The sequence below is a fragment of the Curtobacterium sp. VKM Ac-2861 genome, assembly GCF_013204965.1.
In the GTDB taxonomy this organism is placed as follows: domain Bacteria; phylum Actinomycetota; class Actinomycetes; order Actinomycetales; family Microbacteriaceae; genus Curtobacterium.
Window position 1 is genome coordinate 1 of the sequence record NZ_JABMLA010000004.1, and the last position, 55,743, is coordinate 55,743.

At 68.5% G+C, this 55,743-nt stretch carries 59 protein-coding genes and 1 riboswitch (1 of these 60 only partly in view); of the genes, 38 read left to right on the top strand and 21 right to left on the bottom strand.

Features of this window, described 5'->3' with window-relative positions; all coding sequences use genetic code 11:
• The first annotated feature begins 160 nt into the window (after positions 1-160).
• The 8 genes from HQQ88_RS10965 to HQQ88_RS11000 all read left to right on the top strand — a co-directional run bounded on the left by HQQ88_RS10965 (position 161) and on the right by HQQ88_RS11000 (position 7,286).
• A complete protein-coding gene (locus tag HQQ88_RS10965; RefSeq protein WP_173169464.1) occupies positions 161-1,057 on the top strand; it encodes a hypothetical protein in 897 nt (298 codons plus the stop codon).
• Positions 1,058-1,160: 103 nt separating this feature from the next.
• Positions 1,161-2,708, top strand: a complete 1,548-nt coding sequence (locus HQQ88_RS10970) for a putative T7SS-secreted protein (RefSeq protein ID WP_367917009.1) — start codon at positions 1,161-1,163, stop codon at positions 2,706-2,708.
• Entirely contained in the window at positions 2,708-3,469 is a 762-nt protein-coding gene (locus HQQ88_RS10975) for a PoNe immunity protein domain-containing protein (RefSeq protein WP_123294158.1), read from the top strand. The genes HQQ88_RS10970 and HQQ88_RS10975 overlap by 1 nt, the downstream gene beginning before the upstream one ends.
• Positions 3,470-3,841: 372 nt before the next feature.
• Positions 3,842-4,123: a YrhB domain-containing protein gene (locus tag HQQ88_RS20160; protein ID WP_111092483.1), complete on the top strand. Its 282-nt coding sequence runs from the start codon at positions 3,842-3,844 to the stop codon at positions 4,121-4,123.
• Between the two features lie 343 nt (positions 4,124-4,466).
• Entirely contained in the window at positions 4,467-4,922 is a 456-nt protein-coding gene (locus HQQ88_RS10985) for an SMI1/KNR4 family protein (RefSeq protein WP_131845300.1), read from the top strand.
• A 3-nt stretch (positions 4,923-4,925) separates the two neighbouring features.
• Positions 4,926-5,465, top strand: coding sequence for an RNA 2'-phosphotransferase (locus tag HQQ88_RS10990; RefSeq protein ID WP_173169466.1), 540 nt, complete (start codon positions 4,926-4,928; stop codon positions 5,463-5,465).
• Between the two features lie 222 nt (positions 5,466-5,687).
• On the top strand, positions 5,688-6,467 hold the full coding sequence (locus HQQ88_RS10995) for an ankyrin repeat domain-containing protein (protein ID WP_131845301.1): 780 nt from the start codon (positions 5,688-5,690) through the stop codon (positions 6,465-6,467).
• Positions 6,468-6,659: 192 nt separating this feature from the next.
• Positions 6,660-7,286 carry a hypothetical protein gene (locus tag HQQ88_RS11000; protein WP_123294153.1) on the top strand — a complete coding sequence of 209 codons (627 nt, stop codon included), beginning with the start codon at positions 6,660-6,662 and terminating at the stop codon, positions 7,284-7,286.
• A 141-nt stretch (positions 7,287-7,427) separates the two neighbouring features.
• On the opposite strand, the gene HQQ88_RS11005 is transcribed toward HQQ88_RS11000, so the two are convergent.
• Both HQQ88_RS11005 and HQQ88_RS11010 read right to left on the bottom strand, forming a co-directional pair.
• The gene (locus HQQ88_RS11005; RefSeq protein WP_173169467.1) at positions 7,428-8,528 is read right to left on the bottom strand and encodes a DUF1266 domain-containing protein; all 1,101 of its coding nucleotides are present in this window, start codon (positions 8,526-8,528) and stop codon (positions 7,428-7,430) included.
• 23 nt (positions 8,529-8,551) lie between these two features.
• Entirely contained in the window at positions 8,552-9,814 is a 1,263-nt protein-coding gene (locus HQQ88_RS11010) for a DNA recombination protein RmuC (protein WP_173169468.1), read from the bottom strand.
• Between the two features lie 166 nt (positions 9,815-9,980).
• On the opposite strand from HQQ88_RS11010, the gene iolC reads away from it, so the two are divergent.
• The 11 genes from iolC (at position 9,981) to HQQ88_RS11065 (ending at position 22,264) form a co-directional block, all read left to right on the top strand.
• Complete coding sequence (iolC, locus tag HQQ88_RS11015; RefSeq protein ID WP_173169469.1) at positions 9,981-11,012, top strand: 5-dehydro-2-deoxygluconokinase; 1,032 nt, start codon at positions 9,981-9,983, stop codon at positions 11,010-11,012.
• Entirely contained in the window at positions 11,005-11,961 is a 957-nt protein-coding gene (locus HQQ88_RS11020; protein WP_200849152.1) for a class I fructose-bisphosphate aldolase, read from the top strand. The genes iolC and HQQ88_RS11020 overlap by 8 nt, the downstream gene beginning before the upstream one ends.
• On the top strand, positions 11,958-13,469 hold the full coding sequence (locus tag HQQ88_RS11025) for a CoA-acylating methylmalonate-semialdehyde dehydrogenase (RefSeq protein WP_173169470.1): 1,512 nt from the start codon (positions 11,958-11,960) through the stop codon (positions 13,467-13,469). Before HQQ88_RS11020 ends, HQQ88_RS11025 begins: the two co-directional genes overlap by 4 nt.
• Before the next feature lie 8 nt (positions 13,470-13,477).
• Positions 13,478-14,410, top strand: a complete 933-nt coding sequence (iolB, locus tag HQQ88_RS11030) for a 5-deoxy-glucuronate isomerase (RefSeq protein WP_173169471.1) — start codon at positions 13,478-13,480, stop codon at positions 14,408-14,410.
• 35 nt (positions 14,411-14,445) lie between these two features.
• A complete protein-coding gene (gene iolD, locus HQQ88_RS11035; RefSeq protein WP_173169661.1) occupies positions 14,446-16,353 on the top strand; it encodes a 3D-(3,5/4)-trihydroxycyclohexane-1,2-dione acylhydrolase (decyclizing) in 1,908 nt (635 codons plus the stop codon).
• A 50-nt stretch (positions 16,354-16,403) separates the two neighbouring features.
• Positions 16,404-17,330, top strand: coding sequence for a sugar phosphate isomerase/epimerase (locus HQQ88_RS11040; RefSeq protein WP_173169472.1), 927 nt, complete (start codon positions 16,404-16,406; stop codon positions 17,328-17,330).
• A gap of 50 nt (positions 17,331-17,380) precedes the next feature.
• Positions 17,381-18,412: a Gfo/Idh/MocA family protein gene (locus tag HQQ88_RS11045; RefSeq protein ID WP_123294146.1), complete on the top strand. Its 1,032-nt coding sequence runs from the start codon at positions 17,381-17,383 to the stop codon at positions 18,410-18,412.
• A gap of 3 nt (positions 18,413-18,415) precedes the next feature.
• The gene (locus tag HQQ88_RS11050; RefSeq protein ID WP_123938993.1) at positions 18,416-19,285 is read left to right on the top strand and encodes a sugar phosphate isomerase/epimerase; all 870 of its coding nucleotides are present in this window, start codon (positions 18,416-18,418) and stop codon (positions 19,283-19,285) included.
• Entirely contained in the window at positions 19,282-20,394 is a 1,113-nt protein-coding gene (locus HQQ88_RS11055) for a transaldolase family protein (RefSeq protein ID WP_123340670.1), read from the top strand. The genes HQQ88_RS11050 and HQQ88_RS11055 overlap by 4 nt, the downstream gene beginning before the upstream one ends.
• A gap of 146 nt (positions 20,395-20,540) precedes the next feature.
• The gene (locus HQQ88_RS11060; RefSeq protein WP_173169473.1) at positions 20,541-21,734 is read left to right on the top strand and encodes a Gfo/Idh/MocA family protein; all 1,194 of its coding nucleotides are present in this window, start codon (positions 20,541-20,543) and stop codon (positions 21,732-21,734) included.
• Between the two features lie 122 nt (positions 21,735-21,856).
• The gene (locus HQQ88_RS11065; protein ID WP_123294142.1) at positions 21,857-22,264 is read left to right on the top strand and encodes a tautomerase family protein; all 408 of its coding nucleotides are present in this window, start codon (positions 21,857-21,859) and stop codon (positions 22,262-22,264) included.
• A 177-nt stretch (positions 22,265-22,441) separates the two neighbouring features.
• On the opposite strand, the gene HQQ88_RS11070 is transcribed toward HQQ88_RS11065, so the two are convergent.
• The 4 genes from HQQ88_RS11070 to HQQ88_RS11085 all read right to left on the bottom strand — a co-directional run bounded on the left by HQQ88_RS11070 (position 22,442) and on the right by HQQ88_RS11085 (position 24,993).
• Entirely contained in the window at positions 22,442-23,200 is a 759-nt protein-coding gene (locus HQQ88_RS11070; protein ID WP_123294141.1) for a GntR family transcriptional regulator, read from the bottom strand.
• A 95-nt stretch (positions 23,201-23,295) separates the two neighbouring features.
• Positions 23,296-23,754 carry an SRPBCC family protein gene (locus HQQ88_RS11075; protein WP_123294140.1) on the bottom strand — a complete coding sequence of 153 codons (459 nt, stop codon included), beginning with the start codon at positions 23,752-23,754 and terminating at the stop codon, positions 23,296-23,298.
• A 74-nt stretch (positions 23,755-23,828) separates the two neighbouring features.
• Positions 23,829-24,467, bottom strand: coding sequence for an exonuclease domain-containing protein (locus HQQ88_RS11080; RefSeq protein WP_123294211.1), 639 nt, complete (start codon positions 24,465-24,467; stop codon positions 23,829-23,831).
• Positions 24,468-24,531: 64 nt separating this feature from the next.
• The gene (locus HQQ88_RS11085) at positions 24,532-24,993 is read right to left on the bottom strand and encodes a hypothetical protein (protein ID WP_173169474.1); all 462 of its coding nucleotides are present in this window, start codon (positions 24,991-24,993) and stop codon (positions 24,532-24,534) included.
• Positions 24,994-25,084: 91 nt separating this feature from the next.
• Here HQQ88_RS11085 and HQQ88_RS11090 point away from each other — a divergent pair, with 91 nt between their 5' ends.
• From HQQ88_RS11090 to HQQ88_RS11105, 4 genes are all read left to right on the top strand, one after another.
• Complete coding sequence (locus tag HQQ88_RS11090; protein ID WP_173169475.1) at positions 25,085-25,642, top strand: hypothetical protein; 558 nt, start codon at positions 25,085-25,087, stop codon at positions 25,640-25,642.
• Positions 25,643-25,716: 74 nt separating this feature from the next.
• Positions 25,717-26,790, top strand: coding sequence for a redox-regulated ATPase YchF (gene ychF / locus HQQ88_RS11095; protein WP_173169476.1), 1,074 nt, complete (start codon positions 25,717-25,719; stop codon positions 26,788-26,790).
• A gap of 10 nt (positions 26,791-26,800) precedes the next feature.
• Positions 26,801-27,154 (top strand): HEPN domain-containing protein, encoded by a 354-nt coding sequence (locus tag HQQ88_RS20165; protein WP_173169477.1) that lies wholly within the window; start codon positions 26,801-26,803, stop codon positions 27,152-27,154.
• Positions 27,155-28,273 (top strand): hypothetical protein, encoded by a 1,119-nt coding sequence (locus HQQ88_RS11105; protein WP_173169478.1) that lies wholly within the window; start codon positions 27,155-27,157, stop codon positions 28,271-28,273.
• A 144-nt stretch (positions 28,274-28,417) separates the two neighbouring features.
• Here HQQ88_RS11105 and HQQ88_RS11110 read toward each other — a convergent pair whose 3' ends face one another.
• A complete protein-coding gene (locus HQQ88_RS11110; protein ID WP_173169479.1) occupies positions 28,418-28,927 on the bottom strand; it encodes a hypothetical protein in 510 nt (169 codons plus the stop codon).
• Between the two features lie 267 nt (positions 28,928-29,194).
• Positions 29,195-29,998 carry an HTH domain-containing protein gene (locus tag HQQ88_RS11115; RefSeq protein WP_216834623.1) on the bottom strand — a complete coding sequence of 268 codons (804 nt, stop codon included), beginning with the start codon at positions 29,996-29,998 and terminating at the stop codon, positions 29,195-29,197.
• A gap of 175 nt (positions 29,999-30,173) precedes the next feature.
• Here HQQ88_RS11115 and HQQ88_RS11120 point away from each other — a divergent pair, with 175 nt between their 5' ends.
• Positions 30,174-30,890, top strand: coding sequence for a hypothetical protein (locus HQQ88_RS11120; protein ID WP_173169480.1), 717 nt, complete (start codon positions 30,174-30,176; stop codon positions 30,888-30,890).
• Positions 30,891-31,030: 140 nt separating this feature from the next.
• The gene (locus HQQ88_RS11125; protein ID WP_173169481.1) at positions 31,031-31,420 is read left to right on the top strand and encodes a DUF2510 domain-containing protein; all 390 of its coding nucleotides are present in this window, start codon (positions 31,031-31,033) and stop codon (positions 31,418-31,420) included.
• A 31-nt stretch (positions 31,421-31,451) separates the two neighbouring features.
• Here HQQ88_RS11125 and HQQ88_RS11130 read toward each other — a convergent pair whose 3' ends face one another.
• Positions 31,452-31,835, bottom strand: coding sequence for a HepT-like ribonuclease domain-containing protein (locus tag HQQ88_RS11130; protein WP_123938986.1), 384 nt, complete (start codon positions 31,833-31,835; stop codon positions 31,452-31,454).
• Positions 31,832-32,296 carry an XRE family transcriptional regulator gene (locus HQQ88_RS11135; RefSeq protein ID WP_123938985.1) on the bottom strand — a complete coding sequence of 155 codons (465 nt, stop codon included), beginning with the start codon at positions 32,294-32,296 and terminating at the stop codon, positions 31,832-31,834. The genes HQQ88_RS11130 and HQQ88_RS11135 overlap by 4 nt, the downstream gene beginning before the upstream one ends.
• Positions 32,297-32,399: 103 nt before the next feature.
• Here HQQ88_RS11135 and HQQ88_RS11140 point away from each other — a divergent pair, with 103 nt between their 5' ends.
• Entirely contained in the window at positions 32,400-32,864 is a 465-nt protein-coding gene (locus HQQ88_RS11140) for a phage tail protein (RefSeq protein WP_173169482.1), read from the top strand.
• Between the two features lie 672 nt (positions 32,865-33,536).
• Here HQQ88_RS11140 and HQQ88_RS11145 read toward each other — a convergent pair.
• The gene (locus HQQ88_RS11145; RefSeq protein WP_111084949.1) at positions 33,537-33,824 is read right to left on the bottom strand and encodes a hypothetical protein; all 288 of its coding nucleotides are present in this window, start codon (positions 33,822-33,824) and stop codon (positions 33,537-33,539) included.
• A 271-nt stretch (positions 33,825-34,095) separates the two neighbouring features.
• A complete protein-coding gene (locus tag HQQ88_RS11150) occupies positions 34,096-34,707 on the bottom strand; it encodes an HD domain-containing protein (protein WP_173169483.1) in 612 nt (203 codons plus the stop codon).
• A gap of 137 nt (positions 34,708-34,844) precedes the next feature.
• On the opposite strand from HQQ88_RS11150, the gene HQQ88_RS11155 reads away from it, so the two are divergent.
• Both HQQ88_RS11155 and HQQ88_RS11160 read left to right on the top strand, forming a co-directional pair.
• Positions 34,845-35,672: a hypothetical protein gene (locus tag HQQ88_RS11155; protein WP_173169484.1), complete on the top strand. Its 828-nt coding sequence runs from the start codon at positions 34,845-34,847 to the stop codon at positions 35,670-35,672.
• Positions 35,669-37,555, top strand: a complete 1,887-nt coding sequence (locus tag HQQ88_RS11160; RefSeq protein WP_173169485.1) for an amidase family protein — start codon at positions 35,669-35,671, stop codon at positions 37,553-37,555. Before HQQ88_RS11155 ends, HQQ88_RS11160 begins: the two co-directional genes overlap by 4 nt.
• An 82-nt stretch (positions 37,556-37,637) precedes the next feature.
• Here the strand turns inward: HQQ88_RS11160 and HQQ88_RS11165 are convergent, their stop codons facing one another.
• On the bottom strand, positions 37,638-38,414 hold the full coding sequence (locus tag HQQ88_RS11165; protein ID WP_123294130.1) for an isocitrate lyase/phosphoenolpyruvate mutase family protein: 777 nt from the start codon (positions 38,412-38,414) through the stop codon (positions 37,638-37,640).
• A gap of 110 nt (positions 38,415-38,524) precedes the next feature.
• Here HQQ88_RS11165 and HQQ88_RS11170 point away from each other — a divergent pair, with 110 nt between their 5' ends.
• Positions 38,525-39,712, top strand: a complete 1,188-nt coding sequence (locus HQQ88_RS11170) for a MalY/PatB family protein (protein ID WP_254067067.1) — start codon at positions 38,525-38,527, stop codon at positions 39,710-39,712.
• A gap of 38 nt (positions 39,713-39,750) precedes the next feature.
• Here the strand turns inward: HQQ88_RS11170 and HQQ88_RS11175 are convergent, their stop codons facing one another.
• The gene (locus HQQ88_RS11175; protein WP_131845320.1) at positions 39,751-40,524 is read right to left on the bottom strand and encodes a class I SAM-dependent methyltransferase; all 774 of its coding nucleotides are present in this window, start codon (positions 40,522-40,524) and stop codon (positions 39,751-39,753) included.
• A 405-nt stretch (positions 40,525-40,929) separates the two neighbouring features.
• Between HQQ88_RS11175 and HQQ88_RS11180 the strand changes: the two genes are divergently transcribed.
• Positions 40,930-41,310 carry a hypothetical protein gene (locus HQQ88_RS11180; protein ID WP_123294128.1) on the top strand — a complete coding sequence of 127 codons (381 nt, stop codon included), beginning with the start codon at positions 40,930-40,932 and terminating at the stop codon, positions 41,308-41,310.
• A gap of 5 nt (positions 41,311-41,315) precedes the next feature.
• On the opposite strand, the gene HQQ88_RS11185 is transcribed toward HQQ88_RS11180, so the two are convergent.
• Positions 41,316-41,501: a hypothetical protein gene (locus tag HQQ88_RS11185; RefSeq protein WP_123313312.1), complete on the bottom strand. Its 186-nt coding sequence runs from the start codon at positions 41,499-41,501 to the stop codon at positions 41,316-41,318.
• Positions 41,502-41,530: 29 nt separating this feature from the next.
• Positions 41,531-42,019, bottom strand: coding sequence for a GNAT family N-acetyltransferase (locus HQQ88_RS11190; protein WP_173169486.1), 489 nt, complete (start codon positions 42,017-42,019; stop codon positions 41,531-41,533).
• A gap of 68 nt (positions 42,020-42,087) precedes the next feature.
• Between HQQ88_RS11190 and HQQ88_RS11195 the strand changes: the two genes are divergently transcribed.
• A complete protein-coding gene (locus tag HQQ88_RS11195; protein WP_173169487.1) occupies positions 42,088-42,972 on the top strand; it encodes a LysR substrate-binding domain-containing protein in 885 nt (294 codons plus the stop codon).
• Between the two features lie 40 nt (positions 42,973-43,012).
• On the opposite strand, the gene HQQ88_RS11200 is transcribed toward HQQ88_RS11195, so the two are convergent.
• Genes HQQ88_RS11200 through HQQ88_RS11215 form a run of 4 tightly spaced genes read right to left on the bottom strand, consistent with a single transcriptional unit; the run spans position 43,013 to position 44,912 of the window.
• Positions 43,013-43,267: a hypothetical protein gene (locus HQQ88_RS11200; protein WP_111084959.1), complete on the bottom strand. Its 255-nt coding sequence runs from the start codon at positions 43,265-43,267 to the stop codon at positions 43,013-43,015.
• Positions 43,264-43,746 carry an FBP domain-containing protein gene (locus tag HQQ88_RS11205; RefSeq protein WP_123673093.1) on the bottom strand — a complete coding sequence of 161 codons (483 nt, stop codon included), beginning with the start codon at positions 43,744-43,746 and terminating at the stop codon, positions 43,264-43,266. Before HQQ88_RS11205 ends, HQQ88_RS11200 begins: the two co-directional genes overlap by 4 nt.
• A gap of 40 nt (positions 43,747-43,786) precedes the next feature.
• Entirely contained in the window at positions 43,787-44,524 is a 738-nt protein-coding gene (locus HQQ88_RS20170; RefSeq protein ID WP_216834625.1) for a M48 family metalloprotease, read from the bottom strand.
• Positions 44,525-44,537: 13 nt separating this feature from the next.
• A complete protein-coding gene (locus tag HQQ88_RS11215) occupies positions 44,538-44,912 on the bottom strand; it encodes a BlaI/MecI/CopY family transcriptional regulator (RefSeq protein ID WP_111084962.1) in 375 nt (124 codons plus the stop codon).
• 212 nt (positions 44,913-45,124) lie between these two features.
• Positions 45,125-45,230: riboswitch (glycine riboswitch) on the top strand.
• A 49-nt stretch (positions 45,231-45,279) separates the two neighbouring features.
• On the opposite strand from HQQ88_RS11215, the gene gcvT reads away from it, so the two are divergent.
• The 3 genes from gcvT to gcvP are packed head-to-tail and all read left to right on the top strand — an operon-like array spanning position 45,280 to position 49,716.
• A complete protein-coding gene (gene gcvT / locus HQQ88_RS11220) occupies positions 45,280-46,398 on the top strand; it encodes a glycine cleavage system aminomethyltransferase GcvT (protein WP_131878316.1) in 1,119 nt (372 codons plus the stop codon).
• 4 nt (positions 46,399-46,402) lie between these two features.
• A complete protein-coding gene (gene gcvH, locus HQQ88_RS11225) occupies positions 46,403-46,780 on the top strand; it encodes a glycine cleavage system protein GcvH (RefSeq protein WP_123294121.1) in 378 nt (125 codons plus the stop codon).
• Positions 46,777-49,716 carry an aminomethyl-transferring glycine dehydrogenase gene (gene gcvP, locus HQQ88_RS11230; RefSeq protein ID WP_254067068.1) on the top strand — a complete coding sequence of 980 codons (2,940 nt, stop codon included), beginning with the start codon at positions 46,777-46,779 and terminating at the stop codon, positions 49,714-49,716. Before gcvH ends, gcvP begins: the two co-directional genes overlap by 4 nt.
• Here gcvP and HQQ88_RS20175 read toward each other — a convergent pair.
• Entirely contained in the window at positions 49,713-51,710 is a 1,998-nt protein-coding gene (locus HQQ88_RS20175; protein ID WP_173169488.1) for a S9 family peptidase, read from the bottom strand. The two genes, gcvP and HQQ88_RS20175, sit on opposite strands and share 4 nt — an antisense overlap.
• Before the next feature lie 306 nt (positions 51,711-52,016).
• On the opposite strand from HQQ88_RS20175, the gene HQQ88_RS11240 reads away from it, so the two are divergent.
• From HQQ88_RS11240 to HQQ88_RS11255, 4 genes are all read left to right on the top strand, one after another.
• Complete coding sequence (locus HQQ88_RS11240; RefSeq protein WP_173169489.1) at positions 52,017-53,642, top strand: ABC transporter substrate-binding protein; 1,626 nt, start codon at positions 52,017-52,019, stop codon at positions 53,640-53,642.
• A gap of 226 nt (positions 53,643-53,868) precedes the next feature.
• Positions 53,869-54,798, top strand: a complete 930-nt coding sequence (locus HQQ88_RS11245) for an ABC transporter permease (protein ID WP_111084968.1) — start codon at positions 53,869-53,871, stop codon at positions 54,796-54,798.
• A complete protein-coding gene (locus tag HQQ88_RS11250; RefSeq protein ID WP_173169490.1) occupies positions 54,788-55,738 on the top strand; it encodes an ABC transporter permease in 951 nt (316 codons plus the stop codon). Before HQQ88_RS11245 ends, HQQ88_RS11250 begins: the two co-directional genes overlap by 11 nt.
• Positions 55,735-55,743, top strand: the 5' portion of a protein-coding gene (locus HQQ88_RS11255) for an ABC transporter ATP-binding protein (protein ID WP_123294116.1). 1,734 nt of this gene lie beyond the right edge of the window; 9 of the gene's 1,743 nt are visible here — the first part of the coding sequence; its start codon is at positions 55,735-55,737; its stop codon lies beyond the right edge, outside the window. Before HQQ88_RS11250 ends, HQQ88_RS11255 begins: the two co-directional genes overlap by 4 nt.

A 55,743-nucleotide genomic window follows, 5' to 3' on the forward strand; every position in this document is an offset into this window, starting at 1 on the left:
ACTCGCTCGTGCTGCGGTCGCGCTCGAACACCATCCGCCGCATCCAGGCGGACCACCGTGCGGAGAAGTGGTTCTAGGCCGGACGATCGTCCGCCGCTTCGGGGCGTCGCCGGTCTTCCGGCGGCGCCCCGTTGTACGAGCCCTTGCGTAGGCTCGACGCATGACTGCGACAACGGCACGGATCGTCGGACTGGACACCGCGGGCATCCGCACGCTGCACGCGGAGGCGGACGGCACGGCCGACCGGCTGCCGCACGTCGTGCCGGTGGCGCCCGACCTCGGCGTGATCCTGGCGGACGAGGACGGTGCGATCCTCACCGCGCCGGCGCTCGCCGAGATGGGCTGGACGGACGACGACGTCCTGCGTGCAGCCGTCGCCGCCGCGCAGGAGCAGGCCGGAGGCGACGTCGCGGTGATCCAGCCCGGAACGATCGTCATCCAGGACCCCGACCTCGCCGTGGTGCTCGTACTCGCACCGCAGGCGTTCCAGGGCATCGAGTTCCGCGGCAGCGCAGTGGTCTTCCCGGTCGCGCCGACGACGTTCATCGTCACCGGCGACCAGGACGAGGACGGGCTCCAGGTCGCGGCCGGTGTCGCCCAGCAGATCCTGGCCGACGACGAGGGCGAGGTCCTGAGCGGACCGCCCATGGTGCTGCGCGGTGACGGGTGGGTGCGGTTCGAGCACCCGTCGCTCGACGGGGAACTGCGGACGATCCGAGCGCTGTGGACGTCGACGGTCGCGAACCTGCAGCAGGACGACCTCCAGGCGTCGTTCGATCGCCGGGGCGAGGAAGTGCACGTCGCTGCGGTGTCGGTTGCGCGGCTCGCCGAGGACTCCCCGGCCTTCTCGTACTCGTCGTGGACCCAGGACGTCGAGACGATCGTCGCCGCGGTCGACACCGTGGTGCTCGTCACACTCGACGGCCAGACGCAGCCCGTGCCCTTCGGTCGGCTCCGGGAGTTGGCGACCGACCTGATCGACGAGCTCGACGTCCGCCCCGCCCGGTACCGGCTCCGAGGGTTCCCCGACCTCGATGCCATCCGCGCAGCCCTCTGACGCGGCCGCGTCGGTGGCACTCGTCCCCGTCGCTGCCCCCTGATATGGTCACACTCGCGCGCTTGTGGACAACGGCGCGAGAGATCGGACCTGGGGAGGAATGATGGGGCGACCGTCGGGGTGGGACGTTGTCGATCAGGGTGATGATCCGGTCAAGGGTGATCCGTCGACGTTGCGGATAATGTCGCGGGAGTACCAGCGCATCTCCGACGCGGCCGATGACGCCTCGACCCGGCTGCAGTCCGTCAAGGGGTCCGGGTGGCTGACCGACTGGGAGGGTGAAGCGGCCGACGTGTTCGTCGACGCGATCGAGGACACCCCGTCGGACTTGACCAAGCTCGTCGATTCGTACGAGCTCGCCGCGACGGCGTTGTCGGGGTGGGCTGACACGGTCGATGACACCCAGTACCGGGCCGATGGTGCGTTGGCGGATGCGAAGGACGCCACCGGGGACCTCGCCGCGGCGCAGGACCGGTTGGCGGATGCGCAGTCGACGTTGTCGCACTACGAGTCGACGTCGAAGGACCTGTCGAAGGTCGCGGACGAGTACCCGGCAGGTTCCGACGTGCCGGACGGGGTGAATGTTCCCTCGCTGGCGCAGTTGCGGGCAGCGTCCGACAACGCGTCCGTCGCGCAGGGGTCGGTGTCGTCGGCGCAGGGGGACATCTCGGCGGCGCAGTCGCGGATCGATGCGGCGAAGCGGCTCGTGGCGGATGCGAAGGGTGACTGGCAGGACGCGGAGCAGCGGACCGCGACGAAGATCGGCGAAGCTGCGGACGCGGGGCTCGGGAAGCAGTCCACGTGGGACAAGATCTTCGGGTCCGAGGCATGGGAGACCATCGTCTCGGTGGCGAAGGTCGTCGTGGCGGTGGGTGGGATCATCGCGATGATCATCCCGGGGCCGTGGACGTTGATCATCGCGGCGATCGCGCTCGTGGTGTTGGCGGACACGTTGTACAAGATGAGCAAGGGCGAAGCCGACGGGTGGGACCTCGCGTTCTCCCTGCTCGACTGCGTCCCCGCAGCCGGCGCACTGGGGCGGTTGGCGAGTTTGGGCAAGTACGCGAGAGGCATGGGTGGGATCTCTCGCGCAGGCGGCCGGGTCCTCGCCGCGGGAAGATCGGTCATCGGGAAGGCCAAGTCTGCCGTTCCGTTCGGGCGTCGGGTCGAACTGCCCCTCGGCGTCAGGGTCAACCCGAACGGGCGGACCCTGGCACGGACCGCGACCAAGGACGAGAAGGCTGCCTTCGGAGAGCAGCAGATGCACGACCTCTACGCTCGCTCCGGCTTCGACCGGATCGACACGAAGGGCAGCACCAGTGCCAACGGGCTCGACGGTGTCTACTTCAACAAGAAGACCGGCGAGTACGAGATCGGCGAGGCGAAGTTCTCGAAGCACGATGATGCTGCTCCGAACAGCCTGTTGAAGAACACGAAACTGAGCGGGCGTCAGCTGAGTGATCAGTGGATCGACTCTCCAGCAGGGCGGGATGCCTTGACTCGTTTGGAACGAGCCGTGGACGAGCGCCACTTCGACGCGGTCCAGAAGCTGCTCGACGAGGGGAAGCTCCCCCGAAGTGTCGTCGTCGTCGGACATGATGGAGGTTCAACACGATTCATGGTCGATACGGGTGGAAAGGTGATCCCCTGATGCCGCTTTTCCGGCGCAAGACTGCCCTCCGGCAGCGGGCCGCCGAGTTCGATGCGCGATACTGGCAGAGCGCCATCGAGGTGACCTCGACCAATTGGGAAGGACGCAAGGCTGCCGCGCAGCGAGCAACCGATCCCACGAAGCGCTTGAGCGCCGTTCGTGGCGAGTGGCACATGGGCCTCCGCTACCTGGCCGCGCAGTACTCCGCGGGCGTCGGCCTGGACGTCATCGGAGATGTCGCTGAATCGGTGGCGGATGCGTACTGCACGTGGGTCGACCTAGCGTCCTCCGACCAGAAGCCGTCGCCCAGCCTCGGCGACGGAAACGAGTACTACATCAGTGTGCTGCGGCTTCTCGGCATCACGATGGGCTGTGGCCGGACGACTCATGCGCGGACGGTCCTCGAGACGGTGGTTCGGCAGGGGGCGGACCCGCTGTTCTCGGCGCTTGCGTCTGCGACCGGACTTCAGCACTCCTGGGATCAGAACAAGCATTCGACGCCGAGGTTCGCGCGGCCCCTGCTCACGGCGCTCGAGCAGCCAGTCGAAGCCAGCCATGCCATCGAGACGTATCTCGCAGACTGGCCATCACGGATGAAACCGATGGATTGGATGGGGTCGCTGGAAGCAGTCGCCCCGGGCGACAGCTACGGTGCGGGATTCGTCGGGTATTGGGCGCTGGAACTGCCGGCGATCGCGAAAGCGACCGACATGCACCTCGTTGAGATGAAATCGCCCTTCCTGCCGCTCGATCTCCTGTAAGAGGAGGGACCCTCCGGACCACATCTGAAATGGCCTACCAGACGGCTCGACGCCGGTGGCGTCATCGCTAGATGCCGCCGTTCACCGACGCGTCACTGACCGTGTGCTGCGCTTTGCTCTGGCGTGCGGTGGGTTGCTCGAGGCCGGACAGTGCGACAGCGCAGAATGACGTGCCTGCCCCAGCTACACGAGTGGAAGTGGAACTCCTCTGGTGAGGGGGCTCGTGGCGTTGTCTTTGGGACCAGGGCGGGTACCGATCCAGTCGGCCAGCATGATCGGAATGGCGTTGCGTTTCTCGACGGACAGTCAGGAACGTTTGCCAAGTTGGAGAACTTCGATCAACTCTTCCTACTCAAGACACGGTGATTTTGCATGCGAACTCTGAAGGATGCTCAGGACGAATTTGCGAAGGGAGTGCGCGCTGACGAAGACCTTATTTGGGATAGGGGATGGATCGAGACCGACGATTGGTGGATCGTTCTGTACAACAGCCGAGAGTATTACGAGACACAAAACCCATTGGTCAGCCTAGCTGGGAATGCCCCCTTTGTTGTACCAAAAGACGGCATTGCCTGTTTTGCTCTTCAAACGAACACATCGGTTGAATCACAAATAGAGGAACGGGGTCAGCGGGTCATCAGTCGGTCTCGATGAAGCCAGTTCGGCTCGAGTGTAGAAGAACGAGGTGACGGTCGAGGGTCGTACCCGTAGCCTTTCTAGCTGGAACTCTTTGCGATTGCTCCGGATTCCGTTGACCGCTGGTCGGGTAGCAGGGCAAGGCGGGAACTGATCAAGCGCCAATCTGAATTGATCCGACGATCTGCCAAGTCTCACACTGATTTTCCGGTGCAGGGGCCGAGTACACGAACCGCATCAATCGTTGACGGCAAAAGAGGTTGAATGCTTCACGAGGCGTGGCCACGCCGAGCCCAGAACGCTGGGGGCGCTGAGGGTCGGATAAAGTCGCAAGGCGCGAATTGGTTGAAAGCGAATCCAGATGGGTCTCACGACCCCCGAAGCTCACCGGAGGACCACAGTGAGGGAACATCGACTAACAACCGTCGAGGAACGGCAAGTCGAGGCGCGCTTGATTGCGCCCGAGGGATTTCAGTACCCCGAGCGCTTCCAACGCGCCCTTGCACAAGACCCGCTTCCCGACATTGATCCCTTCATGTGGACGTCTGAGTACGAGAACCAGACAAAGAACTGGGTTGACATCGTTGGCGAGCAGTATCCGGCCCGTTCCCTCGTACCCTTCGCAAAGCACCAGGACACTGACGATGTGTTCTGCTTTGACGGTGGCGACCATTCGGGCGACCCTCCCGTGCTGATCATCCATACGTTTGCTTCGCCTGGGACGGAGTACCGGGGGCAGTGGACGTCCTTCGACGTCTGGTGGGAGGAGATGGAGGAGTATCGAGCAGCGTGGCTCGCGGAGCAGGAAGAGGACTGAGACATGCCTCGTAGGGACACGTCGATCAGCAAGGCGATGTCGCACGCGTTGCGGCACGAACCGGGTGCGTACGGGCTGGAACTCGGTGCCGACGGGAGCGTCCCGCTCGCAGATCTTGCCGACGCTTTGGAGCGGTCGGGCATTCAGGCATCGTTGGAAGATCTGCGCCGAGTGGTCGCCGAGTCCGATAAGCAGCGCTTCGCCGTCGAAGGCGACCGGATCCGTGCTCAGTACGGGCACTCGACGGACGAGCGCATCGTGAAGCCGTCGATCGTTCCGCAGCCGGTGCTCTGGCACGCAACTTCCACCGCTGCGGCTGAGTCGATCCTGCGCGACGGGCTCTTGCCGATGGGGCGCCAGTACGCGCATCTGACGACCGATCGCGAGCTGGCGATACAGGCGGGGCGGCGCAAGTCCACCGCTCCCGTCCTGTTGCGAATCGATGCAGCTCGAGCGCACCTGGAGGGCGTGGAGTTCTCGGAGGGCCACGACCGGGTGACCCTCGCCTTGCTCGTTCCCGCGCGGTACATCTCGGCGGAATGACGCGCCTGACTCAGCCGCGCGAGTAGCGGGGCTCCTGCATTGCTGGGGCGATGCGCTCGAGACGGTCACCCGTCGAACGGATCGATCTCTCAGTCTCCCCCGAGTGCGAGGGGGGCGACAGCAGTCTCGTCTCATCAGACGTGAGACTGCTCGGAAGAAGCGCAGATCCGACCAGCTGGGCTTGCAGTCGGCTGGCGTGGACGTCCTGGATAGCATCATCCGATGAGCACGGCGATGGACAGTTCTGCGTTCTGGGATGCGATCGTCGCGGACGATCCGCAGGCGATCACGAGGATCGCGTCGGAAGGCTTCGAAGTGTCCTCAGCATCACGCGCCAATGCCGACGCCCTCACGCCCCTCCACTTCGCGGCTCAGACCGGTGCGGTGCATGCGATGCGAGCACTCCTGGACCTCGGGGTGGAGGTGGACTCGCCGGACCATTGGGGGACGACGCCGCTGCAGCTCGCAGTGACGAACTCAGGCGACGGCGGACTTGATCCGGTCGCCGTCTTGCTCGACGTCGGCGCTGATCCGTGCCATGTCAACGACCTTGGTGCGACCCCACTGAGCTATGCCCGAATCTTGGGGGACGCACCCGCCGGGCTCATCACCATGCTGCAGCAGGATCGGGTGTTCGAGGATGATGAGGCGGGCGTATCGGTCGTGTTCGAGGCCGCTACGCATGGGTCCCTCATCGACATCCAGTCAGCAATTCGTGCCGATGCGGCTCTGCTCAACTCTGCCGTGGCTGGAGAGACTCCGCTCCGACTGCTCGTACGACGTTCTCTCCCCGTGCGACCGAATCGATCGAACCCACATCCGGTCTCCGTGGACGACGCGGTGGCTGGCGCCAGTGCAATGCTGAGTGCTGGAGCGAAGGCCAGATTGGTCGGTGCAGACGGCTTCACCGCTCAAGGGCTGGCACGAGCGTTCCTGGCGCCGAAGCCGTTGATCAAGGTGCTCGATCGTGCGGCTAAGCTCGAGCGGAGGCAGACGGCGTGAATGATCTAGAGGCATTCAATTGACTGAAGTACGGCTCGACGAGAGCGTGGATCGCGTCGGCGCTCGATATGTGCCCAGAAACTTTCCCCCCGCACTGGCTGACGCACGTTGGCGCGGTGCTTCTTTCAATGCCGGGGGTGATTGATGTTCAGATTCGGTAGAGCCGAGAACTCGAGGACGATCGAAGAACCCGTGATCGAGCACGGATACCTCTACATGCAGAAGTGGAATCACTTCACCCGAACACCGGATCCGAGAGGATTCCTGAGCGAGCAAGACTGTCGCGGGCGTTGGCGCCAGCATCAGGATGACCAGATGGACTGGTTCACTGTGGTCCCCGCCGAACCGAGCGTCGGCACCTTCGTCAGGCGGGACGATGGCGGCTTTGCAATCGATCCCTCATCTGCTGTGCCGTCCTGGACCATGGAGGTCACGCCTCGGGGCGGTATTGCCGTTGACGGGCCAGCTTTCCAAGTGTTCGTTTGGGACGCAAACAATCGCAACGTGACCCTTGGCACGTATTCGAACCGGTGGGGCGGACAGCTGTTCCTCAGCGAAGTGATCTACAAGATCTTCCCCGAACCTGATGACTTCAGGCCGAAGGAGCGTGCACTGGCCAACAAGCCCCTGTTCTCCAATCAATTGCACCTGTCTCCGAACGGTGAGGGGCAGCGCACGCGGATCGACCACTCCAAACAGACAAAAGACTTGGAGCAGTTCCACGGAGTCGACGTCGAGCCGAACTGGGCGAACACGCCGGATTTTGGTGATTGGGAAGCGTTGTCGAAGAAGGTCCTCGAGGGTAACCCCCTCATCTGATTGATCAGCTGACCAGGCAGAATGACCGATGGCCTTCTCGTCGCGAAAGAACACGTGTGGGACCGCAACGCCGAGGCCGTCCGCGCGCTCCCCGGGTCCTCCGACTCATGAGCCGCCGCCCCGACGGTGATCCTGTCGCGTTCAGGAGACCGACGCGTCGTCCTCGTCCGCCCACAGCGGGTCGCTGGCCGTCCGGGGCAGTGGCGCTCCCGGCGACGCAGGCCACGGCAACCGCGTGACCGGCCAGTTCGAGGCGAAGAGCTCGCGCCGCCCGGCATCGAACTCCTGCACCGTCTTGAGCTCGTCGTAGACCAGGGCGTACGCGGCCCGCAGGTTGTCGAAGTAGTCTTCCCACGAGTCGAACAGGGTGAAGGCGGCATCGGAGACCAGGTCGATCGACGACCAGGCATCGTCCTCGCTCAGGAGCCCGGCGGCGTACGCACCTCTGACGGCGGTGACCGCGTTCTTGACGTCCATCGACCAGAGCAGTTTCGGCGGGCGGTCCGCTCGGCGTTCGAGCAGGCTCGACCCTGCCCACGGGTCGGTGCCGAGCAGTGAGGACAGCCGGGTGAGCCGGGTCTCACCCTCGGCGGATCGGCTCAACGCGAGGAACTGCCACGACACGCTCTTCGGGCCGAGCAGGTCGACGGCGAAGGCCTGTGCGTCCCGCCCGCTTGCGATCTTGTAGGTCTCGTCGAGTTCGCGGCGCAGGAACGTCAGCGGGGGCAGGGGTATGGTCACGAAGGGCGACGGCGTGGTGTCCTGCAGGTACTCGCCGCCGAGCTCCACCCGCGAACCGTACGGGGCGAGCGACGCCGGCCACCATCCGTCGTGGAAGTCGCCGAACGAGGCGAGGGCCAGCTGCTGCAGTCGGCGGACGGGCAGCTCGCGGGCACCGGTGCGCTCCCGGTACCGCCGCTGTTCCCGCACCGGCAGCCCGATGTCACGGAGCGAGGTGATGAAGGTCAGCACGAACCACACGACGACGGCGATCAGGAAGCAGCGCCACACCGCCTGGATGCCGTACCCGAAGTGCGCCCGGACGTCGTACGGACCGGCTGTGGCGGCGACGAGGGCGACGAAGAACGCGACGATCGCGATCGCCATGATGATCCACGCTGCGGCGCGGTCCCGTCGTCGCCCGGTCTGCTTCCGCGCCTTGGCGACCATCGCCCGGTGCCGCCAGCGTGGACGGACCGGGAACTCGCGGTCGCCGGGATGGTTCTGCAGTGCTTCCCCCATGACGATCGATCGTAGCGAGCGGCTCAGTCCTCGTCGACGGCGCCGACGAGCTCCGGCGCCGTGAGCAGCCGTGGCTCGTCCTCGATCGACGACGGGTCGGCGATGACCTTCGACTCGTCGAGCAGCGACAGCCGACGGGCGCTCGGCAGCACCTGGCGCTCGAGGGACCCGACGAACCGGTTGTAGTCGACGACGGAGCCCCGGATCGAGCGGCCGAGCTTGTCGACGTGCCCGGCCATCGTGGACAGCCGGCCGTAGAGCTCGCGGGAGACCTTGAAGAGCTCGTGGGCCTCTTGCGAGACGACGTCCTGCTGCCACGAGAACGCCACGGTCTTGAGCACGGACCACAGGGTCACGGGTGAAGCGAGCGCGATGCGCTTGCGGAAGGCGTGGTCGAGCAGGCCGGGGTCGGCGGCGAGGGCGCTCGAGATGAGCGACTCGGACGGGATGAAGGCGACGGTGAGCTCGGGGGAGGCGTCGTACCCGGTCCAGTATTCCCGTGCGGCGAGGGCGTCGACGTGCGCTCGGAGCGCCTTGACGTGCTGTCCGATGAGGGCGTCGCGCCGAGCCCCCTCGGTGCCGGTGGCGGTCGCCGGGATCTCGGCGGCCTGCAGGTAGGCGCTGAACGGCACCTTGGCGTCGACGGCGATGGTCTTGCCGCCGGGCAGGTGCACGACCATGTCGGGCCGGGCGGTGCCGGCCGAGGTGGTGACCGAGGACTGCACGTCGAAGTCGACCCGTTCGAGCAACCCGGCGGCCTCGACCACGTTGCGCAGCTGCGTCTCGCCCCACACGCCGCGGGTGCTGTTCGACGACAGGGCGCTGGCCAGGGTGTCGGCCGTGGCGCGCAGGCGTTCCTCTGACTCTGCGGCCGACCGGAGCTGCGCCGAGAGCGCGCCGTACTGCTCGCTCCGCGACTGCTCGAGCTCGGCGATCTTCGTGCGCATCACGTCGAGCGTCTGCGCCACGGGGCTGAGCGCGGAGAGCACCTTGGACTCGTTCTGGTTCCGTGCCGCGTCGACGCCGTGCATGCGCTGCACCAGGTGCTCGAGCTCGGCGGAGCGCCGTTCGAGCGAGTCGACCTGGCGGCGGTACTGCGTGTCCTGGGCGTCGAGGCGTTCCTCGGCGTCGCGGCGGGCACCCTCGAGCTGGCCGCGGAGCGCCTCAGCCGTCGCACGGGACGACGCGGCGTCGATGCCCGCGCGCGACCGCGCGAGCGACCAGGCGACGACCGCACCGACGGCGATTCCGATCACGAGACCGATGACCAGGGCGAGGATCTGCATGTCGTGACCTTGGCAGGACCCACCGACACCGGGCCTCCCGGCACACCGACCCGGCCACGCGCCCGGCGGGACCAGCCCCGAAAACCATGTCATGACATTAGGGCAAACACGGTGTACAGTCGTGAACGTCCGCCGATGAAGCCGCACGGAAGGTCCACCACGTCGCATGACGAACCCCGCTCCCCACGCCTACGACGTGATCACGATGGGACGCGTCAGCGTCGACATCTACCCGCAGCAGACCGGCCCGCTCGAAGACGTCACGACGTTCTCGAAGTCCGTCGGCGGCAGCGCGACCAACGTCGCCATCGCCGCAGCGCGCCACGGTGCCGACGCCGCGGTCATCACCCGCACCGGCAACGACCCCTTCGGCCGGTACATCGCCCGCACCCTGCCGGAGTTCGGAGTCGCGAACGCGTTCGTCGAGACGGTCGACGGGCTGAACACCCCTGTCGCGTTCTGCGAGATCTTCCCGCCGGACGACTTCCCGCTGTACTTCTACCGGGCCCCGAAGGCGCCGGACCTGATGATCACGGCGAAGTCCCTGCCGCTGCACGAGATCGAGCGGGCGAAGATCTTCTGGACCACGGTGACCGGCCTGAGCGAAGAGCCGAGTCGGCAGGCACACCACGTCGCGTACGAAGCGCGCACAGCCGCGCAGAACAGCACGAAGAACCACACCGTCTTGGACCTGGACTACCGCTCGATGTTCTGGTCGAGCCCCGAGGCCGCGACGCGCGAGGTCGCCGTCGCCCTCGAACACGCCACGGTCGCCGTCGGCAACCGCGAGGAGTGCGAGGTCGCCGTCGGTGAGACCGATCCGATCCGTGCCGCCGACGCCCTGCTCGAGCGCGGCGTCGAGATCGCCATCGTCAAGCAGGGACCCAAGGGGGTGCTGGCGAAGACCCGCGACGAGTTCGTCGAGTTCCGCCCGCACCACATCGACGTCGTCAACGGGCTCGGCTCGGGCGACGGCTTCGGTGGCGCGCTGACCCACGGCCTGCTGCAGGGCTGGGGTCTCGAACGGATCCTCGCCTTCTGCAACGCCGCCGGCGCCATCGTCGCGACCCGGTTCGAGTGCTCGACGGCGATGCCCACGAGCGACGAGATCGAGTCGTTCATCGCCAGCAACCCCGCCGACGGCACGAACCACACGAGCACGGGTGCGACCAACACCGAGGAGAAGACCCATGCCTGAGATCAGCCCCGCTGACTTCCAGCGCCTCCGGGACATCCGCGCCGGACAGCCCGAACTGGTGCGGTCCGTGCTCGACGCTCGGCACAAGCGCTCCCTGCTCGCCGACGACGGCAAGCTCTTCATCGTCGCCGCCGACCACCCGGCACGCGGTGCCCTGGCGGTCCGGAACGACGAGTCCGCCATGGCCGACCGCTACGACCTGCTCGAGCGGCTCGTCACGGCGCTCGGTCGCCCCGGGGTCGACGGTGTGCTCGGGACGCCCGACATCCTCGAGGACCTGGCACTGCTCGGTGCCCTCGACGGCAAGGTCGTCGTCGGGTCGATGAACCGGGGCGGACTGCGCGGCGCGACGTTCGAGATGGACGACCGCTACACGGCGTACTCGGCACAGGCCATCAAGGACTCCGGACTCGACTTCGCCAAGCTCCTGGTGCGCATCGCGCTCGAGGACGCGGGCACGGCCCCGACGCTCGAGGCCACGGCGCGCGCCGTCAGCGAGGCCGCCGCACTCCAGCTGCCGATCATGCTCGAGCCGTTCATGTCCGCGTGGCAGGACGGCCGGGTCGTGAACGACCTGACCGCCGACGCCGTCATCACCTCGATGGCGATCGCCGCGGGCCTGGGGGAGTCCAGCGCCTACAGCTGGCTCAAGATCCCGGTCGTCGACGACATGGAGCGGGTGATGGCGGCGACGACGCTGCCGACGCTCCTGCTCGGTGGCGACCCGTCGAGCAAGCCGCTCGAGACGTACGCCAAGTGGGCCGACGCCCTCGCACTCCCCGGCGTGCGCGGCCTGGTCGTCGGCCGGACCCTGCTCTACCCGCCGGACGGCGACGTCGCCACCGCGGTCGACGTGGCCGCCGGCCTCGTCCACACCGGGAGCGCCGGCACCGCGAACGCCGGCACCACGCACGAACAAGCCACCACACTCGAAGGAAGCAACGCATGACCACCACGGAGACCGCCACCACCACCGTCGGCCACTGGATCGGCGGCAAGCACGTCGAGTCCGCGTCGGGCAACAGCGCCCCCGTGTACGACCCGGCCCTGGGCGTCGCGACGAAGCAGGTCGCCCTGGCGAACGAGGACGAGATCCAGGCCGCCATCGCGAGCGCCAAGGCGGCGTTCCCGGCGTGGAGCAACCTGTCGCTCACCAAGCGCCAGCAGATCCTGTTCTCGTTCCGCGAGATCCTGAACCGCGACAAGGGCGAGCTCGCCGAGATCATCACGAGCGAGCACGGCAAGGTCATCGACGACGCCCTGGGCGAGATCGCCCGTGGGCAGGAGGTCGTGGAGCTCGCGACGAACATCCCGAGCCTGCTCAAGGGCGAGTTCTCCGACCAGGTCTCGACCGGCATCGACGTGTACTCGATCCGGCAGCCGCTCGGCGTCGTGGGCATCATCAGCCCCTTCAACTTCCCGGCAATGGTGCCGCTGTGGTTCCTGCCGATCGCGATCGCGGCGGGCAACACGGTCGTGCTGAAGCCGTCCGAGAAGGACCCGAGCGCCGCCATCTGGCTCGCCGAGAAGTTCTCCGAGGCCGGTCTCCCCGACGGTGTCTTCAACGTCCTCAACGGCGACAAGCTGAGCGTCGACGGCCTGCTCACGAGCCCCGACGTCGAGTCGATCTCGTTCGTCGGTTCGACGCCGATCGCGCAGTACGTCTACGAGACCGGCACGAAGCACGGCAAGCGCGTGCAGGCCCTGGGCGGCGCGAAGAACCACATGCTGGTGCTGCCGGACGCCGACCTCGACCTGGTCGCGGACAACGCCATCAACGCGGGCTTCGGCTCCGCCGGTGAGCGCTGCATGGCGATCTCGGTCGTCGTCGCCGTCGAGCCGGTGGCCGACGAGCTCATCCAGAAGATCAAGGACCGCGCGGCCACCCTGCGCATCGGCGACGGTCGTCGCGGATGCGACATGGGCCCGCTCGTCACGAAGCAGCACCGTGACAAGGTCGCCTCGTACATCGAGGTCGCAGAGCAGGACGGTGCGGTGGTTGTGGTGGACGGCCGCACCGTCCGACCCGACGGCGACGAGAACGGCTTCTGGCTGGGCCCGACGCTGATCGACCAGGTCCCCACCACGAGCCGCGTCTACACCGAGGAGATCTTCGGCCCGGTGTTGAGCGTCGTCCGCGTCGCCACGTACGAAGAGGGCCTCGAGCTCATCAACTCGGGTGCGTACGGCAACGGGACCGCCATCTTCACGAACGACGGCGGCGCTGCCCGTCGCTTCCAGCGCGACGTGCAGGTCGGCATGATCGGCATCAACGTCCCGATCCCCGTGCCGGTCGCGTACTTCTCGTTCGGCGGCTGGAAGAACTCGCTGTTCGGTGACCACAAGGCGTACGGCGCCGACGGCGTGAGCTTCTTCACCCGCCAGAAGGCGATCACGAGCCGCTGGCTCGACCCGTCGCACGGCGGCATCAACCTCGGCTTCCCGTCGAACAACTGAGCCGCAGCATGGCGAACGAACAGCACGAGCACGACCAGTGGTTCATCCCGAAGGGGAGCCGGCCGGAGGCCGGCTGGACCGACGTCGTCGACGGCCGCATCGCAGGATGGGCGCACACCGGGCTCCGGACCGGCACCCTGACGGACGGTGACCCGACCGGCACGCGCGAGTTGCGCCTCCCGGCCGACGCCGTGGAGCGCATCGTCGTGCCGCTCGCCGGGTCGTTCCACGTGACCTACGTGGGCGCCGCCGGTGACGGCGAGCAGGCCCTGCAGGGGCGCGCGAACGTCTTCGAGGGCCCCACCGACGTCCTGTACCTCGGGTCCGGCACCGCGGCGACGATCACCGGCGCAGGCCGGTTCGCGGTCGCCGAGGCGCCCACCGACACCGTCAAGCCGACCACGTACGTGGCCCGGCAGGACGTGCCGGTGGAGCTCCGCGGTGCCGGGCAGTCCAGCCGCCAGGTGCACAACTTCGGCACCCCGGCGGCCCTCGACGCCGACAAGTTCATCGTGTGCGAGGTGATCACGCCGGCCGGCAACTGGTCGTCGTACCCGCCGCACAAGCACGACACCAACGTGCCGGGCGAGGAGTCGAACCTCGAGGAGATCTACTACTACGAGTCCGCGGTCGCACGCGGCCTCTCCGCTCCGGCCACCGCCGACCCGTTCGCGCTGCACCGCACGTACGCCTCGGACGACCGTCCGATCGACGAGTTCCGCGAAGTGCGCACTGGCGACGTCGCGCTGGTGCCGCACGGCTGGCACGGTCCCGCCGTCGCCGCCCCCGGCTACGACATGTACTACCTCAACGTGATGGCCGGGCCCGACCCGGAGCGCGTCTGGAACATCACCGACGACCCGGCCCACGCCTGGGTCCGCCAGGCCTGGGCGAGCGAGCAGCTCGACCCGCGCCTGCCCTACGAGAAGGAGTCCGCGTGACCACCACCACGCGCGAAACCGGCGCGACGCGCCGGATGACCGTCGGCCAGGCACTCGTCGAGTTCCTGGCGAACCAGTGGACCGTCGACGGCGACGTCCGCGAACGCACCATCCCGGGGATCTTCGGCATCTTCGGGCACGGCAACGTCGCCGGCGTCGGACAGGCCATCAAGCAGCTCCACGTCGAACAGCCCGGCCTGCTGCCGTACCACCAGGCGCGCAACGAGCAGGCGATGGTGCACGAGGCCGTCGGCTTCGCCCGCATGCACCGCCGCCGTGCGACCTTCGCCGCGACGGCGTCGGTCGGCCCGGGCGCCGCGAACATGCTCACCGCCGCTGCGCTCGCGACGACGAACCGCCTGCCCGCTCTGCTGCTGCCGTCGGACACGTTCGCGACACGGACCACCGACCCGGTGCTCCAGCAGATCGAGCTGCCGCACGACACCTCGATCCAGGTGACGGACGCGTTCCGTCCGCTGTCGCGCTACTTCGACCGCGTCGAGCGCCCCGAACAGCTGTTCTCGATCGCCCTCGCCGCGATGCGCGTGCTCACCGACCCGGCCGAGACCGGTGCCGTGACGATCGCCCTGCCCGAGGACGTGCAGGCCGAGGAGTTCGACGTCCCCGTCGCGTTCCTGCAGCCGCGCGAGTGGCACATCCGTCGGCCGCTGCCCGAGCACGGGCCGCTGGCGCGTGCGGTCGCCGCGATCCGGGGCGCGCAGCGTCCGGTGATCGTCGCGGGCGGTGGCGTGCTGTACTCCGGCGCGGAGCACGAGCTCGCCGCCTTCGTCGAGGCCACCGGCATCCCGGTCGGTACCTCGCAGGCCGGCGGCGGCTCGCTCGTCTGGGACCACCCGCAGTACCTCGGTGGCATCGGCGCGACCGGCACGGCCGCCGCGAACGCGGTCGCCGCGCAGGCGGACGTCGTGATCGGGATCGGCACGCGGTACAGCGACTTCACGACCGCGTCGCGGACCGCGTTCCAGAACCCGGACGTCACGTTCGTGAACGTCAACGTGGCCGCGTTCGACGCGTACAAGCACGGTTCGCAGCTGCCGCTGATCGCGGATGCCCGGGAGGCCCTGGTCGCGTTGACCGCGGCGCTCGCGTCGTCCGGGGCGTCACCCGCAGAGCCCGCGTTCGTCGTCGACGCCGCCTACGCTGCGGAGATCGCGTCGCTGAAGGCGGCGTGGGACGCGGCCGTCGACGGCGCGTTCGCGCCGTCCGGCGCCGACCTGCCCGGTCAGCCGGAGATCATCGGCGCCGTGCAGTCGGTGTCCGACCCGCGCGACGTCGTCATCCAGGCGGCCGGCTCGCTGCCCGGCGACCTGCACAAGCTCTGGCGTGTGCAGGACGCCCTCGGCTACCACGTCGAGTACGCGTTCTCGTGCATGGGCTACGAGATCGCCGGCGGCATCGGCGTCCGTCGTGGAGCCCCGGACCGCGACGCGATCGTCATGGTCGGCGACGGCAGCTACCTCATGCTGCACACCGAGCTCGTCACCGCCGTGGCCGAGGGCATCAAGATCATCGTCGTGCTCATCCAGAACCACGGGTACGCGTCGATCGGGCACCTGTCCGAGACCGTCGGGTCCGAGCGCTACGGCACGAAGTACCGCTACCTGGACGAGACGCAGTCGTTCGACAACGGCGACCCGCTGCCGGTCGACCTCGCGGCGAACGCGCGGTCGTACGGCGTCGACGTGATCGAGGTCCAGCCCGGCCCGGACAGCATCGAGGACCTCAAGGCCGCGGTGCGCCAGGCGAAGGCGAACGACCACACCACCCTCGTGCACGTCAACTCGGACCCGCTGGTCTACGCCCCCGAGGGCGACGGCTGGTGGGACGTGCCGGTGGCACAGACCTCGACGCTGTCGAGCACGCAGACCGCCCGCGCCGAGTACGAGCAGCAGGTCGCCGCACAGCGCCCGCTGCTCGGCTGAGCACCACCGTCCACCACACGCACCACACCCAGAAAGCAGACGACGACGTCATGACCGACACCGCCACCGCCACCGACGCCATCCGGATCGGCACCGCCCCCGACTCGTGGGGCGTCTGGTTCCCCGACGACCCGAACCAGGTGCCGTGGAAGCGCTTCCTCGACGAAGCGGCCGCAGCCGGGTACGAGTGGATCGAGCTCGGACCGTACGGCTACCTGCCGACCGACCCGTCGCAGCTGTCGGACGAGCTCGAGTCGCGCGGGCTGAAGCTGTCCGCCGGAACGGTGTTCACCGGGTTCCACAAGGGCGAGGACCAGTTCCAGCGTGCCTGGGACCAGGCCGTGGCGGTCGCGGGTCTGGCAGCGAAGCTCGGCGCCCAGCACCTCGTGACGATCCCGGACCTGTGGCGCTCGGACGCCACGGAGGAGGTCCTCGAGTCACGCACCCTGACCGACGAGCAGTGGGACCGCCTCGGCAAGGGCCACGACCAGCTCGGCAAGGCGCTGCTCGAGGAGTACGGCGTCCACCAGCAGTTCCACACCCACGCGGACAGCCACGTCGGCACCTACAAGGAGACCGTGCGGTTCCTCGAGGTGACGAACCCCGAGTACACGAACCTCTGCCTCGACACCGGCCACTTCGCGTACTACGGCGGCGACAACCTCAAGCTCATCGCCGCGCACCCAGAGCGCATCGGCTACCTGCACCTCAAGCAGGTCGACACCGACCTGCTCTTCGACGTGCTGAAGAACGACGTCCCGTTCGCCACCGCCGTGTCGCAGGGGATCATGACCGAGCCGCCGCACGGCACCCCGGAGCTCGCCCCGATCATCGAGGCCGTCGCGAAGATCAACCCGGACGTCTTCGGCATCGTCGAGCAGGACATGTACGGCTGCTCGGTCGACGCCCCCGGCCCGATCGCCGAGCGCACCTTCCAGCACATCTTCGGTTCCACGTCCGCCGCCCGCGTGTCCTGACCGGCCCCAGCAGCCGTCCACGCAGCGTCATCTACCCCAGGAGCACCGCCATGAGCACCACTGACAACCTCCGCGTCGCCGTCGTCGGCGCGGGCGCCATGGGCAGCGACCACATCCGTCGCATCACCTCGACCATCGCCGGCGCCGACGTCGTCGCGATCGTCGACCCGGACACCGGCCGTGCGACCGCCGCCGCCGCGAAGGCGCCCGGCGCGATCACCGCGGCATCGTTCGAGGAGGCGCTCGACGCCACCCCGATCGACGCCGTCATCGTCGCGACGCCCGGCTTCCTGCACGAGCCGGTCCTGGTGCCGGCGATCGAGCGCGGTCTCGCCGTCCTGTGCGAGAAGCCGCTCACGACCTCGGCCGAGGACTCGTTGCGGATCGTCGAACTCGAGCAGGCGACGTCCGACCGTCCGAAGATCCAGGTCGGTTTCATGCGCCGCTTCGACAAGGGCTACCAGGAGCTGCGCGCGCTGCGCGAGTCCGGGGCCAACGGGGCCCTGCTCGCGCTGCACCACGCGCACCGCAACCCGACCACGCCGCCGAACTTCAGCGAGTCGATGCTCATCCACGACTCGGTGATCCACGAGATCGACATCATCCCGTTCATCACGGGCGAGGCGATCACGAGCGTCGAGGTCAAGAAGCCCCGCAAGAACTCGCTCGCCCCGGCCGACCTGCCCGAGCCGCAGTTCGTGCTGTTCACCACCGAGTCCGGCACCATGGCGATCGTCGAGATCAACGTGAACGCCCAGTTCGGCTACCAGGTCACGACCGATGCGGTGTTCGAGTCCGGTGTCGCGTACATCGGTCGCGAGACCTCGCTCAACCTCGTGTCGCAGGGCGTCTCCGGCCAGGGCGTCACCCCGTCGTTCGTCGAGCGCTTCGGTGCCGCGTACGACGAAGAGGTGCAGCGATGGGTCGACGCCGCGCGCACCGGTGGCATCGACGGCCCGAGCGCCTGGGACGGCTACACGGCGTCGGTGGTCGCCGAGGTCGCCGTGCGCGCGCAGCAGTCCGGTGCGCTCGAGCCGATCACGTACGCCACCGCGAAGCCCGCGTTCTACGAGACGGCCTGATCGATGCCGAAGATCGCGCTCGACCCCACGCCGTACCACCACGACCTGTCGCTGCTGGAGTTCCCGCAGAAGGTGGCCGACCTGGGCTACGAGTACCTGCAGCTCACCCCGCACAAGGACTTCATCCCGTTCTACCGGCACCCCACGGCCGACGACGACCTCGTCGACGCGTTCGCCGCGGCGTGCACGACGGCCGGGGTCCAGGTCGCGTCGGTCCTGCCCGTCCTGCGCTGGGCCGGCCCGGACAAGGAGGCCCGCGAGGCCGCCGTCAAGAAGTGGAAGCGGGTCATCGAGATCACGAAGCGCCTGGGCGTGGACACGATCAACACGGAGTTCTCCGGCCGACCCGAACGCGCTGAGGAGTCCGAGGACCAGTTCCACTGGGCGATGGAGGAGCTCCTGCCGATCATCGAGGACTCCGGCATCCGGGTCCTCATCGACCCGCACCCCGACGACTTCGTCGAGGACGGACTCGAGGCGCTCCGGGTGATCCGCGGGCTGAACTCGAAGAGCATCGGCTTCGTCTACGTCGCCTGCCACACGTTCCACTACGGCGGCAACATGGACGAGATCATCGACGCCGCGGGCGACTCGCTGCAGCTCGTGCACGTCGCCGACGCCTACGACCACCACCGGTCGCACGGCCTGCGCTACATCACCAACCCGCCCGGCAACCCGGTCCGCGTGCACCAGCACCTGCCGGTCGGCCAGGCGGACGTCGACTTCGACGCCTTCTGGGCCGCCCTCGACCGGGTCGGCTTCACGGCGCGCGAGGACACCGTCGCGGTGTCGAGCGTCTTCGCCGAGGACGAGAACGCCGACGAGGTCTCGCGCTTCCAGCTCGACACGATCAAGAAGGGACTCACACGATGACCGACACCCTCTCGTCACCGGCGACCACCGACGCCGACGTCCGACCCGTCACACTGCAGGCCGCGTCGCAGACCGTGACCGCCCTGTGGAACGACTCCGCCGACCCGCGCGAACTGTCCACCGCTATCCACGAGTACGGCGCCGTCGGGGCGACCTGCAACCCGGTGATCGCGTACACCTGCATCAAGCAGGACCCCGAGACCTGGGTGCCGCGCATCCGTGAGATCGCCGCGGAGCACCCGACCGCGGGGGAGTCCTGGATCGGCTGGAAGGCCGTCGAGGAGCTCTCCATCGCGGCGGCCGAGCAGCTGCTGCCCGCGTTCGAGGCGTCCGGCGGCCGCAACGGTCGCCTGTCGATGCAGACCGACCCGCGGTTCCACCGCGACGCCGACGCCCTGGTCGAGCAGGCCGTGCGGTTCTCGCAGCTCGCCCCGAACATCATCGTGAAGATCCCCGCCACCAAGGTCGGCATCGCCGCGATCGAGGAGGCCGCCTACCGCGGGGTCTCGATCAACGCGACGGTGTCGTTCACGGTGCCGCAGGTCGTCGCCGTCGGTGAGGCCATCGAGCGTGCGCTCGACCGTCGTGCCGCCGACGGGCTGCCCGACCAGGAGTTCGGCCACGTCGTCACGCTGATGGCCGGCCGGTTCGACGACTGGCTGAAGACCGTCGTCAAGCGGGACCACGTCATGGTCGACCCCGGCATCCTCGAGTGGGCCGGCGTCGCCGCGGTGAAGAACGCCTACCGGGTGTTCCAGGAGCGTGGCTTTCGGTCGCGCGTGCTCGTCGCCGCCTTCCGGAACGCCTTGCAGTGGTCGGAGTTCCAGGGCGGGGACCTCGTCGTCTCGCCGCCGTTCCAGTGGACGAAGGACATCAACGCGAACGCGTTCCCGTTCCGTCCGGACGCCATCCACGACGAGGTGCCGGCCGACGTCATCGCGGCTCTGCGCGCTGCGACGCCCGAGTTCGCGCGCGGGTACGACGTCGACGGCATGACGATCGACGAGTTCGACCGGTTCGGCGCCACGGTGACGACGCTGCGCCAGTTCCTCGACGCCGACGCGCAGCTCGACGCCCTGGTGCGGGACATCATCTTCCCGCCGAACTGAGCCGAGCCACTTCGTGAGCAGAAGACGTCGGGTCGCCCCAGGTGACCCGACGTCTTCTGCTCACGGTCTTTGTACTGACAAACCACGAGCGATCCCGTACGATGGTTGGCGCGCTCCAATCGGCGCCCACGAACGAAGGAGTTCCCATGGACAGCATCGGTGTCGGCCTCATCTCGGTCGGCTGGATGGGGCGGCTGCACTCCCGCGCCTACCGCGCCCTGCCGGACCACTTCCCGGAGCTCGGCGTGCAGCCCCGCCTCGTCGTTGCCGCGGACCCGATCGAGGCCGCACGTGACCAGGCCGTCACCCGCCTGGGCTACGAGCGGGCGGTCGCCGATTACCACGAGGTCCTCGCGGACCCGGCCGTCGACGTCGTCTCGATCTGCTCGCCGAACTTCCTGCACCGCGAGATGGCGGTCGCCGCTGCCGAGGCAGGCAAGCCGTTCTGGATCGAGAAGCCGATGGGCCGCTACGCCAGCGACTCGCGGCAGATCCACGAGGCCGTCCAGCGCGCGGGCGTCATCACGAGCGTCGGGTTCAACTACCGGCACGCCCCCGCGATCGAGCGGGCGCGCGAACTCGTCCGCAGCGGCCGCCTCGGTCGGATCACGAACGTGCGCGGGTCGCTGCTCGCCGACTACTCGTCCGACCCTGCTGCGCCGCTCACCTGGCGCTTCGAGCGTGAGCGTGCCGGCTCGGGCGTGCTCGGCGACCTGCTGTCGCACGGCCTCGACCTGGCGCAGTACGTCGTCGGTCGGATCGCCAGTGTGAGCGCGCTCGCCGAGACCTTCATCCAGGAGCGCCCGAAGCCAGCCGCGGGCATCGTCGACCGGAGCGCCGCCGCCACCGGCGAGCTCGGCCGCGTCGAGAACGAGGACTACGCCGCCCTGCTCTTCCGCTTCGAGGACGGCGCCGTCGGCACCATGGACTCGAGCCGTGTCATGCGGGGGCCGCACGCCGAGTACACGCTCGAGGTCTACGGCACCAGGGGTTCGGTGCGGTGGGACTTCCAGCGGCTCAACGAGCTCGAGGTGTACCTCGACGGCCAGGAGGTCGACGGCTACGCCACGCACTACGTCGCCTCGGGTGACGGCGAGTTCGCGCGCTTCCAGCCCGGCGCCGGCACGGCCATGGGCTACGACGACCTGAAGACGATCGAGGCCGCCCAGTTCATCGCGAGCGTCCGTCGCGGGGAGCAGCTCGCCCCGTCGGTCGCCGACGGGCTGGCCGCCGCGTCCATCGTCGAGGCGGCGGAGGCGTCCCTCGCCGACGGCGCGTGGCACGACGTCGCGCGCGTCGACGGACCGCTCACCTACGCGGCGGCGACCCCCGTGCTCTAGACGGTCGCGGACGACGGACGGGAGGCGCGGTGCCAGCTGGCACCGCGCCTCCCGTCGCTCTGTTGTTGACTGTCAATCGATGTTAGTTTGTCAGGACAAAGTCCCGAACTGCAGGAGGCATCATGCCGCTCGTCCGTATCGACCTCGCCACCGGCCGCACGCCGCAGGCGGTGCGCGCCATCGCCGACGCCATCCACCAGGCCATCGTCGACGTGTACGCGATCCCCGTGCGCGACCGGTTCCAGGTGATCACCGAGCACCCGGCGCAGCAGATCATCGCCGAGGACGCCGGCCTGGGGTTCGAGCGCACCGAGGGCGTCGTCGTGATCCAGGTCTTCACGCAGCGCGGGCGCACCGACGAGGCGAAGACGACGCTGTACGCGGCCATCCACGACGCCCTGGCGGCGATCGGTGTCGCGTCCGAGGACGTCTTCATCGGCTACGTCGAGAACGGGCCGCAAGACTGGTCGTTCGGCTTCGGGCGTGCCCAGTACGTGACTGGCGAGCTCGGCGTGCCCGCGCCGGCCTGAGTGGGGGTCCGTCTGTCTGCCGGTCCTGCGCCCGCTCGCTCGCCCAGTCCGTCCGGCCCCGTCCCGAGGTTCCGAAATCTCGGCATCTCGGGGCGTCCAGCGGCCATCCGTGGAACCTCGGCGTCACGCGTACGGCAGTTCGTGGAACCTCGACGTCACGCGGTCAGCACGAACTGGCTACTTGTCGACGAGGGTGACCTCGAACGAGTAGCGGTCGGGGCGGTAGCAGTGCACGCCGTACTCGACCGCGCGCCCCGAGGCGTCGTACGCGGTGCGGCTCATGGTGAGCACGGGGTCGCCGTCCTCGATCTCGAGCAGACCGGCCTCTTCGTCGGTGACCGCGCGGGCACCGATCCGCTGCTTGGCCACCCGCATGGTCACACCGCGACCGCGGAGCAGCTGGTAGAGCCCGTGGTCCTGCAGGTCCTGGTCGGTGATCTCGAGGAACTCCGGCGGCAGGTAGTTCTCGAGGATCGCCATCGGGACGTCCTCGGCGAACCGGACGCGGCGGATGTGCGCGACGATCGTGCCGGGCTCGATGCTGAGGGCTGCGGCGACCTCGTCCGAGGCAGGGACGTCGTTGCGCTCGAGGAGCTTCGTCGCCGGTGCCTGTGACCCCTGGGCCAGGTCGTCGTACAGGCTCGTGAGCTCGACCTTGCGGGTCACCGGGCCGTGCACGACCTGTGTTCCGATGCCGCGGCGGCGGACGAGCAGACCCTTGTCGACGAGGTCCTGGATCGCCCGGCGGATCGTCGGGCGGGACAGCCCGAGGCGTTCGCCGAGCGCGATCTCGTTCTCGAGACGGGCGCCGGGAGGCATCACACCGGAGCGGATCGACTCCTCGATGCGCGAGGCCACCTGGAAGTAGAGGGGCATGGGACCCGACCGGTCCAGGTCCATGAACAGGTCGGACGGCAGCTGGCCTTCGTTGGTCATCGCGGTCCTTCGGGGAATTGCGGGTTCGGCATCGATGCCGAGGGATTGTCGTGACAATACCACCGGGTGCCCTGCTCCCCGGTGTGCCACTCCCGTCAGCGCTCGACCGCAGCCTTCAGCTTGGCGAGGCCCTTCTCGAAGTCGCCGCCGAGGAACTTGTCCATGTTGACGAACACCCCCATCACGCGCGACATCACGTTCTGCGGGCTCGTCATCGACCAGACGACCCGCGTGCCGTCGGTCGCTTCGTGCAACCGGAACGCGACCGCGCTCGACGACTTGAACGGTGCGGTGAACTGCAGGTCGACGTCGACCTCGGTGGCATCGACCCGTGTGATCGCCATCGACCCAGCGCCGGCCTTGCGGTTGCCCTTCCAGGCGTACGTCGAGCCGACCGTCCCCGGTTCACCGGTGTACGTCCGGTGCAGCGCGGGATCCTGCCCCTCCCACGGCGACCACTCGACCCAGCGGTGCAGGTCTGCCAGGTACGGGGTGATGTCCGCGGCGCGAGCCGTGATGACGGTCTCGCGTTCGATCGTGGTGGGCGCTGCCATGCGCTGAGCGTAGTGCTGCTGTCGAGGCCGCGACAGCGACCTTCGGTTCGGCCGGCTCGGCCGGCTCGGTCAGCTCAGTCGGCGAAGACCATCGGGCGGTTCGACAGCCGTGGCTGCGGCGTCGAGGCCTTGGGCTTCTCGGCTCGGGCCCGGACCGGGGCGATCGTCACGCGGGTCGCTGCACCCAGGGCCTCGACCGTGTCGGTGCCGTGGTGGCCGGCCGCGTGGATGACGATCGCGGCGCACGCCTCGGCATCGGCGGCGGCGTCGTGGTGCTGGAAGCCCTCGAACCCGGCGGCCATCGCGGCGACCGGCAGTCGGTAGGAGTCGAGCGTGTAGGTCTTGCGGGCCACCGCGAGCGAGCACATCGAGTGGTGCTCGGCGAGGTCGATGCCGGTTGCCGAACACCCACCGGCGATGACGCCCATGTCGAACCGAGCGTTGTGCGCGACCAGGACGTCACCCTCGGCGAAAGCCACGAGGTCCGGGTACTGCTGCTCCCACGTCTTCGCGCGCACGACGTCCTCGGCGACGATCCCGTGGATCCGGGTGTTCCACTCGAGGAACGCGTCGTGTCCGAACGGTGGGCGGATGAACCACGACGCCCGGTCGACGACCCGGCCCGCGCGGACCTTGACCAGTCCGACGGAGCACGCACTGGCGGGCGAGCTGTTCGCGGTCTCGAAGTCGATCGCGGTGAAGTTCAACGGCACGGTTCCGATCGTCGCACGGGGCGCCGACATCGCCGGAAGCCGCCTCGGCGTTGCGGCCGGACGCTCAGCGGCGTCGCACCCGACGCGAAGCCCGCCGGCGACGTGCCGTCAGCTGCCAGGTGGCGGCGAGGCGCTTGCGTTCCGCCTGCCACCAGGGATCGAGCAGCGTGCCGACGAGCTCGAACGGCAGGTACGCCGTGTCGACCTGCCAGCGTGGCGGCACGCTCCGGACGTGCGCGGTGAACGCCGATTCGAAGTCCGAGGTGATCGCGGGGAACGCGAACTCGACCGGCAGCACCACGTCGCGGTACCGGTCCTCTTCCTCGTGGTCGATCGCCGGGTCGTCGGGGTCGTAGTCGACGAGCACCTCGGCCGCGAGGTCACCGAAGGCATCGTGGAGCGCGTCGAGCTCCTCCGGCGGCAGCGCCTGGAGCGCCCCGACCGTCGCGCTGGTGAAGTAACGCCGCTGCGTTCGACGGTCGTGCCCCATCGAGTGCACACCGAGCCGGTCGCGTTCGAACCACATCGACGTCCTCCTGTTCCGTCGTCCGGACCGGGCGACGGGGACCACGCTGCCAGAACCCGTCGCGGCGCGTTCTGGGCGGTAGCGTGCCCGCATGGGGAACGACGAAGACGGTCGGCCGCTCGTGCTGGTGCTCGCCGGAGCGGGCTACGGTCAGCAGGCACCGGTGCTGTGGTGGTCACGAGCCATTGCCTCGGCGGCCGGGTGCGAGGTCGTGGCTCCGACCTGGACCATCGACGATGCCGCCGGGGCCGACCCGTTGGCGTTCGTCGAGGCCGCGATCGGGGCTGCGCTGGGCGATCGCCTACCCGAACTGGTCATCGCGAAGTCGTTCGGGTGCTTCGCCCTGCCGTGGGCGATCCGGAACGACGTGCCCGGGGTCTGGCTCACGCCGGTCCTCACGCACGACGACGTGGCCACGGCGCTCGCCGCCGCCACCGACGCGCACGACGCGATCGGGGGTGGAGACGACACCATGTGGCGGCCCGAGCGGGTCTCGGGGACTGCTGCGCGCCTCCAGACCGTCGACCGTGCCGACCACTCGCTGCAGGTGGCCGGTGACTGGCGGCGCTCGCAGCGGCTGCAGGCCGACGTCTTCGACGTCGTCGAGCGCCGCGTCGCGGCCCTGGCCGCACACCAGACGGGCGGATAGCCTCCGCCGTTCTGACGGACGGACTGGAGGCCCGGGTCGGCTCCGGCGGGCCGCCGCCGGTAGGCTCTTCTTCCGTGGCTCTCACCATCGGAATCGTCGGTCTCCCGAACGTCGGCAAGTCGACCCTGTTCAACGCCCTGACCAAGAACCAGGTCCTCGCCGCGAACTACCCGTTCGCGACGATCGAGCCGAACGTCGGGGTGGTGAACCTGCCCGACTCCCGGCTCGACCAGCTCGCCGAACTCTTCCACTCGGAGAAGACCGTGCCCGCGCCGGTGTCCTTCGTCGACATCGCCGGCATCGTCAAGGGTGCGAGCGAGGGTGAAGGGCTCGGCAACAAGTTCCTCGCCAACATCCGCGAGGCCGACGCCATCGCGCAGGTCGTCCGCGGCTTCACCGACGACGACGTCGTGCACGTCGCGAACAAGGTCTCCCCGAAGGACGACCTCGAGGTCATCAACACCGAGCTGATCCTCGCCGACATGGAGACGATCGACAAGGCGCTCCCGCGGTACGAGAAGACCGTGAAGCTCAAGCAGGCCGAGCCCATCGTGCTCGAGACCGCTCGCGAGGCCCGTGCCGCGCTCGAGCAGGGCACCCTGCTGTCCGCCACCAAGATCGACCTCGCGCCGATCGCCGAGCTCGGACTGCTGTCCGCCAAGCCCTTCATCTTCGTGTTCAACGTCGACGAGGCGATCCTGACCGACGACGCTCGCAAGGCCGAGCTCGCAGCACTCGTCGCGCCCGCCCAGGCCGTGTTCCTCGACGCCCAGGTCGAGTCGGAACTCATCGACCTCGACCCGGCCGACGCTGCCGAACTGCTCGAGTCGACCGGCCAGACCGAATCCGGCCTCGACCAGCTCGCCCGGATCGGCTTCGACACCCTCGGGCTGCAGACCTACCTGACGGCCGGTCCGAAGGAAGCCCGCGCGTGGACGATCGGCAAGGGGTGGAAGGCACCCCAGGCTGCCGGTGTCATCCACACCGACTTCGAGAAGGGCTTCATCAAGGCCGAGGTCATCTCGTTCGGTGACCTGGTCGAGACCGGCTCCATCGCCGAGGCCCGCGCTGCCGGCAAGGCCCGCATCGAGGGCAAGGAGTACGTCATGCAGGACGGCGACGTGGTGGAGTTCCGCTTCAACAACTAGCCTGGAGTATGTGCTCGCTGATCAGATCCTAGCCAAGGTTGAGAAAGCGGAAGAGTTCCTTCAAATGGCCGAATTCGCGATCGACCTGTCTGCGTGGGACGCGGCTTGTAGCCTTCTTTGTACTGCGGCTATTCATGCGAGTGATGCTCTAATCATGTCTGCGGGCGCAGTAATGCAGGGGAGGGCGGAGCATAACGCCGCGGTCGCCGTTCTCGGCCGAACGGTCGGCAAAGATGCGGGCTCACAGCTCGCTTTCGCTCTCAAATATAAAGCGAAGAGTCAGTACGAGGCACGGCGTTGCAGTAGAGTCGAGGCCGCGGAATGTCTGAAGCGTGTCACTCGGCTCGTCGAAAGGGCAAGATAAATGGATGAACCCCGTACTTGTTTCGTAATCGGACCCATCGGAAGCAAGTTTGCCCCCATTGGTTCTTCAGCTCGAGCGACCTACGAGGATGCCTTAGAGGTATTCGAAAAGGTGATTCAACCGGCGTGTGCTACAGAGGGTTTAGAGCCGATCCGAGCAGATCAAATTGCCTCCGCTGGTGAAATAAGTGCTCAAATCTTTCGCCACCTGCGCGACGATGATGTAGTTATTGCAGATCTCAGTGGTGCCAATGCTAACGTAATGTACGAACTTGGATTACGGCATACGCGGTCGCTACTCACGGTGCAGATCGGCGAGTATGGGCAGCTGCCGTTTGACATTGCGGCAATACGTACAATCCAATTTTCGAGGTCAGAGCGCGGTTTGATCGATGCTCGGAACGATCTGATTGCAGCCCTAAGCGCTGGAGCGGTGGATGACTTTGAGGAGGTCACGGCAACTCGACTGTGGTCCGAGCTGATCGATGTTCGTGTAGCCCCTCGCGAAACGACTGCTGACGAGGCTTCTTCTGATCTCGAGGAGGAGAGCTTCGAAGATGTGGGCTTCTTGGAGCGGATTGTTGATATCGAGGGCCGTTTTCCGATCTTGAACGACATCACAGAAGAGATCTCGGCCACCATCGTGAGCATGGGTGCACTGGCGGAATCGGCCACCGCCGATCTGACCAATGCGAACAGCTTGAACATGCCCACTAGTGCGAGGTTGGGCATGGTTGCTCAATTCGGGCGCAAACTGGAACCAGGCGCGAAGGCGTTGTTAGAGCAGACCGCGCGTTTTAGCGTCGAAATGACGGCCATTGATGCGAACGTCAATGGAATCCTGACCTTCATTCAGCACACAGAGTCGCTGGAAGCAGATTCGTACCGACCCTTTCTTGAGTCCCTCCAAGGTACGGCAAAGGCGGCACGGGAGGCGACTGAGGGAATTACTCAGTTTGGCGGATCCGTCGATGTACTTAAGGGTATGAGCATGACGCTTCGACGTCCGGTAGATACAATCTCCTCTGCTGTTCGTACCATGGTGCAGGCGATGGCTCTGGCAGATACATGGGAAACGCGAACGGCCCAAATCCTCAAGTCAAAATATTCGGGAGCGTAGTAGTTAGGGTTCACTTGGGTCGTGCGGAGTACATTCCTCCGCGATTTTCTCTTGCGCCATCTTTTCTCGATGCCGGCGTTCTCAGCAACGCTTTTAGTCAGTGGGCTTCAACAACGCGTCCGGGTGCCAAGTGAATGCGCGTCGTCACCAACTTTCCGGGTCTAGAGATGCTTCAGTGGCGTTGAGCGGGAGGGTCCTTAGGGCAGATATGACCTCGTCAGCGGTACGTGTTCCGGTCTGCCACCGCGTCAGCATCAGTACAATTCTTCCGCAGGATTGGTAGCCTGTTGGTGCTTTTCCGCTTGCCCATATTGCTGCTTCGGCAGCGACGATGACTGGCCGATCTTTCTCGTCGGCACGAAGCCGAGCGCGACGGAGGGCCGTTAACTGCTCAAGTGGTTCAATGATTGTGCCCACTCGAAGGTCTTTCATATACTGTGTGATACTCAAAAACGAATCAGCTAAAGCTTCTGTGAGTCGATCTGAATAACGATCGTTCCGCTCGAATCTGAAAACGAAGAAGGCGACCGCTCCTGCCAATATTGCACCGAAGAATGTTGCGGCTAGGTTGGACCAGAACGTCGTCGCGTCGAAGGCGGTGAGGGTGTTTCGAAGTTCGTTTAGTGATTTCACGAGGTCATCCATGTCGTTCATGATTCAACGTTAGCTTGAAATTCCGTACCTCGGTTCTTGTCTGTACGAACAACGTGTTCGCTGCCGTGAATTAGGTCGGGTCGCTGGGTGCACCCCTGGTGTCAGTTTTCCGCGGGTTCGACGACGGGGAAGGGGGGGGGGGGGGGCAACGCCTCGAGACGGGCCGTGTCCGGTCGCGGCGGCTCTCGCGGCGTCCGAGGAGAAGTTGTCTGCGCACGGCCTAAGTCAACGCTCACTCGTCGATGGCGTAGCGGCTCGCGTCGACCCCTACAGGTTGTCCGAAAGTTCCGCGAGAAGACGCTTCTTCCGCGCCTTCTCGATGTTTGGGTCTATCTGCTGGATGAACTCAAGCTCGGCAAAGCCGTCTCCTTGGCGACGGTTCTGAGGCGGTTCGAGCGCTTCGATGAGGAGTGCTTCGAGGGTTGAGATCACAAGATCGGCGTCGAGATCGGTGTCGGGTACGTCTTCCAGCTCGCCGTTGGCGCCCACGGGACGAACCCCGAACCAAGAGAATCGGTCCCAGCGTCCGCTCAACCGATCGCGGGTGTGCTCACGCAGACGCTTGCCCATTCGAGGCTCGGTCACACGACCCACGTACACCAAGCGACTGCCGTCGTACAAGATGTAGACGCCCTCCTGGGTACTGAAATCGACCGCGGCGCTGCCCGTTAGCTGAACTCCCAGCATGGTTGGCGCGGAAGGCGCCCAGTCAATCTCGGCTCGACGCCAGAAGAGGCCGAACGCGTTCAATAGCCCACGCTCATCCTCGGAGACGTCCGCTGTTCCGGTGTCCTCAAGCGCGACGACTGGCGTTTGCGCTGCAGAGGAGGGAACCGGCTTGTCCTCCTTAGCGGCCGGCGGGTAACGGAACACCCCTCGATCCAACTTCTCAACCTCGGACCGAAGCGGTTCCTGGGACAAGTACGATGCAACCGCCGTGTGTGGGGTTGCACCAACCTTCGAACGGAGATTGCGGTCGAGAATCGCCTGCGCGATCTCAGAGGTTCTCATCGGTTCGCCCTGCTCAGCGAGCACCTTTTTGATCGCTTCGCTCCAGCCCAGATTCTGCACGCGCCCACAGTATCGTCCCTGTGCTCGAGGGGCGAGGCCCGGCAGAGTGACCTGACCGACGTAGGTCCGTGCGTGCGGCTAAGCCTGAAAGGCGAACTCACGCACGCGTTCGATACGCGGGTTTCGCGATTGTCCGAGGTCGGCCCTGTCCGGTGAGGCCGTAGCATTCAACACCGTGAGTGAAACTGAGTCGGAGCCGTCGGCGCGCGACGCGCCCTCGGAGTCCAAGGATCACCGTCGCTGGCTGTACGTGATGGCTGGCGCAGTTGTGCTGGTAGGCATTGTTGTCCTGGGCGGAAGTCTTCCCGCTCCGGCCGGTTTTCCGGCTTTCACGACCTGGCCACCAACTCTCGCGCCAGCGGGCGCAACACTGATGGTCGGCGGTCTGGCCGGAGTAGTGGCGCTGGCGGCATCCGTCAGCTGGCGCAAGCAGCGGGCACGCGATGAGGTTGTGGAGCAACGGAGGCGCGAGAACGACCGCGCGTACGAGACTTGGAAGACTCAAGCTTCTCACTATGACCCGTTGGCGGTCTCGGTGATTCAGCAGTTCGTGGGTTCGATCGACCTGCAAGCTATGGCGGCGGACCGGGGGAGAGCGGTCCTGTGGGGCTCGGCAGCAGTCGTCCGGGCTCTAGAGCAATGGGACGTTGCAGCGATCAGCGCACGCGAGAAGCAGGCGGAGAGGGGTCACGGGGATCTCGATGATTTGAAGAAGGGAGAGCTGTGGACTGCCCTGGCACACCTCATCCGAACGATGAGGGGGGAGCTTCCTGGTGACCTACGAGAGGTCCTTCCCAATCGGACGGTCCTCCGCGCCGTCTTCGGCGACTTCCGGTACCTCGATGACCACGATTTGCTCCCGAGCACGGTCCTGGACGCTGTGGACGAGTAGGCATTTCGCGCCTCGTGTTTGGGCTGGCAGGTGGCAACGGCCGCCCGTCTGCCAGCCAGATCCGAAACCAGCGAACCGGGGTGGAGTTCCGCTTCAACGACTGACCTCCCGCTGGGCCCGTCGTACGCCAGGATGAGCGCATGACGACCGCGCAGGCAGCGTGGTACGACGACAGCTCCGGCACTATGCGGTTGTGGGACGGGTCCGCTTGGACGGAGGAAGTGCAGCCTCAGGCTCCGGCGGCGTCGGGCGTCGGCAGGGTGATCGGCCGAGTCCAGGCCGAGGCCGCTTCGGGTGGTCAGCCGCGTCCGGCACAGAACGGGATGAGCTACGTCGTGTTGCAGGTGGTGCTGCGGGAGAAGTTCTTCGGGACGGGGTCCGGCAACTTCACCGAGCTGGAGAAGGCGATCAATGCGCAGGCGGCGCTCGGGTACCGGCTGCACACGATCACGACGGCTTCGTCCGGCAGTACGGGGTTCGGTGGCGGAGACCGACTGCAGGCCACCATGGTGTTCGAGCGGATCAACTGAGTCGATCCACGTCCGGAGCAATGAGCTCGGCTCAGTCGACTAGCGCGATGATGACCGCTGGGACGCGGTGCTCGATCGCCTCCCAGATGATCTCCTTCCGCGCCTGCCGGTAGTCGTGCGAGAGGATGTTTCGCGTCTTCCTGACAGCGGCGAGCGACAGGTCGGACGGAAGTCGGGCTTCCCTGTCGGCGGGAAGACGTCCAAGCAGGTCGTCGAAGTGGATGATGACGGCCTCAGCCGCTCGATACGTCAGGCTCCGAGTTGCGTCGAACTCGACGCGGCCGTGTTCGACGATCTGCGAACATTCGGCGAGCAAGTCGAGGAAGCTCGCCTGCAGCGACGGCCAGCGGTCTGCTGAGTCGGCTGAATCGCGATCAACGCGTTGCCGTGGGGTGAACCGGGGCGATGGGGTCACAGCGGCACTGCTTCGTCGAGCACGTGCGCGAAGTGCTCGTCGTCCTCGAGGTCGTCGGTGAGGACGTCGACGTCGAAGCCCGTGATGGTCTCGACCTCGTGGGCGAAGCCGCCGAGGTCGAACAGTGATGCGGCTGGGGTCAGGTGTACGAGCAGGTCGATGTCGCTGTGCTCGGTGTCCTGCCCGCGGAGCGTGGAACCGAAGACGCGAACGTTCTCGAGGTGGAACCGCTTCGCCTCGTCGAGGATCGCGTCGGCGTAGACGGCAAGAGGGATGCTCGGGCGCGTGTGCGCAGCAGTGAGGATCCGCTGGAGCGACTCGAGCCGCGGCTGCTTGCGTCCGCTCTCGTACGCGGAGATGGTCGGCTGCTGCATGCCGGCGGCGGCGGCGAGGCTGGTCTGTGAGAGGCCCAGGTCCTCGCGGGCAGCGCGGATGAGTTCTGCTGCACGTTCGACTCGCATGGGCACCTCCATCTATAGCTCTCGACTATAGATGTGTCGCGCTCGCTCGGGAAGGTGTGCGGTGGACTAGATTCGGCACGTCCGAGCGCCCGAGGAGGCCCCCATGTCGTACGTCGTCGACTTCGTGAACGTGTCCACGGTGGGTCTCGAGTCCTCGCCGGTCGCCGACGCACTCGCCGGGCTCCGGTCCAACGAGGCGCGGTACTTCGCGAACAAGTACGACCACGTGTTCACCACGCACGCCGCAGCTGACGTGCCGGACCTCGTCGCCTACGTGCGGCGGGTCCTCGAAGAGGAACGCGGGCTGGTCATCGCGTCACCACCGCTCGAAGCCACGGAAGCGCTCGTCGACGGCGTGCGCTGGACGTACGTGTTCTACGAGTCCGGCCTGGCGATCAACGTGCTCTACACGCTCGAACCAGGCGGCAAGCGTGCGGTCGGCTTCAAGCTCTCCGACGGCATGGACGTGCCCGAGGAACTCGCCGACAAGTTCAAGTTCGCGCGGCAGAAGTCGAAGCTCGCCGGCACGATCCGTGGCTCGTTCTTCGTCGTGAAGGGTGAGTACTGACGTCGCGAAGCAGCCGTGCATGCAAAATGTTTGGTACGGCAGGCCACGCTGATCGACCCTGGTCACCACGAACCGGTGATGAAGGGCAGGCATGGGCTATGACGGCGACTCTGGTGAAGACTGCGGTGATGCACGGCCTGTACGTCGGGTTCACGGGGGACAGCTCCAGCGCGCGGGCGATGCGGGAGCTGTTGAACGAGAAGCGGGCGTCAGCGGCACGGCGAACGGCAGCCGAGGAGAGGCGGACGCCAACGTCCTCAACATCGCTGCAACGGAGATGTTCAGTGGACCGGTAGCGTCTCCGCGTGTCCTGGCCGAGTACGAGCGGCTCGTTCCGGGAGCGGCCGAGCGGATGCTCGGCTGCCACCTCCGCTCCGAAGCGGTCGCTGCAGACGCCGTCGAGCGTCTGAGCAGAGCGGAGGCAGTCGCCGTCCTGACGGGTGTCATCGGTGCGCAGGTGCTCACCGTCGGCGCGCTCATCGCGGGAGCGATCCTCATCTCGGCCGGTCACACGGTCGGGGCTTTCGCTGCGATCGTGCCGGGGTACTCGGGGCGGCGTCACAGGTCGTGGCTGCGGCCCGTCGAGGTACGTGACCGTCGCACGGACGGCCCCGCGGACGACGAAGCGCCGCCGGGGAGCCCGGCGGCGCTTCGCGTTCGTCCTGGTGGAGCCTAGGCCGCGAGGGCCATGTCGCCCGCGTGCACGGACTGTGCCTGCAGCAGGGTTCGGCTGGCCTCGCCGGCCCAGGAGCGGCCCGGGACGGTCCAGCCGGCCTCGCCGACGGCGTCCAGACGGGTGCCGCGGGTGACGAAGGTCTGCAGGTCGTCGGCCGCGATGCGGACGAGGTACTCGCGCTGCGAGCGGTCGTCACGCACGGGGAACTCGGCGATGCGGTCGGGGGTGATCGTCGGGGCCGCGAGTGCGGTCCCGAACACGGTGATTCGTTCGTTGCTGGTCATGGTGCTGTACTTCCTGGTCATTCGGCGCCAGGGCGACTCGGTGTCGGCGGACGTCTCAGTCCGGCGCGACGCATCGAGTGCGGGGCGCGCACGTCGAGTTTCAACGTGCTGCTGATCCGTTCGGATCGAGCGGTGGTCTCGGTTGGAATGCGACTCGGGTGAGTCGGTGTCGAGACGTTGGTGTGCGCGAGTCAGATAGGTTCGCTGCAGTGCACCAAAGAAACACTATACGGGCCCGATGTCGAGAAGTCCAGCGGAACGGCAGATCCACTCAGGAGGCCAGGAACGCGTCCCATCGCGAGCCACCCGCAGTCACGTTGCCCGAGCCGTCGAGCCGAGCGGCGGCCGAGGACGGCTTGCGCGAGGCCTGCGCGTGGATGAGTTCGTCGAACGTGCCGGAGAACCCGAGGCGGGGCAGTGCGGTGGCGACGGCGTGCAGGTCGTCGGTGGACCACCGCGAGAACCCGGCCCCGGAGACGTCGAGCGAGGTGGCGACCTCGAGCAGGTGCCCCTCCACGTCGACCGCGGGGTCGACGGAGGTCCACATGTGCCGCTCGATGACCTCGCCGACGCGTCGAGCGCGCGCTGCGTCCCACCCGGCGCCGAGGGCGAAGACGGAGCCCACGGCACCACCAGCGTCTTCGAACGGCACGTCGTGGGCATCGAACGACGGTGTGACGCCGAGGTCGTGCAGCATCGTCGCGACGAACAGCAGCTCGGGGTCGGGCTCGAGGTCGACGGTCGGGGCGAGCAGGACCGCCCACGCCCACGAGCGCAGGCAGTGGTTCACCAGGGCGGGGGAGGACCAGGTGCGGACGACGTCCAACGCCCGTGCGGTGACGGGGGAGGGCGGGGTGAGCAGGGCTTCGACGTCGAGCGACATGGCACGACAGTAGCGGTGCGACGGAGCCGTAACGGCGCGGAAACGTGCCGGGCCCGAGCCGGAAACAGCGCACCGTTAGCTTTCGGATCACTGAGTACCCGCTCAGCACCCGACCTCCTCCCGAAGGACCTGCACCCATGCAGCACCGCCTCCGGCTGCGCCCCCGCGCGACGATCGTGTCCTCGACACTCGTCGCCGCCGGGGCGATCGGCCTCGCCGCCCTGACCGCTTCGCCGGCCCAGGCAGCACCGACCGCGACGACCGCCACCATCGACGCCCCCACCACCGCGACCGTCGGCACCGCCTTCGACGTCGACCTGACGATCCCGGCGACGACCGACGTCTACGCCTACGAGATCACCCTCGACGCCGACGCGGACTCCGTGTCGTACGTGGAGGACAGCGTCACCGGTCCCGACGGCGGCTTCGACAGCGTCGAGCAGGACGGCGACGCCCTGACGATCGTGCACACCCGGCTCGGGACGTCCCCGGCGCTCAGCGGCGACCTCGCTGCCTCGATCGGCCTGACGCCGACCGCAGCGGGCAGCGTCGACCTGGCGGTCACGAGCATCACCCTCGTCGGCTCCGACGGCACGTCGACGACCCTGACCGACCCGGCGAGCACCTCGATCTCGATCGCTGCAGCGGCGACGGCCACGCCGACGCCCACCCCGACGGCCACGCCCACCCCGGGCGCCACCGCCACGGCCGACCCGGGCACCGGCGCGGGCGACCCCGACCCGACGGCCACGGCCGGCCCGAGCGACCCCTCCGACCCGACCAACGGCGCCACCGCCGTGGCCGCAGCGGGTGGCGACCGTCCGACCGGCGGCGAACTCGCCTGGACCGGCGCCGACGTCGCCCCGTGGATCGCCGCATCGCTGGCCCTCCTCGCCGCCGGCGGGACCCTGATCACCATGCGTGCGCGCCGCGCCCGCCGCGAGCGCACCGGAGCAGCCGAATGACCGCCAAGAAGCCGGCCGCCAGCAAGCAGGTCGCGACAACGCCCACGACCAGCCGGAAGCGCACCGCCGTCGCGGGCGCCTCGCTCATCGCCCTCGTCGGCACAGTCCTCGCCGCGACCCCGGCGATCACGGCAGCAGCGGCTCCGGCAGCCGTCGACGCCAGCCCCGCCGCGATGCTCGCGCCGTACTACACGGACCTCGACCTGACCGGCGACGACCAGGTCACGAAGGCCGACCTCGCGGTGCTCACCGAGCACCTCGGGGCCACGAGTGCCAGCGGTGACTGGGCGACGGTCAGCGCCGCGGACACCGACGCCGACGGCACGATCACCGTCGCGGACCTCGCGGCGCTGTCCCAGCGGATGATCTACGACGACGGCCCGTTCACGCTCGTCGAGGCGTCCACCATCGACATGCAGGCTGCGATGAACGCCGGGGTCACCACCTCGGTCGCCATCACCCAGGACTACCTCGACCGCATCGCCGCGTACGACCGCACCAAGGTCGACTCCGCGTCGACCGGCCGCGCGCTCAACTCGATCGTCACGACGAACGCCGAGGCCCTCGCCGCGGCGAAGACGGCGGACACCGAGCGTGCCGAGCACGGCATGACGAGCATGCTGCTGGGCGTGCCGATCGCGGTGAAGGACAACTACGACACCAAGGACATGCCGACCACGGGCGGCTGCGGCTGCTGGGACGACAACCAGACCGACACCGACGCCACCATGGTCGCCGGACTGCGAGGGGCCGGTGCGGTGATCCTCGCCAAGGCCAGCCTCGATGAGTTCGCCTACGGCTTCGTCTCGGAGTTCTCGTCGAACCAGCCCGCCGGTTCGTCCCTGCTGGTCGCCAGCCCGTACAACACGGCGCAGACCGCCGGTGGCTCCAGCGGCGGCACCGGTGCGGCGATCGCAGCGAACCTCGCCGGCATCGGGTTCGGCACCGACACCGGTGGCTCGATCCGCATCCCGTCGACGTACAACCAGCTCGTCGGCATCCGCCCGACGGTCGGCCTGGCCAGCCGCGACGGCATCATCCCGCTCGCGCTGTCGCAGGACACCGGCGGGCCCATCGCCCGCTCGGTGACCGACGCGGCCGTCGCGCTCGACGCCGTGACCGGCGTGGACGCGGCCGACCCCGTCACGAGCGCGCAGTCCGGCAAGGTGCCGACCTCGTACACGTCGTCGCTCGATGCGGACTCGCTCGACGGCGCCCGCATCGGCTACGTCACGAGCATGGTCGGCACGAACGCCACAGCCAAGCGACTGTTCGACGCGTCCGTCGCGAAGCTCGAGGCCGCTGGGGCGACCGTCGTCCCGATCACCGCGACGACGGCCTTCAACCGGGTCCTGTCCGAGGGCAGCGGCAGCACGAACGAGTTCAAGCACGACCTGGACGAGTACGTCGCGAAGCACCTCGACCCCGACGTGACCGCCCGGTCGCTGCAGGGCATCCTGGCCTCGGGCGAGTACGTGCCGAGCCGCAAGTCGACCTACGAGTCCCGCGACCTGATCACCGACGCGCAGTACCAGGCGTGGGCCGGGCCGACGGGGTCGCACACGACGCAGCTCGCCACCGGCAAGCAGCTCGTCACGCAGATGCTCGACGACCAGGACCTCGACTCGCTCATCTACCCGTCGGGCACGCCCTACGGCACGCAGTCGACGAACATGCGTCTGAGCCCGAACACCGGGATGCCGGCGATCACCGTCCCGATGGGGCAGGCGACCGCGGCCGACGGCACGGTCACCGGCGCCGGCGTGAACCTCGAGTTCCTCGGTCGCTCGTTCGACGAGAGCACGCTGATCGGCCTCGGCTACGCCTTCGAGCAGGAGACGAAGGCGCGCACCACGCCCGCGCTGTACCCGGCGCTCGGCTGAGCTGAGCGGGTCGCGATCGCGACCACATGCAGACGGGAGGCCCGGTGCCAGCTGACACCGGGCCTCCCGTCCGTCCGCTCCGTCAGTTCAGGGTCGGGGTGTCCTCCGGCACGACGCCGTCGGCGTACAGGTCGGTCGCCAGGTCGCGGAGCGCGCGCAGCGCGACGCGCTGGGTGAGCGGACCGTAGGAGATGCGGGCCACGCCGAGCGCCTCGTACTCGGCGGCGGGCAGGGCTCCCGGCAGGCCGATGACCGACAGCTTGCCGCGGCCGAGGCCCGCGACGAGCTGCTCCACGACGTCGCGCTGGATCGCGCCGGGCACGAAGACGAGCGCGGCGCCGTTGTCGAGGAACGCCTTGCCGCGTGCGATGGCGTCCGCGATGCTCTCGTCGATCGGACGGTCGCCGCCGCGGGCGATCGCGTCGGTGCGGGCGTTCAACTGGAAGTCGACGCCCTCGGCCTGGGCAGCGGCCGTGATCGCGGCGACCCGGGCGACGGCCTCGTCGAAGGGACGCAGGCGGTCCTCGACGTTGGCGCCGACGATGCCCGAGCCGATCGCGCGGCGGATGGTCTCGGCCGGGTCCTCGTAGCCGTCGTCCAGGTCTGCGGTGACCGGCAGGTCGGTCGCGGCGGCCACGATCGCGGCGCCCGACAGCGCGAGGTCGAGGGGCATCCCGCCGTCCTCGTACCCGTACGACGCGGCGATCGAGTGCCCGGCGGTGGCGATCGCCTTCGTGCCGGGCAGGTCGCTGACGACCTTCGCGGTGATCGCGTCCCACACGTTCACGACGCGGAGGATTTCCGGGGCTTCGTGCAGCTGCTTGAGGGTGGTGGCCTTGTCGGCGGTGCTCGTGCTCATGGGACCGACAGTAGGCGGGGCGACGCCCCGCGTCCCAGGGCGCGCGGAAGACGACGCTGGATGACAGGCGGGCTCGCGCCGGGCCTCCCGGTCGGTGCATGCTGGGACGCATGGCGAGCGACGAGCAGGACCCGGTCGGCACGCTCCGCGGGGTCCGTACGAGCATCAAGTGGACGCGGTACGCGCCCGACGTGCTGCCGCTTTTCGTCGCCGAGATGGACCACGACGTCGCGCCGGAGATCCGCCAGGCCCTGATCGAGCGCGTGTCGCAGTCCGACCTCGGCTACCTCGACGGGCCCGGGCCACTCGCGCCCGCGTTCGCGCAGTTCGCGCTCGACCGCTGGGGCTGGGAGATCGACCCGCCCCGCATCCACCTGGCCACCGACGTCAGCGTCGGCATCGTCGAGTCGCTGCGGCTCGCGCTGCCCGACGGCGGTCGCGTCGCGATCACGCCGCCGGTGTACCCGCCGTTCTTCGAGCTCGTCGACGAGGCCCGATGTCAGGTGGAAGAGGTCCCGCTGCTCGAGCAGTGGGGCCAGTACCGACTCGACCTCGAGGGACTCGAGCGGGCGTTCGTCAGCGGGGTCGGCGTCTTCCTGCTCTGCAACCCGCACAACCCCGTCGGACTCGTGCACGACCGGGCCGACCTGCTCGCGATCGCCGAACTCGCGGCGAAGTACGACGTGCTCGTCATCAGTGACGAGATCCACGCACCGTTGACACACCCGGGCGTGCAGTTCACCCCGTTCGCGGCCGTCGCCGAGCCGGTCGGCGCCCGCAGCGTCTGCGTGACCTCGGCGAGCAAGGGCTGGAACCTCGCGGGCGTGAAGTGCTCGATCATCGTCGCCGGTGACGACCGGACCGCCGCACTCCTCGACACCCTGTGGGAAGAGGTCGCCTGCCGCACGAGCATCCTCGGGCTGCACGCGAACCTCGCCGCGTTCACCGTCGGGACCACCTGGCTCGACGACGTGGTGTCCCGGATCGTGGCCAACGACCGGCTGCTCGCGAAGCTCCTCGCCGAGCACCTGCCCGGTGTCGTCTACACACGGCCGCGCGCGGGATACCTGGCGTGGCTCGACTTTCGCGGTATCGGGCTCGGCGACGACCCGGCCGTGCCGCTGCGCGAGAACGCCTACGTCGCGCTGAACTCCGGGCTCGGGTTCGGGAGCGAGGGGCGTGGGTTCGTCCGCCTCAACCTGGCGTGCTCACCGGAGACGCTTCGCGAAGCCGTGTTCCGGATCGCCTCGGCGTACCCGTCGAGTGCGCAGGAGGGGCTGGTCTGGCACGTCGCGTGAGCGCGCGGCGGTGATGCGTCCGGGAGGCCCGGGTCGGCTCAGGCGGGTCGGCGCGCTTCGATGAGGTGGCGCGTCGAGTGCGCCACGAACGGTCCGTCTCGCTGGATCAGCTCGTGCAGGTCTAGCAGGCGGTCGCGGTACCGCTCGACGGTGAAGTCCGGCACCCACCAGATCACCTTCCGGAGCAGGTAGACGACCGCGGCGACGTCGTGGATCTCGATCCGGGTCCGCGCCGTCCGCAGCTCGACGACCTCGAGTCCGGCGGCGCGTGCTGCGTCGGCCTCGTCGTCGTGGTGCCGTCCGCGCCGCTCGACGGGCTTCGGGCCGAGGAAGAACTCGATCAGCTCGAAGACGCTCGCCGGGCCGACGTGCTGGGCGAAGTACGTGCCGCCGGGAGCAAGGACCCGGGCGATCTCGTCCCAGTGGATCGCAGCGGGGTGCCGGCTCGTCACGAGGTCGAAGGCGCCGTCGGCGAAAGGCAGCGGCGGCTCGTCCGGATCGGCGACGACGACCACGCCGCGTGGGTGCAGGAGTCGTGTGGCGGTGGCGATGTTCGGTGCCCAGGACTCCGTCGCCACCGCGGTGGCCGGGAACGCCGGCGCCTCGGCGAGGACCTCGCCACCGCCGGTCTGCACGTCGAGGCTCGCGGTGCCGGAGACCCCGGCGAGGCGACCGAGTCGCTCGCCGAGCATCTTCGCGTAGCCCCACGGCGGGCGTTCCTCGGTGGCACGGCCGTCGAGCCACGAGAAGTCCCAGCCGGTGACGTCGGCGGCTTCGCCGATCGCGATCAGGTCGTCGAACGTGGTGCGCATGCCGTCCATGGTGGCGTCTCGCCGGTGCGAGTGCCAACCGCTGTTCCTCCACAGCATGCCCCGGCTGCAGCCTGTCCACAGATCACCACGGCGCTCCCGGATCGCACTCCGCGGGCCGCCACGGTCGGTGGATGCAGACATACGAGCCGTCCTTGTCCAGCCGCGATAGGCAGACTTGCCTAGTCCTGGTTGGCGAACTACGGTGAAGCGCACGGAGTTGCTTCGCCGGCTCGCTCGGAAGGCTGACGAGAACGATGTCGCGTTCGTGTTCCACCGTCACGGCGGGAGTCACGACCTGTTCCGCTTCGGTCGGAACACGATCGTCGTCCCGAGGCACCGAGAGGTGGAGGAGATGACGGCGCGCGGCATCCTCCGTGACTGCGACCGAGAAGGAGATGGGCGACGATGAGCCGACACACGGTGCGAGCTGAGCGCGGCAAGAAGTACTGGGTGATCTGGATCGACGGGGTCATCCGGACCCAGGCGAAGCGCGAGCGTGAGATCGAGCTCATGGCCCGTGACTGGCTCTCGTTGATGAACGACGACCGCGATCCGGAGTCCTTCGAGCTCGTCGTCGAGGTGTCGATGCCCGAAGCGGCACAGGCGCACCTGGACCGCGCGGTGGCGCTCCGCGAGGAATCCGAGCGAGCGCGCATCGAAGCGGCGAAGGAGACGGCCGCCGCGGCGCTGGTGCTGCACGAGTCCGGGCTCACGGTGCGTGAGATCGGACCGCTGCTCCACGTGTCGCACCAGCGAGCACAGCAGTTGGTCGCCGCCGCTCGCTGACCGGGTCAGTCGATGTACTGGTTGCGTCCGACGACGCGGATCTGCAGGTCGTCGGTGCGGTCCATCGCCAGGATCTCGCGGGCGACGAAGCCGACGGCCGGCCAGCGGTCCACCTCGGTCACCATGAAGCCGTCGATGAACACCTGCCACGCGCCGCGCTCACGGACCGCCTGCACCTCGTACGTCGCCATGCCGCGAGCGTACCGAAACGGCGCTGTCTTCAGCGAAGTTCGAGTGTCATGTGGACGTCGGCGCGGACGTAGGGGCTCGGCACGAGCTCGTCCTCCCGAAGGTGCCGGAAGCCGAACGCCTCGTACAGGTGCACGGCGCTGGCCAGCTGTGCGTTGCTCTCGAGGTCGATCCGCTGCGCGCCGAGCTCCCGGGCGCGGTCGAGTGCAGCGGCGATGAGCTTCCGACCGGTGCCGTGCCCCTGGTGACCGGGCGCGACGGCCATCTTCACGAGCTCGAACACCCCCGGGGCCGTCGGCACGATGCCGATGCACCCGATCACCTGGTCGTCGAGTCGCGCGACGAACACGGCGCCGCCGGGCTCGACGACGTGGCCGACGGGGTCGCCGAGGAACTTACGGTCCTCGTCCTCGAGTGCGAAGAACTGCGTGATCCAGGCCTCGTTGAGGACACGGAACGCCTCGGCGTCAGCGGGGGTGGCGAGGTCGGCGATGGTGACGGTGGAGGTCGCTTCGGGCATGGCTCCATCCTCCGAGTCGGATGAGGTCATGTCCAATACTCGTTCGCTTCGATCGATAAGCTCTGAGCATGGATCGGGACCCGGACGTCGACCTCCGCCAGCTCCGCGCGTTCCTGGCCGTGGCCGACGAACTGCACTTCGGGCGCGCTGCCGAACGCCTCCGCATCGCGCAGCCGGCGCTGTCCCAGCAGATCCGCCGCACCGAGCGCGAACTCGGCGTCGACCTGTTCGTCCGGACGAGCCGCAGCGTCGCCCTCACCGCCGCTGGCCAGGTGCTGCAGGGGCGCGCGCGGTCGTTGCTCGGGCAGGTGCGCCGCGATCTCGACGAGACGGTCCGGGTCGGGCGGGGCGAGGCCGGCCGGCTCGACGTCGGGTTCGTCGTCTCCGCGCTGCCCCTCGGGCCGATCGAGCGCGTGCAGGCGTTCCGTGCGCGGTACCCGCTGGTCCGTGTGGACCTGACCGAGGGCTACTCGTCGACGCTCCTCGCCCGGATCGTGCGGGGCGAGCTGGACCTGGCCGTCGTGCGCGACCCGGATCCGGACCCCGCCGTGTGGCTGCTGCCGTTCCGGACCGAGGCGTTCGTCGCGGCGGTCCCACGCGGACACCGGCTCGCGGGCCGTGCGTCCATCCGCGGCACTGAGCTCGTGGACGAGCCGTTCGTGTTCTTCCCCGCCGTGGCCGGTTCGCTCGCGACCGAGCGGAACCTCGCACCGGTCACCGCCGGTGGCCGACGGCCCGTGGTCGTGCAGGAGGCCACGACCTGGGCCACCGTCCTGCACCTGGTGGGCGCGGGACTCGGCGTGACCGTCGCTCCGGAGAGTGCCGCGCTCGCCGCACCGGACACCGTCGTGCTGCTGCCGCTGACCGACAGCGATCACCGCAGCGAGCTGTCGTGGGCGATGCGCGCCGACGACGACCGCGAGATCCTGCGGAACTTCGTCGAAGCCGACTGAGCGACGCCGACTGAGCGACGCCCGGCTGGAAGCGCTTCGCTCAGCCGAGCGCGAGCACGGGCGCCCGGTGGTCGCCGAGCTCGTCGACGTGCCACGGCCGTGCACCGCGCAGGGTCAGCCCGAGCTGCACGAGCACGAATCCGACGTGGGGTTCGACGTCCGGGTCCCACGGCCCCTCGACCCCGAGGCCGAACGCACCGAGTTCGTCGTCGGCCTCGTCGCGCAGGGTGAGGCGCCAACGGCCGTCGCCGAGTTCCTCGACCACTGCCCAGCGGGCGGTGCCGAAGCGGCTCACGCCGACTTCATGATGTCCGCGGTGAAGTTCTGCACGCGCTGCAGCAGCGAGGCACCGCGCATCGCGATCGTCGCCGGCGGGTTGAGGTGCGGAGGAGCGGTACGGATGAGCATGGAGCACCCGAGGTCCTCGCAGATGTAGGTGCCGATCGTGTTGCCGTTGCGCCCGGCCTCGCCCGCGCGAGGTGCCGAGAACAGCCGCACCTGCGTCGCCGGCTGGGGGGAGTGGCAGAACGAGCACATCGCGGCGATGCCGGCGCGCAGGGACCCGCCCGCGGACCGGACGATGATGCCCACGGGGCGGTCGTCGATCCAGGACACGATGTACCCGCGGCGGGCGGCCTGCGGGTCGCGCCAGCCCAGGAACTCGCGCTCGTCCCAGAGCATCTCGTGCAGGCCCGGGATCGGCAGCTGCTCGAGCTCGTCGGGGGTGGCGTTGACGAACGAGGATCGGATGTCGGCTTCGGTCAGTGGCTTCACGGTCCGATCACCATATGCCTCGCCTCCGACACGTGCTCGCTCAGGAAAGCCTGGAGGCCCGGATCGCGCCGAGCGCGCTGCTCTCGTCCGCCACCAGGACGGCCCGGCGCAGGGCGTCGCGTCCGACACGTCGGGCTGCGGCGTCGTCGGCGGCGAACTCCACGAGGACGCGCGTCGAGCGCGCCATGGCGCGCGCACCGGGAACCCACGGGACCGCACGTTCGATCGATTCGGCGACCGCGACCGCAGCCGCGTGGTGCTGGGTCAGGTGGGCGCGCTCGTGGGCGACCACGGCCTCCAGTTCGTCCGTCCGCAACCGGTCTGCCAAACCGGTGCTGACCAGCACACCGCCGCTCCGCCCGGGCACGGCGCAGGCCAGGGCGTGGTCCGCATCGACGACGGCCACCGGGGTGCCGTCGATCTCGCGGTGCGGCGCGACGCCGGAGCGCATGGCCTGGCGGACGGCCTCGTGCTCGGGCCCGGGGCGGACGCGGACGGCGACGACGAACGCGATGACCGCGAGCAGTGCGACGCCGACGTTGAAGCCGTGCGTGAGGGAGCCGTCACCGCCGAGGAGTTCGGTGAGCGGGCGGTCGGCGAGCACGACGAGCGCGATGCCGGCGACGAACCCGACGACGCCGAGCAGCACCGCGAGCGACCAGCAGACCAGGGCGGTGCGCGGGCGGTCGATGGTCCAGGCGGACCGGGTCAGCACCCTCGGTGCGAACACGACCACCAGCAGGGCGAGGACGATGAGCGCGATGCCGGCGACGACCACGGAGCGACCCCGGTCAGGAACGTGCGCGGGCGTCGAGGGCGCGGCGCAGGGCCTCGAGGTCGTCGGAGGCGAGCGAGCCGGTGAACTGCAGCAACGCTGCTTCACGGTCGGCCGAGGCGGCGAGCGCACTCGACATGAGGGACGCGGTCTGTTCGTCGCGGCTGTGCACGGCACGGAAGCTCAGCGGGGCGTCGTCGTGCTCCTGCCGCTCCACCTGGCCCTTGCGGCCGAGCCGGTCGAGGACGGTGAGCACGGTGGTCAGCGCCGGCCGGGGCTCCGGGAAGGCATCGAGCACCTGTCGTGCGGTGAGGCCGTCGGTCACGGAGCGGAGCGCGTCGAGCACCGCTTGCTCGAGCTGCCCCCTGGGGCGTGATCGCTGTCCGGCCATCCCCGCATTCTACGAGATGTCGAAGGCCGGCACGCGACACACGTTCGTAACGCGGTCTCGGTATGCTCGGCGCGGACAACTGAACACACCGGCCGCTCATCCGTCGCGGGAGACGCCGTGCAGTGCCAACGGGCACATCGTGCCCTCGGGTGCACGCACGGCACCGAAGGAGCAATCCCCCCGTCAATCTCTCAGGTCCCACACCGCAGCGGACAGGCCACTCTGAAAAGCAGACGCTCAGTCGTCTCGCCCACGGTGAAAGCCGCCGGACCTCACGGGCCGCGGTGAAACTCTCAGGCCCATGACAGAGGGGGAGTTCCACCCGGCGATCGTCGCCGGGCCCTGCTGATGCCAGGAGAACTCCGCCATGAGTCCGACGCCACTGCGTTCGTCCCCGCTCGAACCCGCGCACGAAGCCGCCGGTGCGACCTTCACCGACTTCGCCGGGTACCGCATGCCCGTGCGCTACTCGTCGGACCTCGCCGAGCACCACGCCGTGCGCCAGTCGGCCGGGGTCTTCGACCTGTCGCACATGGCCGAGATCGGCGTCACCGGTCCGGACGCCGTCGTGTTCCTCGACCACGCGCTCGCCGGCTCCTTCGGCGCGATGCCGCTCGGCCGCGCGAAGTACTCGCTGCTGCTCGCTGAGGACGGCGGGATCCTCGACGACCTCGTCGTGTACCGCACCGACGACGACGTGTTCCTCGTCGTCGCGAACGCCTCGAACCGCGAGGTCGCCGTCGCCGCACTGTCCGCGCGCACCGACGGCTTCGACGTCGCGGTGTCGGACGACTCGGACAGCACCGCACTCGTCGCGATCCAGGGCCCCGCGGCCGCCGGCACGCTCGACGCCCTCGTCGTCGCCGACCGCCTGCAGCCGGAGAGCCCCCTCGACGACCTCGGCTACTACCGCGCCCTGCACGCCGTGTTCGACGGCTCCGAGGTGCTCGTCGCCCGCACCGGGTACACCGGCGAGGACGGCTTCGAGCTCTACAGCGCACCGGAGGTCGCCCCGGCGATCTGGGACGCGCTGCTCGAGGCCGGCGCTGACCGCGGTGTCGTCCCCGCCGGACTGGCGGCACGCGACACCCTGCGGCTCGAGGCCGGCATGCCCCTGTACGGGCACGAGCTCGGCACCGACGTGCGTCCCGCCCAGGCAGGACTCGGCCGCGTGGTCGCCAAGAGCGGTGACTTCGTCGGCGCTGCCGGTGTCGCGCCGTCGGACGACGCCCGCGTGCTCGTCGGGCTCGTCACCGAGGGCCGCCGCGCCCCGCGTGCCGGCTACGACGTGGTGCACGACGGCACGGTCGTCGGCACCGTCACCTCGGGTGCCCTCTCGCCAACGCTCGGCCACCCGGTCGCGATGGCCTTCGTGGACCCGGCGCTCGCCACCGAGGGACAAGTCCTGCACATCGACGTCCGCGGAACGGCCATCCCCAGCACCGTCACCGCGTTCCCCTTCTACCGCCGTCCTCAGAAAGGCTGATCCCGTGAGCGACCAGACCGCACTCCAGTACACCGCCGACCACGAGTGGCTCCTCGTCGAGGGCGACACCGTCACCGTCGGCATCACCGACCACGCCGCCGAGCAGCTCGGCGACGTCGTCTACGTCGAGCTCCCCGCCGTCGGCACCGCCACCACCGCGGGCGAGCAGATCGGCGAGATCGAGTCCACCAAGAGCGTCGGTGAGCTCTTCGCGCCGATCGAGGGCGAGGTCGTCGCGGTCAACGACGCCGTGGTCGACGCCCCCGACACGGTCAACCAAGACCCGTTCGGCACCGGCTGGCTCGTCAAGATCAAGGTCGACGGCACCTCGTTCCCCGAGGACCTGATGGACCACGACGCGTACCGGGCGTCCATCGCATGACCGGCCCCGACGACCAGCAGGTGTTCCAGAACCTGCAGACCTCGTTCGCCGACCGCCACATCGGCACCACCCCGGCCGACCAGCAGACGATGCTCGACACCGTCGGCCGGCCGTCGCTCGACGCCCTGGTCCGCGCGGCGATCCCGGAGTCGATCCACGCAGCACCCGTCACCGAATCGGTGATCCCCGCCGCCGTCGGCGAGACCGAGGCGCTCGCCGAACTCCGCGCCAAGGCCGGACGCAACACCGTCCGCCGGGCCATGATCGGCCTCGGCTACCACGGCACCCACACCCCCGCCGTGATCCAGCGGAACGTGCTCGAGAACCCGAGCTGGTACACGGCCTACACGCCGTACCAGCCGGAGATCTCGCAGGGCCGGCTCGAAGCGCTCATCAACTTCCAGACGATGGTCTCCGACCTGACGGGCATGGCCACCGCCGGCGCCTCGATGCTCGACGAGGGCACCGCCGTGGTCGAGGGCATGCTCCTCGCCCGCCGCGCCTCCAAGGTGAAGGGCGACGCGTTCCTGGTCGACGACAACCTGCTGCCGCAGACCCGCGCGCTGCTCGACCACCGCGCCGACGCCGTCGGCATCACACTGCGTGCGTTCGACCCCGTCGTCGGGCCGACCGACGCGCAGCTCGACGGCGCCTTCGGCGTGATCGTGCAGTACCCCGGTGCCTCCGGCCGGATCGTCGACCCGTCGTCGATCATCGAGCGTGTCCACGCCGGCGGCGGCATCGCCGTCGTCGCGGCCGACCTGCTCGCCATGACCCTCCTCGCCAGCCCCGGTGACCTGGGTGCCGACGTCGCCGTGGGGACGAGCCAGCGCTTCGGCGTCCCGCTCGGCTTCGGCGGCCCGCACGCCGGGTACCTCGCCGTCCGTGCCGGCCTCGAACGCCAACTGCCCGGTCGCCTGGTCGGCGTGTCCTTCGACGCCGACGGTGCGATGGCCTACCGCCTCAGCCTGCAGACCCGCGAGCAGCACATCCGCCGCGAGAAGGCGACGAGCAACATCTGCACCGCGCAGGTCCTGCTCGCCGTGATGGCCTCGATGTACGCCGTCTACCACGGGCCCGAGGGGCTGCGCTTCATCGCGAACCGGGTCGCCCGGACGACGTCGGCGCTCGCCGCGGTCGCCCGTGACGCCGGGCTCGAGGTCGTGCACGACGCGTTCTTCGACACGCTCACCCTGCGGGCCACCGGTCGCGCCGGGGCGGTCGTCGCCGCAGCGCAGGACGCCGACTTCCTGCTGCACCAGGTGGACGAGGACGTGTTCCAGCTCTCCGTCGACGAGACGACCACGCCCGACGACGTCGCCCGACTGGCGGGCGTGTTCGGGGCGGTGGACGTGACCGTCCCCGCGATCGAGGCGGCCGTGCGGGACGCGGCCACGGGCCTCCCGGCCGGTCTGCTGCGCGAGAGCGAGTACCTGACGCACCCCGTCTTCAGCGCACACCGCAGCGAGACCCGCATGATGCGGTACCTGAAGCACCTGGCGGACAAGGACTACGCGCTCGACCGGGGCATGATCCCGCTCGGCAGCTGCACGATGAAGCTCAACGCGGCGACCGAGATGGCCGCGGTGACGTGGCCGGAGTTCGCGAACATCCACCCGTTCGCGCCGCGCGGCGACGTCGAGGGCTACCTCGACATGATCGGTGACCTGGAGTCCTGGCTGGCCGAGGTCACCGGGTACGACACCGTGTCCCTGCAGCCGAACGCCGGCAGCCAGGGTGAGCTCGCCGGACTCCTCGCGATCCGCGGGTACCACCTGGCGAACGGCGACACCGAGCGCACCGTCTGCCTCATCCCGTCGAGCGCGCACGGTACGAACGCCGCGTCCGCGGTGCTCGCCGGCATGAAGGTCGTCGTGGTCGCCTGCGACGAGAACGGCAACGTCGACCTCGCCGACCTCCGCGCGAAGACGGAACAGCACGCCGACACCCTCGCGGCGCTGATGATCACGTACCCGTCGACCCACGGCGTGTACGAGCACGACATCCGCGAGATCTGCGACGCCGTGCACGACGCCGGCGGCCAGGTCTACGTCGACGGCGCGAACCTCAACGCCCTGCTCGGCCACGCCCGCTTCGGCGACTTCGGCGGCGACGTCTCGCACCTCAACCTGCACAAGACCTTCTGCATCCCGCACGGCGGTGGCGGACCCGGTGTCGGTCCGGTCGCAGCGAAGGCGCACCTGGCGCCGTACCTGCCGGGGCACCCGTTCGCCCAGCAGGCCGACCGACGGCCCGGTTCGACCGAGGCCGAGGCCGAGGACCGCCTGGCGCACGCCGGCGGCCCGGTCAGCGCGGCCCCGTACGGCAGCCCGAGCATCCTGCCCATCACGTGGACCTACGTCCGGATGATGGGGCTCGAGGGCCTCACCCGTGCGACCGAGGCAGCCGTGCTCGGGGCGAACTACATCGCGGCCCGACTGCGCGACGCGTTCCCGGTGCTCTACACGGGCGAGGACGGCCTCGTCGCGCACGAGTGCATCCTCGACCTGCGGCCGTTGCGCGACACCACCGGCATCACCGTCGACGACGTCGCGAAGCGCCTGGTCGACTACGGCTTCCACGCCCCGACCATGTCGTTCCCGGTCGCCGGCACCCTGATGGTGGAGCCGACCGAGAGCGAGGACCTGGCCGAGCTCGACCGGTTCGTCGACGCGATGCTCGCCATCCGTGCCGAGGCCTCGGCGGTGGAGCGCGGGGAGTGGCCGGCGGACGACAACCCGCTCGTGCACGCCCCGCACACGGCCTCGTCGGTGATCTCGGGGGAGTGGGCGCACGCCTACACCCGCGAGCAGGCCGTCTACCCGCTGCCGGGCATCAGCGGCCGCAAGTACTGGCCGCCGGTGCGCCGGATCGACCAGGCGTACGGCGACCGCAACCTGGTGTGCGCGTGCCCGCCGGTGGAGGCGTTCGCCTAGCGACCCGAGTCCACCGGCGTGACGGGCAGGTGCTCCGCCCACCAGGCGAGGACGTGCTCGAACCGCTGCACGCGGTGCCACGGCGTGCCGGAGCGGGAGAGCTCGTGGCCCTCGCCGGGGAACACGAGGAACGACGCGTCGACCCCTGCGCGCCGGAGGGCCACGAACTGGCGCTGCCCCTGCTCGATCGGGCAGCGCCAGTCCGCTTCCGAGTGCGCGACCATGAACGGGATGGTGACCTGCGCGGCGTACGTCAGCGGGCTCCGGCGACGCTGCTCTTCCGGGTCGGCACCGACGTACGCGTCGGCGAAGTACCAACCGATGTCGGAACTGCCCGCGAACGAGTCCCACGCGTTCACGGCGCGCTCGCTCCACGCGGCGACGAACCGCTCGCCGTGGTGGGCGGCGACCCAGCTCGTCATGAACCCGCCGTACGAGCCGCCCATGATGCCGACGCGTGCCGCGTCGAGATCGGGGCGCTCGAGCGCTGCGTCGAGCAGGGCGAGCACGTCGTCGACGTCGACGGTGCCCATCGCCCCGATGACCGCGCGGCCGTGGTCGAGGCCGTACCCGCCGGAACCGCGCGGGTTGCCGATGACCACGGCGTACCCGGCGCTGGCGTAGACCTGCGCCTCGTCGAAGAACGCCCAGGTGTCCTGGCCGAACGGTCCGCCGTGCACCACCCGGAGGACGGGGTGCGGCCCCTCGCCCTCGGGCAGGACGACCCAGCCGTGCACCGGGGTGCCGTCGGCAGCGGTGCCGGTGAGCTCCTCGATGCGGCGGACACCGGGGGCCGATGCCTCGGACCGGAGTGGGGCCGCGTAGTCGGTGAGCACCGTCGGGAGGGCATCGTCGGACGCGGTCAGGTCGACCACGTGGACCTCGCCGGGCGAGTCCGTCGTGGCAGCCGTGGCGACCAGGACGTCCCCGTCGACGTCGAAGCCCGAGACGACCAGGCGGCCGCCGAGGACGACCCCCAGCTGGTCCAGCCGGAGCGGAGCCGTCGTGCCGGCCGGGACACGACGGACGGTGACGGTGCCGCGGTCGAGCACCTGCACGAGGACGTCGTCGCGGTGGAACACCGGCGTCCCGGTGACGTCGACCGTCTCGCGGGCGGTCAGTCGGACCGGTTCGGAGTCGTGGGCCGCGACCCACAGCCCTTCGGGTTCGCCGACCAGTCGCCCGTCGCGGTGCGACGCCCCGACGTAGTGGACGGTACGGTCCGGGGCGATCGCGATCGAGCTGACCGAACCCTCGGTCCGGATCGCCAGCGCCATCGTGCCGTCGGACGCGTCGACGCGGTACAGGTCGTCGTCGTGGCTCTCACGCACACCGAGGTCTCGCGGGGCGACGACGAGGAGCGCGCCGCCGTCCGGGTACCAGGCCGGTGCGGAGACCGAGCAGGGCGCACTCGTGAGCGGGGAGTCCACCGGTGCCGCTGCCGGGTCGGTGACGTCGACGACCACGATCTGCTGCGGCTTGTCGAGCAGGTACCCCGTGCCGTCGACGTGGAAGTCGAGCCGGGACACGAGCCGCGGCGCCTCGGCGGCCGCTGCCGGGCGACGGTCGCCGCCGGGGACTGCGGAGCCGTAGCGTCCGGGTTCGGGGAAGCGTGCGGTCACGGCGACGCGTGTCGAGTCGGGGGACCAAACGGGGTCGCCGGCACCGAGGGGGAGCGCGGTGACGACGCGGGCCTCGCCGCCGTGCACCGGTGCGACGGCGAGCTGCGGGTGTGCGACGCCGTGGTCGTCCTGGACGGACCGGAGGAAGGCGAGCGAGCGACCGTCGGGGGACAGGGCCGGCGAGGAGTCGCGGTCACCGGACGTCCAGCGGACCACGCCCTCGGCGGTCACGCGCTCGATGGTGCTGCGGTACGCGTCCTGTTCGAGGTCCGGACGCGAGACGGCGACGAAGGCCGCTCCGCCGTCCCCGGGATCACCGCTGACGGTGGGGGAGGAGAGGACGTGGAGATGGGGGATGTCGTTCGCGAGCACGTGTTCACGGTACGGCTGGTGCGGCGCGGATGCCCGGGTCCTGAGGGGGACTCGGAACAGATCTTCCTTGCACAGAACTGTGTCGCAGTGCAACAAGTTTCATGCAGATGCAACAAAAGCGCGAGGGCGTTCAGCAAGCGCGCGAATCTTGCATCTTCTCGCAAGGATCGTGCAAGTTGGTTACCGGCTTGTAACCGTTCGCTCCAGGGTTTGGAGGCTGCTGTCCACCTTGCCTACAGTGCAGATGTCAAACGCGCCCGGGTGACACCGCTGTGCCCTTGCGCGTCCCATGCACCAGGAGGAACCTTGATCAAGAAGCGCGCCGGGCTCACAGCCCTCGCCGTGCTCGGGGCCACAGCACTCGCCCTGACCGCCTGCTCCAGCAACAGCAACAGTGGGGGTGGCTCGGGCTCGTCCAACGCCTCCGGCATCGTCACGACCAACGGCAGCGAGCCGCAGAACCCGCTGATCCCGTCGAACACCACCGAGACCGGTGGCGGCAAGATCATCGACTCGCTCTTCGAGGGCCTCGTGTCCTACGACGCCGACGGCAAGTCCGTCAACGAGGTCGCGAAGAGCATCGACACCGATGACTCGAAGACCTTCGACATCAAGCTGAACACGAACTACACGTTCACGAACGGCGAGAAGGTCACCGCGGAGTCCTTCACCAAGGCCTGGAACTGGGCCGCGCAGAAGTCGAACGCCCAGGGCGCCAGCTACTTCTTCGAGAACATCGAGGGCTACAACGCCGACAAGGACTCGGAGCTCACGGGCCTCAAGGTCGTCGACGACGACGAGTTCACCGTCACGCTGAAGTCGGCCCAGTCGGACTTCCCGCTGTCGCTCGGCTACTCGGCGTTCGTGCCGCTGCCGTCCTCGTTCTACGACGACACCAAGGCGTTCGGTGAGAACCCGATCGGCAACGGTCCGTACAAGCTCGACGGCAAGAAGGCCTGGACGCACAACCAGTCCATCAAGCTCGTCACCAACAAGGACTACGAGGGCAAGCGCAAGCCGAAGAACGGTGGTCTGACGATCACGTTCTACGCTTCGCAGGACACCGCGTACTCCGACGCGCAGGGCGGCAACCTCGACGTCCTCGACGCCGTGCCGGACAGCGCCTTCAAGACGTACAAGTCGGACTTCCCGGACTCGAACGTCAACCAGCCGGCCGCCATCTTCCAGGCGATCTACCTGCCGTACTACCTCGACCACTGGAAGGGCGAGGAAGGCACGCTCCGTCGTGAGGCCGTCTCGATGGCCATCAACCGCAAGCAGATCACCGACAAGATCTTCGACGGCACGCGCACCCCGGCGAAGGACTTCACGTCGCCGGTCATCGCGGGCTGGAACGACGACCTCGACGGCTCCGACGTCCTGGACTACAACGAGTCCGAGGCCAAGAAGCTGTGGGCCGAGGCCGACAAGATCTCGAAGTACGACGACACCCTCACCATCACGTACAACGCCGACGGTGGGCACGAGGCGTGGGTGACCGCGGTCACGAACTCGATCTCGAACACGCTCGGCATCAAGGCCGAGGGCAACGCGATCCCGACGTTCCAGGAGGCCCTCGACCTCCAGACGAACGACAAGCTCACGGGCGGCAGCCGCACCGGTTGGCAGGCCGACTACCCGTCGCTGTACAACTTCCTCGGCCCGACCATGGGTGAGGGCTCGTCGAACAACTACTCGCGGTACGACTCCAAGGAGTACAACGAGCTGCTCGCCGAGGGCCGTTCGGCCGCCACGGTCGAAGAGGGCAACAAGGCCTTCGACCAGGCCCAGGAGCTCCTGTTCAAGGACCTCCCGGAGATCCCGCTCTGGTACTCGAACGTCACCGGTGTCTGGAACGCAGACAACGTGTCCAACGTGAAGTTCGGTTGGAACTCGGTGCCGCTGTACTACGACATCGAGGTCAAGAACTGATCTAGGTCTCCCAGAGACCAAAGCGCGAGCAGGTATCCTGCCTCGCGACCACCGGACGGGGGTTCGGGGACCACAACGGTCCTCGAACCCCCGTACCTCGGCGGCAACACCTCCCCACCACATCGGGCGCCGCCGCCCGAACCGGACATCCGTGCCGACCCTCGGAACGTCCACCCCTCACCACAATGAACCTGATCGACATCGCTCCGGACCGGGCAGGGATCTGATGCTCTGGTACCTCGGCAAGCGCCTCCTGCAACTCATCCCCGTGTTCTTCGGGGCCACGTTCCTCATCTACTTCATGGTGTTCTCGCTGCCCGGCGACCCCATCGCAGCGCTGTTCGGCGACCGCCAGCCGTCGCCGCAGGTCATCGAGACCCTGCGCCAGCAGTACAACCTGGACAAGCCGTTCATCGTCCAGTACCTGCTCTGGATCGGCGGGGTGTTCCGCGGCGACCTCGGCGTGACCTACTCGGGTCTGCCGGTCAGCCAGCAGCTCGCCTCGGCGTTCCCGATCACCGCTCGCCTCGCGATCCTCGCGCTCGTGTTCGAGGCCGTCGCCGGCATCGTCGTCGGCGTCATCGCGGGTCTGCGTAAGGGCAAGCTCTTCGACGCCACCGCCCTGGTCGTGTCGCTCCTGCTCATCTCGGTGCCGACCTTCGTCGTCGGGTTCGTGCTGCAGTACGTGTTCGGCATCAAGCTCGGGTTGTTCCGGGTCACGGTGTCCGGGCAGGCGCCGTGGGACGAACTGATCCTGCCGGCGATCGTGCTGGCGTCCGTGTCGTTCGCCTACATCGTGCGGCTCACCCGCGCGAGCGTGGCGGAGAACACCACGGCGGACTTCGTGCGTACCGCGACCGCGAAGGGCCTGCCCCGTCGTCGAGTGGTGGGCGTGCACATCTTCCGGAACTCGCTCATCCCCGTGGTGACCTACCTGGGTGTCGACATCGGCAACCTGATGGTCGGTGCGATCGTCACCGAGGGCATCTTCAACATCAACGGTGTCGGCGGCACGGTGTTCCGCGCCGTCAAGCTCGGCGAGGGCCCGACGGTGGTCTCCTTCGTCGCCGTGATGGTCATCATCTTCATGCTCGCCAACCTCCTGGTGGACCTGCTCTACGCCGTCCTGGACCCGAGGATCCGCTATGCCAAGTAACGCCGCACCCCGCTCGGCGACGCACTTCGTCGCCCCGCTGGAGGAAACGCCCCTGCAGGCGATCGACCAGGTCAACGAGGACGAGAAGACCCGTTCGCTGTGGACCGACGCCTGGGAGTCCATGCGGACCCGCCCGACGTTCTGGATCTCCTCGATCCTGATCCTGCTGATCATCGTCGTCGCGGTCTTCCCCGGGCTCTTCGCCCACGTCGACCCGCGTGCGTCGAACCTCGACAACAGTGACGGCGGACCCGAGGCCGGGCACATCCTCGGCTTCACGCGTCAGGGCTCCGACGTCTACGCCCGCGTGATCTGGGGCGCCCAGAACTCGCTCATCGTGGGCATCGTCGCGACGGTCCTGGTGTCCATCGTGGGCATCGTGATCGGTGCCCTGGCCGGGTTCTACGGCGGCTGGCTCGACACGATCGTGTCCCGCATCGGTGACATCTTCTTCTCGATCCCCACCGTCCTCGGTGCGATCGTGATCATGTCCGTCATCCCCGCGCGGAACGCGATCACCGTCGCGCTCGTGCTCTCGGCCTTCGCGTGGCCGCAGATCGCCCGCATCATGCGCGGTGCCGTCCTGAGCGCCAAGCAGGCCGACTACGTCATGGCGTCGGCGGCCCTCGGCGTCAGCCGGTTCCGGACGCTCGTGCGCCACGTCATCCCGAACTCGTTGGCTCCGGTCATCGTGGTCGCGACCGTGTCGCTCGGCACGTTCATCGTGGCCGAGGCGACCCTGTCGTTCCTCGGCATCGGACTGCCGCCGTCGGCCCTCAGCTGGGGTCTCGACATCGGCACGGCGCAGACGTCGATCCGCACCAACCCGTCGACGATCTTCTGGCCGTCGGCCGCGCTGTCCATCACCGTGCTCGCGTTCCTGCTCCTCGGTGACGTGGTGCGCGACGCGCTCGACCCGAAGGCGAGGGCCCGCCGATGAGCGAG

Coding starts and splice junctions, on each gene's coding strand:
- HQQ88_RS11110 (WP_173169479.1), bottom strand. CDS start 28,927: ATGAACGACATGGATGACCTCGTGAAATCACTAAACGAACTTCGAAAC.
- HQQ88_RS11055 (WP_123340670.1), top strand. CDS start 19,282: ATGACCGACACCCTCTCGTCACCGGCGACCACCGACGCCGACGTCCGA.
- HQQ88_RS11170 (WP_254067067.1), top strand. CDS start 38,525: ATGGCGAGCGACGAGCAGGACCCGGTCGGCACGCTCCGCGGGGTCCGT.
- gcvT (WP_131878316.1), top strand. CDS start 45,280: ATGAGTCCGACGCCACTGCGTTCGTCCCCGCTCGAACCCGCGCACGAA.
- HQQ88_RS11245 (WP_111084968.1), top strand. CDS start 53,869: ATGCTCTGGTACCTCGGCAAGCGCCTCCTGCAACTCATCCCCGTGTTC.
- HQQ88_RS11045 (WP_123294146.1), top strand. CDS start 17,381: ATGAGCACCACTGACAACCTCCGCGTCGCCGTCGTCGGCGCGGGCGCC.
- HQQ88_RS11195 (WP_173169487.1), top strand. CDS start 42,088: ATGGATCGGGACCCGGACGTCGACCTCCGCCAGCTCCGCGCGTTCCTG.
- HQQ88_RS20160 (WP_111092483.1), top strand. CDS start 3,842: ATGCGAACTCTGAAGGATGCTCAGGACGAATTTGCGAAGGGAGTGCGC.
- HQQ88_RS11165 (WP_123294130.1), bottom strand. CDS start 38,414: ATGAGCACGAGCACCGCCGACAAGGCCACCACCCTCAAGCAGCTGCAC.
- HQQ88_RS11040 (WP_173169472.1), top strand. CDS start 16,404: ATGACCGACACCGCCACCGCCACCGACGCCATCCGGATCGGCACCGCC.
- HQQ88_RS11025 (WP_173169470.1), top strand. CDS start 11,958: ATGACCACCACGGAGACCGCCACCACCACCGTCGGCCACTGGATCGGC.
- HQQ88_RS11125 (WP_173169481.1), top strand. CDS start 31,031: ATGACGACCGCGCAGGCAGCGTGGTACGACGACAGCTCCGGCACTATG.
- HQQ88_RS11085 (WP_173169474.1), bottom strand. CDS start 24,993: ATGTGGTTCGAACGCGACCGGCTCGGTGTGCACTCGATGGGGCACGAC.
- HQQ88_RS10970 (WP_367917009.1), top strand. CDS start 1,161: ATGGGGCGACCGTCGGGGTGGGACGTTGTCGATCAGGGTGATGATCCG.
- HQQ88_RS10990 (WP_173169466.1), top strand. CDS start 4,926: ATGCCTCGTAGGGACACGTCGATCAGCAAGGCGATGTCGCACGCGTTG.
- iolB (WP_173169471.1), top strand. CDS start 13,478: ATGGCGAACGAACAGCACGAGCACGACCAGTGGTTCATCCCGAAGGGG.
- HQQ88_RS11010 (WP_173169468.1), bottom strand. CDS start 9,814: ATGCAGATCCTCGCCCTGGTCATCGGTCTCGTGATCGGAATCGCCGTC.
- HQQ88_RS11005 (WP_173169467.1), bottom strand. CDS start 8,528: ATGGGGGAAGCACTGCAGAACCATCCCGGCGACCGCGAGTTCCCGGTC.
- HQQ88_RS11175 (WP_131845320.1), bottom strand. CDS start 40,524: ATGCGCACCACGTTCGACGACCTGATCGCGATCGGCGAAGCCGCCGAC.
- HQQ88_RS11050 (WP_123938993.1), top strand. CDS start 18,416: ATGCCGAAGATCGCGCTCGACCCCACGCCGTACCACCACGACCTGTCG.
- gcvP (WP_254067068.1), top strand. CDS start 46,777: ATGACCGGCCCCGACGACCAGCAGGTGTTCCAGAACCTGCAGACCTCG.
- HQQ88_RS11250 (WP_173169490.1), top strand. CDS start 54,788: ATGCCAAGTAACGCCGCACCCCGCTCGGCGACGCACTTCGTCGCCCCG.
- HQQ88_RS11155 (WP_173169484.1), top strand. CDS start 34,845: ATGCAGCACCGCCTCCGGCTGCGCCCCCGCGCGACGATCGTGTCCTCG.
- HQQ88_RS11150 (WP_173169483.1), bottom strand. CDS start 34,707: ATGTCGCTCGACGTCGAAGCCCTGCTCACCCCGCCCTCCCCCGTCACC.
- iolC (WP_173169469.1), top strand. CDS start 9,981: ATGACGAACCCCGCTCCCCACGCCTACGACGTGATCACGATGGGACGC.
- HQQ88_RS11160 (WP_173169485.1), top strand. CDS start 35,669: ATGACCGCCAAGAAGCCGGCCGCCAGCAAGCAGGTCGCGACAACGCCC.
- iolD (WP_173169661.1), top strand. CDS start 14,446: ATGACCGTCGGCCAGGCACTCGTCGAGTTCCTGGCGAACCAGTGGACC.
- HQQ88_RS11070 (WP_123294141.1), bottom strand. CDS start 23,200: ATGACCAACGAAGGCCAGCTGCCGTCCGACCTGTTCATGGACCTGGAC.
- HQQ88_RS11020 (WP_200849152.1), top strand. CDS start 11,005: ATGCCTGAGATCAGCCCCGCTGACTTCCAGCGCCTCCGGGACATCCGC.
- HQQ88_RS11060 (WP_173169473.1), top strand. CDS start 20,541: ATGGACAGCATCGGTGTCGGCCTCATCTCGGTCGGCTGGATGGGGCGG.
- HQQ88_RS11065 (WP_123294142.1), top strand. CDS start 21,857: ATGCCGCTCGTCCGTATCGACCTCGCCACCGGCCGCACGCCGCAGGCG.
- HQQ88_RS11145 (WP_111084949.1), bottom strand. CDS start 33,824: ATGACCAGCAACGAACGAATCACCGTGTTCGGGACCGCACTCGCGGCC.
- HQQ88_RS10965 (WP_173169464.1), top strand. CDS start 161: ATGACTGCGACAACGGCACGGATCGTCGGACTGGACACCGCGGGCATC.
- HQQ88_RS11215 (WP_111084962.1), bottom strand. CDS start 44,912: ATGGCCGGACAGCGATCACGCCCCAGGGGGCAGCTCGAGCAAGCGGTG.
- HQQ88_RS11075 (WP_123294140.1), bottom strand. CDS start 23,754: ATGGCAGCGCCCACCACGATCGAACGCGAGACCGTCATCACGGCTCGC.
- HQQ88_RS11135 (WP_123938985.1), bottom strand. CDS start 32,296: ATGCGAGTCGAACGTGCAGCAGAACTCATCCGCGCTGCCCGCGAGGAC.
- HQQ88_RS11140 (WP_173169482.1), top strand. CDS start 32,400: ATGTCGTACGTCGTCGACTTCGTGAACGTGTCCACGGTGGGTCTCGAG.
- HQQ88_RS10985 (WP_131845300.1), top strand. CDS start 4,467: ATGGGTCTCACGACCCCCGAAGCTCACCGGAGGACCACAGTGAGGGAA.
- HQQ88_RS11180 (WP_123294128.1), top strand. CDS start 40,930: ATGAGCCGACACACGGTGCGAGCTGAGCGCGGCAAGAAGTACTGGGTG.
- HQQ88_RS10975 (WP_123294158.1), top strand. CDS start 2,708: ATGCCGCTTTTCCGGCGCAAGACTGCCCTCCGGCAGCGGGCCGCCGAG.
- HQQ88_RS11090 (WP_173169475.1), top strand. CDS start 25,085: ATGGGGAACGACGAAGACGGTCGGCCGCTCGTGCTGGTGCTCGCCGGA.
- HQQ88_RS11190 (WP_173169486.1), bottom strand. CDS start 42,019: ATGCCCGAAGCGACCTCCACCGTCACCATCGCCGACCTCGCCACCCCC.
- HQQ88_RS11185 (WP_123313312.1), bottom strand. CDS start 41,501: ATGGCGACGTACGAGGTGCAGGCGGTCCGTGAGCGCGGCGCGTGGCAG.
- HQQ88_RS11105 (WP_173169478.1), top strand. CDS start 27,155: ATGGATGAACCCCGTACTTGTTTCGTAATCGGACCCATCGGAAGCAAG.
- HQQ88_RS10995 (WP_131845301.1), top strand. CDS start 5,688: ATGAGCACGGCGATGGACAGTTCTGCGTTCTGGGATGCGATCGTCGCG.